The sequence below is a fragment of the Brevibacterium oceani genome (assembly GCF_013623835.1).
Classification (GTDB): domain Bacteria; phylum Actinomycetota; class Actinomycetes; order Actinomycetales; family Brevibacteriaceae; genus Brevibacterium; species Brevibacterium oceani.
In genome coordinates, this window is sequence record NZ_JABKDE010000002.1 from 625,569 (window position 1) to 668,197 (window position 42,629).

General features: G+C 68.0%; 38 protein-coding genes, 2 tRNA genes, 1 other RNA gene and 3 pseudogenes (1 of these 44 only partly in view). 11 read left to right on the forward strand and 33 right to left on the reverse strand.

Translation table 11 applies throughout. The annotated features are described in order from the left end of the window. The 3 genes in view from HK401_RS06315 to HK401_RS06325 are tightly spaced (at most 5 nt apart) and all read right to left on the reverse strand, a layout consistent with a single transcriptional unit that may run on beyond the window. Nucleotides 1–704: the 5' end (the start) of a bifunctional [glutamine synthetase] adenylyltransferase/[glutamine synthetase]-adenylyl-L-tyrosine phosphorylase gene (locus HK401_RS06315; RefSeq protein ID WP_181273794.1), read on the reverse strand. It extends 2,338 nt beyond the left edge of the window; only the first 704 of its 3,042 coding nucleotides appear in the window; it begins with the start codon at nt 702–704; its stop codon lies off the left edge, out of view. Nucleotides 705–709: 5 nt separating this feature from the next. Next, nucleotides 710–2,068 carry a type I glutamate--ammonia ligase gene (gene glnA / locus HK401_RS06320; protein WP_181273868.1) on the reverse strand — a complete coding sequence of 453 codons (1,359 nt, stop codon included), beginning with the start codon at nt 2,066–2,068 and terminating at the stop codon, nt 710–712. A gap of 4 nt (nt 2,069–2,072) precedes the next feature. Continuing rightward, on the reverse strand, nt 2,073–2,276 hold the full coding sequence (locus HK401_RS06325; protein ID WP_166975885.1) for a hypothetical protein: 204 nt from the start codon (nt 2,274–2,276) through the stop codon (nt 2,073–2,075). 296 nt (nt 2,277–2,572) lie between these two features. On the opposite strand from HK401_RS06325, the gene ald reads away from it, so the two are divergent. Continuing rightward, nucleotides 2,573–3,691, forward strand: a complete 1,119-nt coding sequence (gene ald / locus HK401_RS06330) for an alanine dehydrogenase (protein ID WP_181273795.1) — start codon at nt 2,573–2,575, stop codon at nt 3,689–3,691. 63 nt (nt 3,692–3,754) lie between these two features. Here ald and HK401_RS06335 read toward each other — a convergent pair whose 3' ends face one another. After that, a complete protein-coding gene (locus HK401_RS06335) occupies nt 3,755–4,486 on the reverse strand; it encodes a FadR/GntR family transcriptional regulator (protein ID WP_181273796.1) in 732 nt (243 codons plus the stop codon). Between the two features lie 173 nt (nt 4,487–4,659). Between HK401_RS06335 and map the strand changes: the two genes are divergently transcribed. Both map and ppgK read left to right on the forward strand, forming a co-directional pair. Beyond that, on the forward strand, nt 4,660–5,574 hold the full coding sequence (map, locus tag HK401_RS06340) for a type I methionyl aminopeptidase (RefSeq protein WP_181273797.1): 915 nt from the start codon (nt 4,660–4,662) through the stop codon (nt 5,572–5,574). Beyond that, nucleotides 5,571–6,404, forward strand: coding sequence for a polyphosphate--glucose phosphotransferase (gene ppgK, locus HK401_RS06345; protein ID WP_181273798.1), 834 nt, complete (start codon nt 5,571–5,573; stop codon nt 6,402–6,404). Before map ends, ppgK begins: the two co-directional genes overlap by 4 nt. Nucleotides 6,405–6,475: 71 nt before the next feature. Here the strand turns inward: ppgK and rnpB are convergent. Beyond that, an RNA gene (rnpB, locus tag HK401_RS06350) (RNase P RNA component class A) lies at nt 6,476–6,845 on the reverse strand. A 141-nt stretch (nt 6,846–6,986) separates the two neighbouring features. Here rnpB and HK401_RS06355 point away from each other — a divergent pair. Next, complete coding sequence (locus tag HK401_RS06355) at nt 6,987–7,763, forward strand: YaaA family protein (protein ID WP_181273799.1); 777 nt, start codon at nt 6,987–6,989, stop codon at nt 7,761–7,763. A gap of 43 nt (nt 7,764–7,806) precedes the next feature. Here the strand turns inward: HK401_RS06355 and HK401_RS06360 are convergent, their stop codons facing one another. Both HK401_RS06360 and HK401_RS06365 read right to left on the reverse strand, forming a co-directional pair. After that, entirely contained in the window at nt 7,807–8,535 is a 729-nt protein-coding gene (locus tag HK401_RS06360) for a zinc ribbon domain-containing protein (RefSeq protein WP_181273800.1), read from the reverse strand. A gap of 14 nt (nt 8,536–8,549) precedes the next feature. Beyond that, the gene (locus HK401_RS06365; RefSeq protein WP_181273801.1) at nt 8,550–9,440 is read right to left on the reverse strand and encodes a Nif3-like dinuclear metal center hexameric protein; all 891 of its coding nucleotides are present in this window, start codon (nt 9,438–9,440) and stop codon (nt 8,550–8,552) included. A 128-nt stretch (nt 9,441–9,568) separates the two neighbouring features. Here HK401_RS06365 and HK401_RS06370 point away from each other — a divergent pair, with 128 nt between their 5' ends. Together HK401_RS06370 and HK401_RS06375 are read left to right on the forward strand one after the other, a co-directional pair. Further along, entirely contained in the window at nt 9,569–11,116 is a 1,548-nt protein-coding gene (locus HK401_RS06370) for a fatty acyl-CoA synthetase (RefSeq protein WP_258234020.1), read from the forward strand. A gap of 69 nt (nt 11,117–11,185) precedes the next feature. Then, the gene (locus tag HK401_RS06375; RefSeq protein ID WP_181273802.1) at nt 11,186–12,598 is read left to right on the forward strand and encodes a uracil-xanthine permease family protein; all 1,413 of its coding nucleotides are present in this window, start codon (nt 11,186–11,188) and stop codon (nt 12,596–12,598) included. A gap of 50 nt (nt 12,599–12,648) precedes the next feature. On the opposite strand, the gene HK401_RS06380 is transcribed toward HK401_RS06375, so the two are convergent. Next, nucleotides 12,649–12,725: transfer RNA gene (locus tag HK401_RS06380), tRNA-Pro, on the reverse strand. Nucleotides 12,726–12,807: 82 nt separating this feature from the next. Here HK401_RS06380 and HK401_RS06385 point away from each other — a divergent pair. From HK401_RS06385 to HK401_RS21010, 3 genes are all read left to right on the forward strand, one after another. Further along, nucleotides 12,808–13,305, forward strand: a complete 498-nt coding sequence (locus tag HK401_RS06385) for a TetR family transcriptional regulator (protein ID WP_181273803.1) — start codon at nt 12,808–12,810, stop codon at nt 13,303–13,305. A gap of 137 nt (nt 13,306–13,442) precedes the next feature. Beyond that, nucleotides 13,443–13,519, forward strand: a tRNA-Val gene (locus HK401_RS06390). A gap of 259 nt (nt 13,520–13,778) precedes the next feature. Then, nucleotides 13,779–14,033, forward strand: coding sequence for a hypothetical protein (locus HK401_RS21010; RefSeq protein ID WP_309135920.1), 255 nt, complete (start codon nt 13,779–13,781; stop codon nt 14,031–14,033). Between the two features lie 36 nt (nt 14,034–14,069). On the opposite strand, the pseudogene HK401_RS21015 reads toward HK401_RS21010, so the two are convergent. From HK401_RS21015 to HK401_RS06520, 25 genes and pseudogenes are all read right to left on the reverse strand, one after another. Next, a pseudogene (locus HK401_RS21015) lies at nt 14,070–15,170 on the reverse strand (recombinase family protein); the annotation flags it as partial. 212 nt (nt 15,171–15,382) lie between these two features. Continuing rightward, nucleotides 15,383–15,580 carry a hypothetical protein gene (locus tag HK401_RS06400; RefSeq protein ID WP_181273804.1) on the reverse strand — a complete coding sequence of 66 codons (198 nt, stop codon included), beginning with the start codon at nt 15,578–15,580 and terminating at the stop codon, nt 15,383–15,385. Continuing rightward, nucleotides 15,577–16,149 carry a hypothetical protein gene (locus HK401_RS06405; protein ID WP_181273805.1) on the reverse strand — a complete coding sequence of 191 codons (573 nt, stop codon included), beginning with the start codon at nt 16,147–16,149 and terminating at the stop codon, nt 15,577–15,579. The genes HK401_RS06400 and HK401_RS06405 overlap by 4 nt, the downstream gene beginning before the upstream one ends. An 18-nt stretch (nt 16,150–16,167) precedes the next feature. Beyond that, the gene (locus tag HK401_RS06410; RefSeq protein ID WP_181273806.1) at nt 16,168–16,611 is read right to left on the reverse strand and encodes a single-stranded DNA-binding protein; all 444 of its coding nucleotides are present in this window, start codon (nt 16,609–16,611) and stop codon (nt 16,168–16,170) included. A gap of 77 nt (nt 16,612–16,688) precedes the next feature. Further along, nucleotides 16,689–18,476 carry a type IV secretory system conjugative DNA transfer family protein gene (locus HK401_RS06415; protein WP_181273807.1) on the reverse strand — a complete coding sequence of 596 codons (1,788 nt, stop codon included), beginning with the start codon at nt 18,474–18,476 and terminating at the stop codon, nt 16,689–16,691. After that, nucleotides 18,473–19,054, reverse strand: coding sequence for a hypothetical protein (locus HK401_RS06420; RefSeq protein WP_181273808.1), 582 nt, complete (start codon nt 19,052–19,054; stop codon nt 18,473–18,475). Before HK401_RS06420 ends, HK401_RS06415 begins: the two co-directional genes overlap by 4 nt. Next, complete coding sequence (locus HK401_RS06425; RefSeq protein WP_181273809.1) at nt 19,051–20,538, reverse strand: putative type IV secretion/conjugal transfer ATPase; 1,488 nt, start codon at nt 20,536–20,538, stop codon at nt 19,051–19,053. The genes HK401_RS06420 and HK401_RS06425 overlap by 4 nt, the downstream gene beginning before the upstream one ends. 860 nt (nt 20,539–21,398) lie before the next feature. Continuing rightward, a pseudogene (locus tag HK401_RS06435) lies at nt 21,399–21,758 on the reverse strand (hypothetical protein); the annotation flags it as partial. A 104-nt stretch (nt 21,759–21,862) separates the two neighbouring features. Continuing rightward, on the reverse strand, nt 21,863–23,335 hold the full coding sequence (locus HK401_RS06440) for an SCO6880 family protein (protein WP_181273810.1): 1,473 nt from the start codon (nt 23,333–23,335) through the stop codon (nt 21,863–21,865). 6 nt (nt 23,336–23,341) lie between these two features. Beyond that, nucleotides 23,342–24,763: a conjugal transfer protein TrbL gene (locus HK401_RS06445; protein WP_181273811.1), complete on the reverse strand. Its 1,422-nt coding sequence runs from the start codon at nt 24,761–24,763 to the stop codon at nt 23,342–23,344. Nucleotides 24,764–24,798: 35 nt separating this feature from the next. Continuing rightward, entirely contained in the window at nt 24,799–25,119 is a 321-nt protein-coding gene (locus HK401_RS06450) for a DUF6112 family protein (RefSeq protein WP_181273812.1), read from the reverse strand. A 182-nt stretch (nt 25,120–25,301) separates the two neighbouring features. Further along, the gene (locus tag HK401_RS06455) at nt 25,302–25,568 is read right to left on the reverse strand and encodes a DUF6112 family protein (RefSeq protein ID WP_181273813.1); all 267 of its coding nucleotides are present in this window, start codon (nt 25,566–25,568) and stop codon (nt 25,302–25,304) included. 277 nt (nt 25,569–25,845) lie between these two features. After that, the gene (locus HK401_RS06460; RefSeq protein WP_181273814.1) at nt 25,846–27,498 is read right to left on the reverse strand and encodes a VldE C-terminal domain-containing protein; all 1,653 of its coding nucleotides are present in this window, start codon (nt 27,496–27,498) and stop codon (nt 25,846–25,848) included. A gap of 16 nt (nt 27,499–27,514) precedes the next feature. Continuing rightward, nucleotides 27,515–28,216 carry a hypothetical protein gene (locus HK401_RS06465; protein WP_181273815.1) on the reverse strand — a complete coding sequence of 234 codons (702 nt, stop codon included), beginning with the start codon at nt 28,214–28,216 and terminating at the stop codon, nt 27,515–27,517. 44 nt (nt 28,217–28,260) lie between these two features. Beyond that, on the reverse strand, nt 28,261–29,283 hold the full coding sequence (locus tag HK401_RS06470) for a ParB N-terminal domain-containing protein (RefSeq protein WP_181273816.1): 1,023 nt from the start codon (nt 29,281–29,283) through the stop codon (nt 28,261–28,263). Then, nucleotides 29,280–30,185, reverse strand: coding sequence for a hypothetical protein (locus tag HK401_RS06475; RefSeq protein ID WP_181273817.1), 906 nt, complete (start codon nt 30,183–30,185; stop codon nt 29,280–29,282). The genes HK401_RS06470 and HK401_RS06475 overlap by 4 nt, the downstream gene beginning before the upstream one ends. A 6-nt stretch (nt 30,186–30,191) precedes the next feature. Next, complete coding sequence (locus tag HK401_RS06480; RefSeq protein WP_181273818.1) at nt 30,192–30,596, reverse strand: hypothetical protein; 405 nt, start codon at nt 30,594–30,596, stop codon at nt 30,192–30,194. Beyond that, a complete protein-coding gene (locus HK401_RS06485) occupies nt 30,593–31,351 on the reverse strand; it encodes a DUF2637 domain-containing protein (RefSeq protein ID WP_181273819.1) in 759 nt (252 codons plus the stop codon). Before HK401_RS06485 ends, HK401_RS06480 begins: the two co-directional genes overlap by 4 nt. A gap of 111 nt (nt 31,352–31,462) precedes the next feature. Beyond that, nucleotides 31,463–32,305: a bifunctional DNA primase/polymerase gene (locus HK401_RS06490; RefSeq protein ID WP_181273820.1), complete on the reverse strand. Its 843-nt coding sequence runs from the start codon at nt 32,303–32,305 to the stop codon at nt 31,463–31,465. Continuing rightward, on the reverse strand, nt 32,305–33,417 hold the full coding sequence (locus HK401_RS06495) for an ArdC-like ssDNA-binding domain-containing protein (protein ID WP_181273821.1): 1,113 nt from the start codon (nt 33,415–33,417) through the stop codon (nt 32,305–32,307). The genes HK401_RS06490 and HK401_RS06495 overlap by 1 nt, the downstream gene beginning before the upstream one ends. 255 nt (nt 33,418–33,672) lie before the next feature. Next, complete coding sequence (locus HK401_RS06500) at nt 33,673–34,518, reverse strand: helix-turn-helix domain-containing protein (RefSeq protein ID WP_181273871.1); 846 nt, start codon at nt 34,516–34,518, stop codon at nt 33,673–33,675. A 197-nt stretch (nt 34,519–34,715) separates the two neighbouring features. Then, entirely contained in the window at nt 34,716–36,317 is a 1,602-nt protein-coding gene (locus HK401_RS06505; protein ID WP_181273822.1) for an aldehyde dehydrogenase family protein, read from the reverse strand. A gap of 76 nt (nt 36,318–36,393) precedes the next feature. Then, complete coding sequence (locus tag HK401_RS06510) at nt 36,394–37,347, reverse strand: alpha/beta hydrolase (protein ID WP_181273823.1); 954 nt, start codon at nt 37,345–37,347, stop codon at nt 36,394–36,396. Between the two features lie 69 nt (nt 37,348–37,416). Then, nucleotides 37,417–38,454 (reverse strand): DJ-1/PfpI family protein, encoded by a 1,038-nt coding sequence (locus HK401_RS06515; protein WP_181273824.1) that lies wholly within the window; start codon nt 38,452–38,454, stop codon nt 37,417–37,419. A gap of 37 nt (nt 38,455–38,491) precedes the next feature. Beyond that, nucleotides 38,492–39,328: an oxidoreductase gene (locus HK401_RS06520; RefSeq protein ID WP_181273825.1), complete on the reverse strand. Its 837-nt coding sequence runs from the start codon at nt 39,326–39,328 to the stop codon at nt 38,492–38,494. 121 nt (nt 39,329–39,449) lie between these two features. Between HK401_RS06520 and HK401_RS06525 the strand changes: the two genes are divergently transcribed. After that, nucleotides 39,450–40,133 (forward strand): TetR/AcrR family transcriptional regulator, encoded by a 684-nt coding sequence (locus HK401_RS06525; protein WP_181273826.1) that lies wholly within the window; start codon nt 39,450–39,452, stop codon nt 40,131–40,133. A 163-nt stretch (nt 40,134–40,296) separates the two neighbouring features. Next, nucleotides 40,297–42,513, forward strand: a pseudogene (gene mobF / locus HK401_RS06530) (MobF family relaxase); the annotation flags it as partial. Nucleotides 42,514–42,629: the final 116 nt, after the last annotated feature.

Below are 42,629 nucleotides of genomic sequence, written 5' to 3' on the forward strand. Positions count from 1 at the left end.
CTGGCCCCGGTCTTTCCGAGGGCGATCACCGCGAGGCGCACGGAACCCGCCTCGTCGAGCTCGGCACGCGCTATCGCCAGTGCGGCATCGAGAGCGGCCGCCGCGAGATCCGACAGGGCGGCCATGACGTGCTCGACGATGTCCTCCGGAGACTCCGCCGAGAGATCGTCGGCGACCAGTCGCAGCACTGCGTCCCGATAGGTCCGGCGCAGCACCCGGATGCCGTCGTCGCCGGCGACCCCGGCGCGGGGAGCCGGATCATCCGGGTCCGCGCCGAGGGCCCCGAGCAGGCTCGCGCGCAGCGACACAGCCGAGGCATCGGGGGTCTCGATGAGGAGGAAGGGATCCGGTGCCAGCAGCAGCGGGAGGGAGTCAGGATGCCGTACGAGGTGGTCGACCATCGCCTCCGAGGTGCCCATGACGGCGAGCAGCCGGGCCAGCAGCGGACGGTTGAGCTCGTCCTCGGCGAGATCCTTCGCGGTCCCCGAACGCACCGCGCTCAGCAGCTGGGCCGACCCGTCTCCGGCCGCCTCGACCACCCGCAGCAGTCCGAGCGCGGCGCCGTGCGGGTCGGGGGTGGCCATGAGCAGGTCGACGAAGCGGGAGTCCGTGGCCAGAGGCTCCCCCAGGAGTTCGTCGAGCTCGTAGAGGAAGCGTGACGTTGCGTCCGGGACGGTCGTCGTGCGTGAAGTGATTCCTGCCATTGCGACTACATCGACGTGAAGTGCTTGGCGAGCTCGTAGGGCGTCACCTGAGCCCGGTAGTCGCTCCACTCCTGCTTCTTGTTGCGCAGGAAGAAGTCGAAGACCTCCTCGCCGAGCGCTTCGGCCACGAGGTCGGAGCTCTCCATCAGGGTCACAGCATGCGAGAGGCTGGCCGGCAGCGCTTCGATGCCCATGGCGCGGCGTTCGGTGTCCGAGAGCAGCCACACGTTGTCCTCGGCCTCCTCCGGCAGCTCATACCCTTCCTCGATGCCCTTGAGTCCGGCGGCGAGCATGAGCGCGTAGGACAGATAGGGATTGGCTGCGGAATCCAGCGCCCGGTATTCGATGCGCGCGGACGAGGACTTGCCCGAGTTGTACTGGGGAACCCGCACCAGCGCCGACCTGTTCCGGTGGCCCCACGAGATGTAGGACGGAGCTTCGTGGCCGGTCCACAGTCGCTTGTAGGAGTTCACGTGCTGATTGGTCACGGCCGAGATCTCGCCGGCGTGAGTGAGCAGACCCGCGATGAACTGACGCCCTGTCCGCGAGAGCTGATATTCGGCACCGGGTTCGAAGAACGCGTTGTTCTCGCCCTCGAACAGGGACACATGCGTGTGCATGCCGTTGCCCGGCTGCGCAGACAGCGGCTTGGGCATGAACGAGGCGTAGACCCCCTGTGAGATCGCGACCTCCTTGATCACCGAGCGGAACGTCATGACGTTGTCGGCCATCGTCAGGGCGTCGGCATAGCGCAGGTCGATCTCGTTCTGGCCGGGCCCCGCCTCGTGGTGGGAGAACTCGACCGAGAGTCCCATCGCCTCAAGCATCGTCACGGCCTCGCGACGGAAGTCGTTGGCGGTGCCGCCGTTGACATGGTCGAAGTATCCAGCTGTGTCCACCGGCATCGGTGCGGTGCCGTCGCTGATGCCTGTGACCGGGTCGAGGTTGTCGGTCTTAAACAGATAGAACTCGATCTCCGGGTGCACATAGAAGGTGAAGCCGCGTTCGGCGGCCTTCGCCAGCGTGCGTTTGAGGACGTTGCGCGGATCGGCCGGGGCAGGTTCGCCTCCGGGAACGTGGACATCGCAGAACATCCGACCGGTCGGTTCGACCTCTCCGCGCCACGGCAACAGAGAGAACGTCGACGGATCGGGCTTGAGGACCATGTCGGCCTCGTAGACCCGGGAGAGCCCTTCGACCGCGGAACCGTCGAACCCGATGCCTTCGGAGAAGGCTCCTTCGAGTTCGGCCGGGACGATGGCCACGGACTTCAGCTGTCCGAGGACATCGGTGAACCACAGCCGGATGAAACGCACCTCACGATCCTCGACGGTCCTGAGAACGAATTCCTCCTGACGCGACATCGGTTCAGCCGTTCCACTTCTCGTCGTCGTCATCCCACTTCTCATTGCGCTCGCGGGCCTTCTCAAGTGCCGCCCGTGCGACCTCTTCGCTCTCATACGGGCCCATGCGGTGCGTCCAATCGCTGACCAGACCCTTTTCGACGGTGTTCGTCTCGAGATTGAAGTAGTACTTCGAGTCGGGGTCGTCGATATCTTCGTAGAGTCCCATGGCGAGCCTTCTCTCCTTGGTGGGGTTCTGCACTGACGTCTTCAGCTTACCGTTTCGCACCGAATTCGCAGTGCACCCCGTCCATATCGTCCGGCTCGGTCTCTGCGCTCGCTGGATCCATGTTTTCCGCACCATCTGGCACCACAGAACACTGATTTCGCATCATTGATGACGAAAACAGGCATAAAGGTTTGCTCTGCAAACCTTCTAAGGAATACAGTGGGAGCCATCGACGGACGACGGCGAGGTCGGCCGTTCCCGCCCCAGCGGCGCACGATCATGAGAGAAGGAAGACAATGCGCATTTCAGTGCCCACCGAGGTCAAGAACAACGAGTTCCGAGTCGCCATCACCGCCGCCGGCGTCCACGAACTCGTCGCCCACGGCCATGAGGTCACCGTGCAGTCGGGAGCCGGCGAGGGCTCCTTCATCAGCAACGACGAATACGTCGCCGCCGGCGCCGTCATCGCCCCGGACGCCGCCGCCACCTGGGCCGCCGGAGACATGGTGCTCAAGGTCAAGGAACCCATCGCGTCGGAATACGGATTCCTCCGCAAGGACCTCGTCCTCTTCACCTACCTCCACCTCGCCGCCGATGAGGCGCTGACCCAGGCACTGATGAACGCCGGCACCACCGCGATCGCCTACGAGACCGTCGCCCCTGACGGCGGCGGCCTGCCTCTGCTGGCCCCGATGTCCGAGATCGCCGGGCGACTGTCGACCCAGGTCGGCGCGCACAGCCTGCTCAAGGCCGAAGGCGGACGCGGCATTCTGCTCTCGGGCGTGCCGGGAGTCGAACGCGCCAACGTCGTCGTCATCGGTGCCGGTGTGGCCGGCACGAACGCGGCACGCATGGCTCTGGGCCTCGGGGCGAACGTCGAGGTCATCGACATCAACATCCCCCGGCTGCGCCAGATCGACGAGACCTTCAACGGTACGATCGCCACGAAGGTGTCGAACAAGTATGAGATCACGAAGTCCCTGGCCGCAGCCGACCTCGTCATCGGATCCGTGCTCATCCCCGGCAAGAAGGCCCCCAAACTCGTCACCGACGAGATGGTTGCCGGAATGAAGCCGGGATCGGTTCTCGTCGACATCGCCATCGACCAGGGCGGCTGCTTCGAGAACTCCCGACCCACGACCCATGACGACCCGACCTTCACGGTGCACAACTCCGTGTACTACTGCGTGGCGAACATGCCCGGAGCCGTGCCGAACACCGCGACCGCGGCGCTGACGAATGCGACCCTGCCCTATGCGGTGAAGCTGGCCAACCGCGGCTGGCATCAGGCACTGTCAAGCGATTCGGGGCTGGCGCGCGGACTCAATGTCCACAACGGGCACGTCACGAACGACAACGTCGCCGAGGCATTCGGCCTCGAAGCCGTGTCCGTGGCCCACGCCCTCGCAAACTGACCCCACAACTAACTACTACCTGACGGCGGCCCAGCAACCTTGCGCGAGGTTGCTGGGCCGCCGTCAGGTAGTTCTGGGGACGATCGTGGTGTAACGGAAATGCTCCTCGCACAGCCGCCCGGCTTTGTCCGCATCGCCTTCGGCGATCGCGTCAACGATCGCCGCGTGGTCGGCCACCGCGTGGTCGAAGAGCTCGGCGGAGAACGGATCATGACGGAAGCCGGCATTGATCTTCGTATCGATGTCGATCGCCATCCTCACCAGCTCGGGATTGTGCCCGGCGCGAGCGATGGCGAAATGGAACTGCGCGTCCGCGGTGCGGGCGGCGGCCGCCTCGGCGAGTCGGGAATAGGTCTCGGCCAGCTCTCGCAGCTCCGTGAGCTCCTCGTCGGTGCGTCGACGCGCCGCGGTCGCGGCCAGCGAGTTCTGAAATACCGCGCGGGCGTCGAGGAGGTTGCGGCGCTCGGCATGGAATTCGTCGATCCGGCCGGCCATCGGGGCCAGAGCCTCCGGGCGGGCGTTCTTGACGAAGGTGCCTCCGCCGCGTCCGCGTCGGCGTTCGACGACGCCGAGCCGTTCGAGTCGCAGCAGGGCGGCGCGCACACTCGAGCGCGACACCTGCAGATCGGCGGCCAGGGTGCGCTCCCCCGGCAGCAGCGTGCCTTCCGGCAGGGCACCGACGGCGATGCCGGAGAGGATGTGATCGGCGATCTGCTGCGGCGCGCTCGTCAGGCTCACGACGTCCCCGAGGCCGGAGAACTCATGACCTGCTGCCGTCGTGTCGTCGCTCAACATGCCTCCCGGTCTCCTCGTGTGCCGCATGACGGATGCGTTCATGCGCTCCCGCCGACCGTCGATCGTCGACGCAGTTGCTTACGATTCTAGACGCGAGGCACCGCCGACCCGCACACCGACAGACTTTGCGAAGTGGGACAAAGCTCAAGAAGCGCCATAGAATCGGTTCCATCATGACAGCACACACGCGCCTGCTCACTCCCGGCACGATCTCCGCCGAACGCGGAGTGCCGAAGTCCATCCCCCGTCCCGAATACGTCGGTCGGGCCGACGCCGATGAGGGCCGCGGCAGCAACGTCTACACCGCCGAGGAGATCGAGACGGTGCGGGCCGCCGGCCTCATCGCCGCGAACGCTCTTGCCGCGGTCGGCGAGATGATCGCACCCGGTGTCACCACCGATGACATCGACGCGGTCGCCCATGAGTTCATGTGCGATCACGGAGCCTACCCGTCGACGTTGGGCTACCGCGGATTCCCGAAGTCGGTGTGCACATCGGTCAACGAGGTGATCTGCCACGGCATCCCGGATTCGACGGTGATCGTCGACGGAGACATCGTCAATGTCGACATCACGGCCTATTTCGAAGGGATGCACGGCGACACGAACTGCACGTTCGCAGTGGGCGAGGTCGACGAGACCTCCCGCCTGCTCATCGAACGCACGTATGAGTCGATGATGCGCGGAATCAAGGCCGTCAGACCCGGACGCGAGATCAACGTCATCGGTCGTGTCATCGAGAAGTACGCCAAGCGCTTCGACTACGGCGTCGTCCGCGACTACAGCGGACACGGGGTCGGCCGTGAGTTCCATTCCGGGCTCATCGTCCCCCACTACGATGCGGCTCCTGCCCACGCCGAGGTGATCGAGCCGGGAATGATCTTCACGATCGAACCCATGCTCAACCTCGGCACCATCGACTGGGAGGTCTGGGACGATGCCTGGACCGTGGTGACGAAGGATCGGAAGCGTTCTGCCCAGTTCGAACACACCCTCGTCGTCACTGAGACCGGGGCGGACATCCTCACACTCCCCGACGCCACCACCGCCATCGCCGGCGGCCCGCAGAGAGAGAAGACCGTCGGATGAGCGACGAGACGACGAACCGCTTCGCCATCGGCATCGACATCGGCGGAACCGGCATCAAGGCCGCCCTCGTGGACACGGTGACAGGGAAGCTGCCGTTCAAACGAATCCGGGTGCTCACCCCGAAGCCGGCGACTCCGAGCGCCGTCGCCGAGGCGATCGCCGGGCTGCTCGAGGACCTGACCGTGAGGGCGCTCGAGCTGGGGATCGTCGCGGACAGAGCCGATCTCGATGCCCTGCCCGTCGGCTGCGGATTTCCCGGCGTCATCCGCGATCACCTCGTCGAATACACAGCCAACCTCGACCAGAGCTGGATCGGGTCGAACATCACCGCCGTCATCGGGGCGCGCACCGGCCGGACCGTCTACTTCCTCAACGATGCGGACGGAGCGGGGCTGGCCGAGATGATCTTCGGCGCCGGTCGCGCACACCGGAAGAAGACCGTGCTGCTGACCACCTTGGGAACCGGGATCGGCACGGCCCTGTTCACACAGGGCCGGATGGTCCCGTACACGGAGTTGGGCCATATCGAGATGAACGGAGCCGATGCGGAGACGCAGGCCGCCGAATCGGTGAAGACACGTTTGGGGTTGTCCTATCCGGAGTGGGCGGCGCGTCTGCAGCAGTACTACACGCAGCTTGAGCTCCTCGTCGCCCCCGACGTCATCATCGTCGGCGGCGGAGTCTCGAAGTCCCATGCGGAGTTCCTGCCGCTGATCAGCACACGGGCCTCACTCAAACCGGCCAAGCTGCTCAACAACGCCGGCATCGTCGGGGCCGCGATGATCGCGGTCAACGGCGGCAAGGCGAAGGTGAAGAAGAGCACGTCCTGAGCACTCTGGCCCACCGGAGATCGACCGAATTCCCGCCGAAGAGCGGGCGAAGAGCGGACCACCACGGGGAAGAGGACAGGCCACCGATACGCCGGGTTCTGTCGACGAGTCGGTTGCCCTTCTCGCCTGACGGCCATCTGTCTGGGACCGATGTTGCCACCGGCCTCAAGCAATCCACCCGACAGCTCGGCGAGCAGCCTCGAACGCTGTCTGTCTGATCTTGCTCCGGATGGGGTTTACCCAGCGGCACCGGTCACCCGGCACCCTGGTGGTCTCTTACACCACCGTTTCACCCTTACCCGACCGGAGTCGGGCGGTCTGCTTTCTGTTGCACTGGCCCGCGGGTTACCCCGGGTGGGTGTTACCCACCATCCCTGCTCTGCGGAGCCCGGACGTTCCTCAGCCCTCGACAAGGAGAGCCGCGACCGTCTGGTGACCTGTCCTCAAGCACCCCAGTCTAGCCCCTGCACCGCAGGCGTACACACCGGACTTCGCCTGAGCCGGAAACGGGAGCGAAGAACGTGACGAAGCTCATTCGGACCCGGCCTCCGTCGGCTCCTGACGTACTCCTACGATGGACTGGTGAAGATTCTGCTGCCGCCCTCCGAGGGCAAGACCCCGGCCGAAACCGGTCCGCCCCTCGACTTCGAAAGCCTCTCGGCACCGGAGCTCAATCCCAGCCGGAAGCGGGTTCTGACCGCCCTCAAGTCGGTCTCGAAGCGTCGGGACGCTCTCGCGCAGCTCGGCGTCGGTGCGTCCTTGGCCGCGGACGTCGAACGCAACACCGTCCTCGACACGACGCCCTGCGCCCCGGCCCTGCTCACGTATTCCGGTGTCCTCTATGAAGCGATGGGCGCGGCCGAACTCGTCTCACGCGCCGCTGCGGACACGACTCTGCAGGAGCGGCTGCGGCAGGTCCATGTCTTCTCCGCACTCTTCGGCCGGGTCCACGGGCTCGACCTCATACCGGCCTATCGGCTGGCGATGAAAACCGATCTCGGCAGGCTGGGTCGACTCACGTCGTTCTGGAAGCCGATCCTCGCGAAATCTCCCGAACTGGCACCCGCCGAGGTCGCCCTCGACTGCCGCTCGAGCGATTACCGATCCGCGTGGCCGGGGCCCCACGACCAGGTGATCACCATGGGTGCCGTGACCGTCAGCGGCGGAAAGCGACGCGTCGTCTCCCACTGGGCGAAGTTCTACCGCGGCGAGTTCGCCGGCCGCCTCCTCTCCGATGCCCGGGCACTGCCGGCGAGCACCGATGAGCTCGTCGCCCGAGCCGAGGAGAACTACGAGGTCGAGTTCACTCCGCACACGAAGTCGAAACCGGCCGTCCTCACGATCGTCCTGCCGGGCTGAGCCTCACCCGGTCGAGCGGAGGAACAGCACGCCGGACCGAGCGTCAGCTGCGGAGCAGCAGCACCGCCTCGCATTCTTCGCATTCGTAGGTCTCGTTGACATCGGCGCCGAGCATCGCATTCCACGCCGCTCCGCCGATCTGCTGACCACAGGCCTGACAGTTCGGTCCCGTGAGCACGGCCGCACCCGGGCCTCCTTGAGCGACGTTCGCCTCGAAGACGGTGACGAGTTCGACCGGCAGCTCGCCCTTGGCCTCACGCGCCGAGGCGGCATTGTCCTCGAGAAGGCCCTGCAGCTCGGCCTTGCGCTCCTTCACCGCTGTCTGAACCTCTTTGCCGGAGGCCGTGACCTCGGCGATGCGACTCTCGACGTCCGCCAGTCCCGCCTCGGCGGCCTCGAGGTTCTCCATCTCGGTCAGTTCGGTCTCTTCGAGTTCGGCGACTCGGGCTTCGTGACCCGCGATCTCGTCCTGCATGTTGACCATGTCTCTGCTGGTCAGTCCCGTGCCGTCGTTGAGTTCCGCGGTCTTCTTCTCGATCTTCGCCCTCTGGGCTTCGATGAGCGTGTTCGTTTCGGCGATCGTCGACCGATGCCCGTCGACGACCTCAGCGGCCTGCGTCTTCTCCTCACCGAGTCGTCTGTGGTTCGCGACGAGCTCCTGGAGTTCGGCGGCACGCTTCGGGTTGTCATGTTCATGGCGCAGGGCGCGGCCTGAGGCCGTGAGCTCGATGAGCGTCTGCAGCGCAGTGCGCTGGGCGTCGGTGATGAGCATCGTCGATCTCCTCGTCAGTAGCGTTCGACCCAGGGGTCCGTGTTGATGGCCGAGTGCTGCAGTGCGACCGTGAAGCCGCGGGCGGCGAACTCGGCGTCGAGCTCTCGGGCCGCGGTCTCCAGCCACACGGTCTCCGAGGCCCAGTGGGAGACGTCGATGAGCTGAGGGCTCCCGTCGTGGCGGTTCGCGGTGTCGCGGGCCTCTGTGGCGGGGTGATGACGCAGGTCGGCGGTGATGAAGACCTCGGCGCCGCTGGCCCGGACGTCGTCGAACAGGGAGTCCCCGGCACCGCCGCAGACGGCCACCCTGGTGACCGTTGCCGCCGGGTCACCGGCGATCCGCACACCCGTCGTCGTCCGCGGCAGAGCCTCGGCGAGGGTGCGTGCGATGTCACGCACAGGGGTCGGACGGTCCAGGTCGCCGACGCGGCCGATTCCGGTCGGACGGCCAGCCTCCGCGGCAGAAGAATCACGCACCACAGCGGACCGGGGCGTTGCCGGGATCGGTTGAGTATGCGTGACCAGCGGATCCGCGTCGGTGATGCCCAGCAGGGAGATGAGGACGTCGGAGACTCCTCCGCGGGCGGAGTCGGCGTTGGTATGCGCGTTGAACAGGGCGATGTCGTTGCTGATGAGCGTGTGCACCGCACCCCCCTTGAGGGTCGACGCATTCACCGATTTCACGGGTTTGAGCATGAGCGGGTGATGAGTGAACACGAGATCGGCATCGAGCACGACCGCCTCGGCGATCACCGCATCCATCGGGTCGAGGGCCAGGAGGATCGATCGGACCTCCGCAGCGGGATCGCCGACGGACAGCCCCACGGAATCCCAGGATTCGGCGAGGGCCGGCGGCCACAGCGAATCGAAGACGTCGACGCAGTCACTCACCTTCGGATGCTTCATGGCACCACACTATTACATCAGCGAACCGCGGAGGTCGCCGATCGCTCCCCAGGTCACCTCGCCGATCACCCGCCCGTCCGAATGAGACGCAGTTCACTTTTCCGGGTCGTCGCTCCTATATTTGGCACATGACCTCTTCACAGTCCTCCGACTCTGAGTCCACCGCCCCCACCATGTCCACGGCGTCGACGATCTCCGACCTCATCCGCCGCAGCGCAGGCCGGTTCCCCACGGACACTGCCGTCGAATTCGCCGACCGGACCTGGACGTATGCCGAACTCGACGCTGCCGTCACGGCCGTTGCCCGCGAACTCGTGCGCCTCGGTGCCGCGAAGGGCGACCGTGTGGCCGCTTATGGCAAGAACTCCGACGTCTACCTGCTCCTCTACCTCGGCTGCGCCCGGGCGGGCATCATCCACGTGCCCGTGAACTATCAGCTGAAGAACGATGAGCTCGACTACATCCTCGACAATGCCGGGGCGGGAATCGTCTTCGCCGACCCCGACCTCATCGGGGCCGTCACGGCGACGCCCACAGGTGCGGCGGCCGAGGTCCTCGACCTGAACTCGCTCGTGCCGGTCGCCGCCGCCGATGCCATCAGCCCCGCAGGCGACGGGGAATTCTCGGTCAGCGACACCGACGTCGCACAGCTGCTCTACACTTCCGGCACCACCTCGGCGCCGAAGGGCGCGGTGATGACCCATCGTGCCCTCATCCACGAGTACCTCTCCGCACTCCTCGTCCTCGACTTCGACGCGGGCGACCGCGCCGTCCACGCGCTTCCGCTCTACCACTCGGCACAGATGCACGTCTTCCTCCTGCCGCTGCTCTCGATCGGTGCGCACAACATCATCGCGCCCGCACCCGTGCCCGAGCAGCTGCTGGCACTGTTCGAAGAGCGCGAGATCAACTCCTTCTTCGCCGCACCCACCGTCTGGGTGGCCCTGGCCAACAGTCCCGACCTGCAGACCCGCAATCTCGGCAGTCTGCGCAAGGCCTATTACGGTGCCTCGATCATGCCCGGCCCGATCCTCGAACGCCTGCGGGCTCGACTGCCCGAACTCGGGTTCTTCAACTGCTTCGGCCAGTCCGAACTGGGTCCGCTGTGCACGGTGCTTCGGCCCGAGGACCACGACGCGCACCCCGGTTCGGCAGGCAAACCGGTGATGTTCGTCGAAACACGTGTCGTCGACGGTGAGGGCAACGATCTCGGACCCGGGCAGGAGGGCGAGATGCTCTACCGGTCCCCGCAGCTGTGCGAGGGCTATTGGAACCGGCCCGATGCCACTGCCGAGGCCTTCGACGACGGCTGGTTCCATTCCGGAGACCTGGTCAAGGTCGACGAGGACGGATTCGTCGAGGTCGTCGACCGGGTCAAGGACGTCATCAACACCGGCGGGGTCCTGGTGGCCAGCAGGCAGGTCGAGGATGTGATCTTCGAGCTCCCCCAGGTCTCCGAGGTCGCCGTCGTCGGTGTCGCCGACGAGAAGTGGATCGAGGCGATTTCCGCCTTCGTCGTCCTCAAACCCGAGCAGGACGAGCTGAACACCGACGACGTGATCACCCACGTCAGGAGTCGCCTCGCCGGATTCAAGGTGCCCAAGCGCGTCGAATTCGTCGCCGAACTGCCGAAGAACTCGGCCGGAAAGATCCTCAAACGCAGCCTGCGCGGCTGAGTGCGAGGCTGCGCATAGACTTCTTCCGACGGTTCAGACTCGAACCGAGCAGTTGCAGCAAGGAGCACAATGGTGAAATCGGTACAGACGGACGACGACGATCGGAATGTCATCCGCCGCGGATGGCGACTGCACAGCAACGGACGCACGATCGCCCAGGGCGCACGCGTCCTTCCCGAGGAGCGGCTGAGTTGGGCGCGGACCATCAGCATCGGCGCTCAGCATGTCGTCGCGATGTTCGGAGCGACCTTCCTCGTTCCCCTGCTCACCGGTTTCCCACCGTCGACGACGCTGTTCTTCACAGCGATCGGGACGCTCCTCTTCCTGCTCATCACCAAGGGCATGATGCCCTCCTACCTCGGATCCTCGTTCGGGCTGCTCGCTCCGATCGGCGCAGTCACCGGGTTCTCGGCGACTTCAGGCGAGGACCTCGACTCTCATGCGATGGCGCTGGCCCAGGGCGGAATCATCTCCGTCGGCGTCACGCTCGCACTCGTCGGGCTCATTGTGCATTTCGTCGGCGTCCGGTGGATCGAGGTGACGATGCCGCCGGTGGTCACCGGAGCGATCGTCGCCCTCATCGGCCTCAACCTCGCCCCTGCCGCCTGGGACTGGGTCAAGGCGGCTCCCCTGACGGCCGTGATCACCATCGCGGCGATCCTCATCACCACCGTGGCCTTCCGCGGCATGCTCGGGCGTCTGTCGATCCTCATCGGCGTTCTCGTCGGCTACGCGGCCGCCTGGCTGCAGGGTCAGATCGACTTCTCGACGGTCGCCCACGCCGGTTGGGTCGGGCTGCCGAGCTTCCACGCACCGGCCTTCGATCTCGGATACCTCGGGCTGTTCCTCCCCGTCGTCCTCGTCCTCATCGCTGAGAACATCGGCCACGTGAAGTCGGTGGCGGCCATGACCGGCAGAGATCTCGATCACCTGACCGGCCGCACCCTCTTCGCCGACGGCTTCTCGACCATCCTCGCCGGATCCGGTGGTGGGTCCGGCACGACGACCTACGCCGAGAACATCGGGGTCATGGCGGCCACCCGCATCTTCTCCACAGCTGCATACCTGTGCGCGGCGGTCATCGCACTCATCCTCAGCATGCTCCCGAAGTTCGGTGAGATCATCGCCACCATCCCGCCCGGCGTCCTCGGCGGCGCCGCGACCGTCCTATACGGAATGATCGGTCTGCTCGGCGTGCGGATCTGGGTGGAGAACAAGGTCGACTTCTCGAATCCGATCAACCTCAACACTGCCGCGGTGTCCCTCATCGTCGCGATCGCGAACTTCACCTGGTCCCCCGGCGGACTGCAGTTCGAGGGGATCGCGCTCGGCACAGCCTCGGCGATCGTCGTCTATCAGGTGATGAAGGCGATCGCCCGGTGGCGCGGCACCGATCCCGATGCCCTGGTCGAGAGCCTCGCCGAGGCGGCCGGCCCGGCCGATGCGGATGCGCAGCCCCGTACGCGGCCGGATCCCGGCTGACAATGAAAAGTGCCGCAACCTCGCCTGAGCGATGTTGCGGCACTTTTCCCTGGTCGGGATAGCGGGATTCGAACCCACGACCTCCTCGTCCCGAACGAGGCGCGCTACCAAGCTGCGCTATATCCCGTGACCAGGAACTACTATAGCGATGGGAACGCGATCTGAAAAATCGAGATCGGCCGCCGACGCCGAATGAAAGGAACGTCTCATTGGCACTGACAGCCGAGACCATCACCGACACCGCTTTGGACATCCTTTCGCGCTACGGACTCGGTGATCTCTCCATGCGTCGACTCGCCCGTGAGCTCGAGGTTCAGCCGTCCGCACTCTACTGGCACGTCAAGGACAAGCAGTCCCTTCTCGCCCTCATCTCCAAAAGCCTCAAGGTCGAGGTCGACGCATTGTGTCCCGTCACCGCGGAACCCCTCGCCGCAGCCCTGTCGCTGCGAGAAGTGCTGTTGAAATACCGCGACGGGGCAGAGATCGTGCTGCTCGGCTACTCCATCGCCGCCGCCGATGTCACACCCCGTGCGCTGAGCAGCGAACGCCTCGGCGCCCAGGTCTCGCAGGGCATCCTCACGCTGACCCTCGGGGCCGTGGCCGTCGAGCAGAACCGCAGACTCTTCGACATCGCCCCGGCGGCCGCCGCTGAGAACTTCGCGGCCAACGCCGCTGCGATGCTTGACGCAGTCCGCTTCCAATCCTGACCGAAGCGCCCGACACCGATCGGTAGGGACCAGTTCGATCGCCGCGGACTCGGGCTCGGCGAGTCCTCCGGATTCGGAGGACCGGCCTGGGTATGGCATACTGATCAGGCGCTTGCGAGGTCATCGTCGGCGCCGTGGGGCCTATAGCTCAGTTGGCTAGAGCATCTCGTTTACACCGAGAGGGTCGGGGGTTCGAGTCCCTCTGGGCCCACCAGAAGGTCGTTGTTCAAACCAGCGACATCACCGGTTTGAGTTCCAGACTCCGCCTTCCGTCCTTGGTGACGGAGGGCGAGGGTCTGGACGGCCGGGTCCAGAAACACGTTGAACGGCACGCCGGGTTCGCCGTCGATGGTGTCGTCGTCGGTGACGACGAGCTTGTCGAAGAAGGCTTGGTTGGCGATCCGGCGTAGTGAGTCGTCGATGCTCATGTAGATGGCGTGCATGTCGCCTGCGAGGGCTAGGCAGTCGTCCAGGTGTGCTTTGGCCTGCCCGTACTCGATGTCTCCGGCGTTGATCTGGGCGTCGAGGAACGCGAGCCGGCGCGCGATGCGGTCCTGCTCTGTGGCGAGGAGGTCGAGGGGGACGGCGCCGGCGTAGTGGGCCTGCATGAGCTTCTGTCGTTCATCACGGAGAGCGTCACGTTCGGCCTTGTACCCCTGGCTCTCTTGCTTGGCGGCCTGGTGGAGTCGGTCGAACTCGCTGGTGACCAGCTCGCGGAGCGCAGGTAGGACGTGTTCGGGTATCTGCACGCGCCGGTACTGGTCTTCCACGGCGGCTTCGATGTCGGGCACGAACATGGACTTGCGTTCGCAGTTGGTGCGCTTGGCGTGTCGGCCGGTGCACATGAAGTACGGGTAGATCACGCCGCGGCGGCTCTTGGCATTGGTCAACGTCAAGCGTGATCCGCACTGCCCGCAGTACAGGCTGCCTTTGAGGTAGTGGTCGTGGCTCTGGGTCTTCTCTCCGGAGGTCTGGTGGGCGGTGAGCACGGCCTGGACGCGGTACCAGACCTCGGGGGCGACGAGCGGTTCGTGCAGGCCGTCGTAGCTGGCGCCACGGAAGCGGACGCTGCCCTTGTAGTAGGGGTTGGTGAGCATCTTGTGGATCGTGGACAGCACCGGCGCCTTGGACGGCCGCTTCGGCGTAGGCACGGTGGTCAGGCCCCGGTCGATCAACTCCTCGTGCAGGCTGATGGTGGAGTGGTTCCCGGTGGCGTATGCCTCGAACGCCCACTTGACCAGCGGTGCCCGGTCGGGGTCGAGTTCGACGGTGCGGACTTCCCGGCCGAGTTCGTCGCGTCGGGTGACGTTGAGGTAGCCCATCGGGGCTTTGCCGTTGGTGCCGCCGCCCTGGGCTTTCTGGTTCATGCCCTTGGAGACCTCGCTGGCGAGGTTGCGGGAGTAGAACTCCGCGATGGTGGACATGATGCCGTGCAGCAGCATCCCCGAGGGGGTCTCGTCGATGTTCTCGGTGGCGGAGACGAGCATGACCCCGGCCTCTTTGAGGGCGAGGTGGATGGTCACGTCGTCGGCGCGGTTGCGGGCGAGGCGGTCGACCTTGTGGACGATGCAGTAGGCGACCTGGTGGGTCGTGACGTACTGGATCATCCGCATCAGCTCGGGCCGGTCGGCCTTGCGTGCGGACTCACCGGCGTCGACGAACTCCTCGGTGATGATCGCGTTCAGCTCGCGGGACTTGCGCAGGTTCGCCTCGCGCTGCGCGGGGATCGAGAAGCCCTCGTCCCGTCCACCCTTGGAGGCCTGCTCCTTGGTCGAGACGCGCAGGTAGGACACGGCGAGGGTGGTGGTCTCGCCGACGCGATCCAGCGCTTCGGTGGCAGGTGGGCGTGGTGTCGTGGTGGTCATGGGTCGTGTTCCCTTCCCCAGTGAGTTGGGGCCAGCACGAGCGGCCGCGGGACCGCTGGTGCGGTGCGACTCGTAACGGGGAAACACGACCCGGCGGCTCCGAGGGAGCGGACCGGGTAAGCCACGAAGGCCAAACAGGACTGCGCACCACGACCGAGCCCGAAAGCTCAGCCGTTGGCTTCTTGCTGCTCTGATTCTACCCCGGCACCCCGTCAGGCGCAGGAGCCTGGCTGCCTGCTGCCGGGCGTGGGATTGGTGCGGTCCTGTTCGGCGCGGGCGCGGGCCATGCCGATGAACAGTTGGGCGAGCTTGTGCAGGTCCGGGCTCTGGCGCGGCTCGGCCTCGATGCGGTAGTCGCGCATCCTCTCCGGTAGCCGCTCGTCCCTGTCGCGGGAAGTCCGGCCGGTCATGGGACTTCTCCGGTGTGCTCATCAAGGGTGCGGAAGAACGCATCCTCGGCTTCGCGGCGGGCCGCGACCTGCTCGAAGACGAACTGCACGAAGTCCTCCGCACGGTCGGCGATCACGACGTCCTCGACCGCGGACGCGGGGTCCTCGCCGGGCCAAGCGGTCTGCCGCGTGGGTCGGTCACGGTCCAGGCGGGTGCCGGAGGCGGCGACCCATTCGCGCAGCCGGTTGCGAGCGTCGGCGAAGTCCCGATGCCAGCCGAACGGCGCGGACCCGGCCTGCTCGGGGTCGTAGGCGCACAGCCAGTGCAGATGCAGGGCCGACAGCTCCCATACCAGTTCGGGATGCCGGTGCCAGAACGGCGACACGACACTGGCGGGCAGCCCGTAAGTGCGGCGCAGCCACGCCACCCAGTCGTTGAGCGCGAGCCACTCGACTTCCAGATCGTCGGCGGACAGCAGGTTCCAGTTCACCGGATGCGGTGGCTCGGCCACATCGTCCGCTGCGGCGTCAGGCTCATCATCCGGGTCGAAGTGGTCGGGTTCGTCAGGCTCAAGCGTGTACTCATCCATCGTGGTCAGCGCTTCCGGTCACATGCTCACGGCCGGAGCCGACTGGGCCGTGGCGCGCGCGGGCGCGGCGAATGCGGCCGCGTCACGCTCAGGCGCAGTGCGTCGGGGCGTGCGGTCGACGTCGTAGCGGGTGCGGGCCATGTCGTGACCGACCCGGCGGGCGACGAACTCCTCACCCTCGACGTTCTGACCGTCGCGCTGATAGCTGTACTCGCGGACATAGCCTTCGGCGATGATCTTGTCGCCCTTCGCCAGTCGTTCGTGGCCCTGCTCGGCGGCGGCCTTGAACGCGACCAGGTTGTGGAAGGTGGTCTCCAACTGCGTGAACGACCCGTCCTGCTCCTGCCGGTAGTGCTCTTTGCCGACATTCATGAACAGCCGGGCATCACCGTTCTCGGTGTGGGTGAGCTGAGGGTCGGACGCGACGAACCCCGAGAACGACTGCTGAGTCTGGATAGCCATCTGAGTCTCCTGACATCTACGCGACCCCGTCGATCAGGGGCCGCTCATGTCAGGCAGGTGCACGACCGTTCTCTGCGTCAGGTCGCCGTCGGGCGCCGCAGCAGGGCCTCGATGGCCGAGCGGTCCTTGCCGAGCTGGGCGGCGTCGGGGCGGGTGGGCCAGGGGCGCAGGTCGGTCACGATCGGTGGCGCGGACCGCAGCAGGGTGATGCCGGTGCCGAAGGCCAGGGTGCGGATGCGGTCGGGCGGGAGGATCGGCACTCGGCGCACGGAGCGCTGGTTGGAGCGGGTGCCGTGGTCGCCGAGGGTCACGGAGTCGGTGTACTCGTCGCGTTCGCCGATGAGGGAGGACAGGTCTTGGAGGTCGCGGGAGTTGGAGGCGCCGCCGAGGATGATCTTCACGATGGAGGCGTCCCAGATGGCGCCGGCGGCGTTGTCGCCCCACTTCTCGCGGGCTTGGGCGAGCGACTGGAGCACGGGCAGGCAAGTGATTCCGGTGCCGCCGCCCTCTGCCATCAGCGTCGGCAGCGACGGCAACGGTGAGAGGTTGCCGATCTCATCGAGCGCGAGCAGCAGGGGCGGGTCCAGGCGGGCACCGGGTGAGCGGGCGGCGAGGCGGCGGGCGGCTTCGACGAGGTCTTCCACGAACGCGGTCACCAGGGCCGCGGACGCACCGGCGCCAGCGCCCGTGGCGAGCAGATACAGCGTGCCGCGCTGGGTGAGGAACGCTTCGGGGTTGAAGTCCTCACCGGCTCGTGGGGTGACGGCGTCGAGGACGCGGGGGTCGGCGAGTGCTCCGAGGGCGAGGGAGACGCCTTGCCGGATCGAATCCCGCGTCTTGGGGTCGGAGTCGATCATCGCCCCGAGGGAGTCGGCCCATCCGGTGGCTGCGCCGGAGTGATTGGTGAGGATGGCGACGGCTTCGGCGGCGATGGAGGGGTCCAGGGTCCACCGGAACAGCTCAGCCGGCGGACGGCCGTCGAGAGCGGCGGCGTGCAGCAGCGCTTGGAGCGCGGTGCGGGTCTTGCCTTCCCGGAACCCGCCGGACTCGACCCCTCCGGAGGAGAGTCCGGTGGCGGAGGCGAGGCCGGTGGCGCGGATCATCGCCGTCAGCGGGTCCTCACATCCGCGGACCGGGGACCAACGGAGTCCGGCGGGGACGCCTTCGGCGAGGTGCTGGGGATCGAACACGCCCACCGGCCGACTGTCGCGCTGGCGGGCGCGGAGGGTGGCGGTGAGGTTGTCCGGCCGCGTCGAGGTGGTGACGACCGCGCCGGGTGCGTCGAGGATGGCGTTGATGACCACATGCAGTCCCTTGCCGGAGCGGGGCGGGCCAAGCAGCAGGATCGAGTCTTCGACCGATGCCCAGACCTGTTTGCCGTGGCTGGTGCCGAGCAGGTAACCCACATCCGCCGGTCCGGGCGTCTCCAGGGAGGGGCGCAGTGTGCCGGCGCGGCGCAGCAGCGCTTTCCCGGAGGCGGTCTGGCTGACTTCGTGGCCGGTGGCGGTGCCGGCGAGGCGGCGGGGGTCGGTCTCGGTCTTGCGGGTGTGGCGGCGCAGCCGCATCCACACCCACCCGCTGCCCACGGCCAGTGCGGTGAGCAGGACGGCGGTGACGATCCAGTAGAGGACCGGGTTCAGCCCGGCGGCATCGAGCGCGGCGGCCGGGTCGCCGGGGTTGAACAGCACCCCGAGCCCCGACGCCGGTCCCGCGGCGGGTTGGGCGGAGCCGGCGAGGAACGCGGCCACGCTGCCGGCGGCGCGCAGGATGAGCGCGACACCGAACATGCCGATCAGCCCGATCAGGGCGGCGTTGGTCAGCTCGTCCCCGAACGAGCCGGTCTGCCGCCCCTGCGGGCTGCTCACGGCACCCGCCTGACCACGGTCGTGCCGGAGATACGCCCGTACAGGACCACTTCGCCCGCCCCGTCGGCCTCGGGCAGCACGGCGTCGAGCTGGCGCCTGTCGAGCAGGGCGCGCGCCGCACCGGTGCCGGTGGCGTCGGTGTGGGAGACGATCACGGCGACGGCGATGTCCTCACCGGGCACGAACCCGTCCCCGGTGACCTCGACCAGCACCGGCGGCTCGTGCTGCTTGGCGCGGCGTGCGCGCCGCGTGCCCGGCGCGGCCGCGTCTTCGTCGTCGGGTAGCGGGGGTGGGGTGGGTTTGCGGGAGCGGATGAGGTCGGTGAACACGGTTCCGTCGACCTCGCGGACCTCGATCCGCACGGCGATGGTGCGGTCCTTGGTCACCGCGTCCAGTAGCGGCCCGAAGGTGCCGCGTGTCCATTCCGAGCCCACGGCCGGTGGCGGGAACGGCGTGCCGTCGACGGTGACGTCCAGGGCGCCGTTCTCGGTGACGGTGATGAGGACGTGTGGCAGCACCACCGGTGTCTCGTCGGGCTGCTGGGACGGGGGGCGGCGCAGCGGGTTGCGGCCGCTCATGACTGACCGCCCAGGTAGCGGGCGTCAGTCCGGAACAGTTTCAGCTCGACCGGATGGAGCTGGTGCTGCGAAATGAAGCTTCTGGACTTGATCTTCCACAGCCCCTGCCCGACCCCCAGGGTCGCGAGGAGCTTCTGCTCGGTGCCGGTCAGCCCGAGGGCTTGCGCGGTGGTGCCGAGCTGGTCGGATTCTTGCCGGTAGACGATGCGGGTCTCCGCGTTCGCCAGGAGGGAGTTGGCGAGGGAGCGCATCGCGGAGCCCTGGTCGCCGACGTTGTCGAGGTCGGTGAGCTTGTGGAAGATCAGCATGTTCGCGATGCCGTAATGCCGTGCCAGCCTCCAGTGCGCGTCCATGCGCCTGAGCAGGGCGGGGTGGGACATCAGGCGCCAGGCTTCGTCGTAGATAACCCACCGTTGCCCACCATTGGGGTCCAGCAGCGCGGACTCCATCCACGCGCTGGAGCACGTCATCAGGACACTGATGAGGGTGGAGTTCTCTGTCACCCGCGACAGGTCGAGGCTGATCATCGGCAGCGAAGGGTCGAACGCGACGGTCGAGGGGCCGTCGAAGAGCCCGCCGAGGTCCCCGGCCACCAGGCGGCGCAGGGCGTGGCCGACGAGCCTGCCGTCCTCCGCGAGGCGACCGTCCGGAACATCGGTCGGGCTGAGGATGTGGTCGACGACCATTGGCAGGATCGGCACCGTGTTCTCGGCAACGGTGGCGGTCAGGGCGAGGTCGATCGCGGTGTGCTCCAACGGCGTCAAGCCGCGCGCGAGCACGGTCTCAGCCAGCGCGCCGATCAGGTCACGCCGCCGGGACGCGACCGTGGCGGCCCATTGCTCATCCGAGAGGCCGGAGGGGCGGTGGCCTTCATCGAGCGGATTCAAGCGTGTATGCAGTCCGTGGCCCAAGACGATCGCCCGCCCGCCGACTGCTTCGGCGACCGCGGTGTGCTCGCCCTTCGGGTCACCGGGGACGTAGACGCGGCGGCCGAACGGCAGGGACCGGGTGTAGATCGACTTCGCCAGGCTGGACTTGCCGGAGCCGACGATGCCGGCCAGGACGATGTTGGGTGCGGTGATGATCCCGCGGGCGTAGAGCACCCACGGGTCGTAGACGAAGCTGCCGCCTGAGTAGAGGTCTTGTCCGACGAACACCCCATTGGAGCCGAGTCCGCCTTCGGCGACGAACGGGTACGCCCCGGCGAGGGTCGCGGAGGTGTCCTGGTGGCGGGGCAGCCGGAACCGGCCGGGCGACCTAAGCGCAGCGGGTCCGGTTTCGCCTGCGGCAGGCAGATAGGTCGTCGCGCGCTGTTCGGCCTTCTCGGCCTCGGCCTTCGCCCGTGCCGCCTGCTTCTCGACCTGGCGCTGTTCGGCTTGGAGGCGGGCGGCGGCCTGTCGGCGTTGCTTGCGCAGCCGGCGGCGCTCGGCCGCGGGGGCGACCAGGACGGAGGTGTGCAACTGCTCCGGCTCGCTGCCAGTCATAGTGAGAGTCCTCGGGACTGCTTGACCGTGGCGACGCCGGGGTGCTCGAACCAGGATGGATCGGGCGCCCGCCGCGATCGCTCTGTCGTTGCCTGCTTGAGTGCCGGTTCCGGCTCGTGCTTGGGCGCGCCGATCCCGGCGATCGCTTCGCGCGCCGGCACCACGGCGTCTTCGTTGAGGGCGTCGGCTGGCGGCGTGTACTCCCGGAGGAGGCTGACGTGTCCGGCGAACGGGTTGTAGGTCAGGATGTAGCCGTCCTCGCCGGTGACCACCCGGTCCAACGCGCCGGTCGGGGGCTCGTCGTAGGCGTAGCCGTTCTCCAGTGCCGCCTGGGTGGTCTCCTCGCCGTAGTCGTAGCCGGTCAGGAGTTCGATCGCCGCATCGGTGCCGTCCCGCTCGATCAGGTCCAGCACTTCGTCGGCTTCCTCGCCTTGCAGGAACACCACGCTGATCCATTGCCGCTCGGGCCTGGACGCCTCGGCTGGCTCCGTCTGCTCGGTGGGTTCGGCCAGCTCGGTGAGTTCGGTGAGGGGGTCGGTGTTGGTGCGGGCGGCCTCGGCCACCCATTCCGGGAATAGCCCCGCGTGCTCGGGAGTGCTGTCGGGGTGGTCGAGGGCGTACTGGCGGGCCTCTCCGGCGGCGCCAAGGAAGGTCGCGAGGTCGCGGATCGCGTGGTCGGGGTCGACGGGCTGGCCGGCGCCGGTGAACAGGTCCCGGCCCTCCAGCTCCTGCCCGGTGGTGGTGTCGGTGATCCGGTAGGCGTAGCGCTGGTGCTCACCCACCGGGGTGTCGGGCCAGACGGTCAGCCGCAGCGTCCCAGCGGTAACCGTCGTGGGCACGGGGCCGTCATGATCGAGCCCGGCTTGCGCGGGCTCGGGGTGCCAGGCGATCCGCCCGGAGTGGGAGAACGCCGCGTTGAGGTGGTCGTGGGCCTGGTCGAGCAGGGTGCCGGCCTGGTGCAGCTCGTCGGCGGCGGCGAGGGCGGAGCGGTCCCCGGCGAGGTGGTCGCCGTCGTCGTGGTGTGCCCGGTCGCGGTGGGCGAGGTGGGTGGCGGCGAGCTGGTCGAGCACCTGCCTCAGCGACCGCATGGCCGCGGTCAGGTCGCCGAACACGGTGTAGGTGTCGGCGGGGTCATCGAACACACGGCTGGCGTGGGCGAGACCCCGCATCGCCTCCGACGCTTCGGCGGCATCGGCGAGTGGATCGTGGAACGTGGGCATGACAGCCTCCCTGGCAACGTGGGCGAGCACCCCCGGCAGTTCGGGGGCCACCGGTCAGGTGCGCCCGCCCGTCCACGCGCCGGGAACGGCCCGCAGCGGGCGGGTCAGATGCGGCGGCAGAGAGGGAGGGAGGCGGCGGTGAACGCAGCGGCCTGCTGGCCGACGAGGAGGCGGGTCTCGCAGGAGGCTTGGATGGCGGCCTGTTCGATCGCCGCCACCCCGGCCTCCAGCTCCTCCACGGTGGGGGCGGAGACGGAGATGAGGCCGGTGTAGCGCAGGACGCCGTGGCCGGCGGTGAGGTCGGCTTCCTGCTGGAGCACGTCGTGGTACTCGGCGGTCTGGGCGGCGTCTTCGATCTGCCCGATCTTGGCCCGTTGCGCCTGGTCGGAGATGTGCTCGACCTTCTTCTTGCGGATGTCTCTGGCGGCTTGGTCGGAGCGCATCGGCGTGCACAGCAACGAGAACGACCGCTGAATCCCCGTCGAGAGGAGCACCGGGGACAGGAACCCCGGATAGACCAGCGACCGGGGCCACTCACTGACCCACAGCACCGCATGGTGGGCCGAGTCGGTGCGCAGCCGCGACCAGGACTCGTTGACCGCCACTGGGCCGGCGGTGGCGAGGGACTGGCCGAGCTGTCCGTGGCGCTCGAGGGTGGCGGCGATCGCCGGGTCATACGCGCTGCGGAGGATCACCGCGATCTGTCCCGGCGTGAGCCACCCGGAGGGTGACAGGTCGGCCGAACGCAGCGCCGCCGTAAGGGTGGACATCTCCTGGCGCAGGACCGCGGCCGCGCCGCGCAGCCCGCCGCCGGCGGTCCTGATCTGCCGCGCGCTGGCGTTCATGTCCAACGCGAGGCTGAGCGTGGTCGCGTGCCTCTCGCCCGCGGGACCGGCGCGGTCGATCAGCTCGGCATAGGTGGTCGCGGCCCAGGTGTCGTCGGCGGTGCCGTGCGCCTCCCACCACTCCGCCAGGCCGGTGCCGGAGTCCGGCAGGGTGCGTTCGAGGACTTGCAGGGTGGCGATCCGGCCGGACCGGCACACGGTCGCCAGGACGCGGCCCCAGGAGGTGACGCGCCGTTCCTGCTCCCCGGGATCGAGGAGCACGAACGCAGGATGCGTCACCTCACACACCACGGTCAGCGTGCTGGCGGTGGGGTCGTGGATCATCCCGGCGCCGGTTTCGGGGTCGGTGTATTCGCGTAGTCGCGCCTGGTCGCCGGGCAGCGCGAGCGTGCCCACCGGCCGGGGCTTCACGATCCGGCGTCGGTAGAGGAGTTGCCCGCCGGTGGTGCGCCAGAGCCACCAGAACGCGACCGGCAGCCACTCCACCGCCGGCCGCCCGGCGATGGGTATCCACGTCATGCAGGCGGCGATCACCCAGATGGGGGCGGTGTAGGCGAGGAGGATGCCGCCGCCCGCGTACAGGGCGCCGACGATGGAGAGGATGCCGATGGCGAGGGTGATGAGCTGCGCCAGCGACAGCCCTAGGAGAACGCCGCGGCGGGTGAGGCGGGAGAACTTGACCGGCACCAGCTCCGCTGATGACGCGGCGGGCTCGGTCTGCTTTGCGGGCATGGCGGCTCACTCTTTTCCGGTCGGCTTCGGTGCCGGCGGCGGGGGCTGCTTCGGTGGCCGCGACTCCGGCTCCGATGGCCCCGTGGGACCCGCGGAGGGTGTCTTGGGTGCCGGGGTCGAGGGCGGGGGTGCCTGCGCGGCCGGTGGCGGGGTGGTGCCGGTCTGCCCTGCGCAGTCGGCGGCGTTCTCGCCCTGGTTGCCGAGGGCCTTGCCGGCCTTGGGTCCGGCGGTGGCGGCGTCTTTGGCGACTTTCGCCGCCACCACCGCGGCGGCGGCCGGCCCGGCAGCCGCTGCACCAGCTCCAGCGCCCGCTCCGGCTCCGCCACCCGCGCCGGCTCCTGCGGAGCTGCCGGCGGCGGTCTTGCCGCCTGCGCCAGCCGTGCCGCTGGAGGACGCTGGTGCAGGGTTCTTCGGCTCCGGCGGCTTCTTGCCACCACCACCGTCGTCGTTGCCGTCCAAGACCTTCTTTGGCTCGTTCCCGCCGTTGCCGCCGGGCTTGGAGGGGACCGGGACGGGACGGTTGAGGGCGTTCTTCGCGTCCTGTTCGGAGCCGATGGCGTGGTACATGTCGAATCCGACGAACGCGATGAACTTGTAGGTCAGGTAGGGCGCGAACGCGGCCATCGCCATGAGCACGATCCCGGCGATCGGGTCGGCCACCGAAGCCAGATCCCCATCGATCGGCGCGCTGACCTGGGTGATGGCGACGAGGAACATCACGACCAGGACGAGCTTGGAGCAGATCAGGGCGATGACGAACATCGCCCACTTGCTGATCCACCCCCGGCTGGCGTCCCACGAGGCGCCGGAGAACGCCAGTGGGGCGAACACGATCGCCACCAACAGCAGCGCCTTGCGCACCAGCAGGCTCAACCAGACGATCGCGGCGGCCGCGATCGCCAGGCCGGCGAGGAAGATCGTGATGATCGCACCCACGCCGGGGGCGGCGATGTTGATGCCGACCAGGCCCGCGGCGAGCAGGGCGATCTTGTCGCCCATGCTCTCGGTGGTCTCCCCGGCGGCCTGGATGATCCCGATGCAGAGCTGGTCCACGATCTCCAACAACAAGGCGGTCAGGGTGATGACGACGAAGCTGCCGAGCACGCTCTTGGCGAGCCCCAGCGCGGCACGGCTGAGCGCGGTGGGGTCTCGGCGGATGAGGCCGGTGATGAGCTGGAGGCAGAAGAAGATCAGCATCACGAAAACGGCGATGCCGAACAGGATGTTGTAGACCGCCACGTACTCCTCGCTGGTGACATCCACGAGGGTGGTGGTGTCGAAGACCGTCCAGACGGCCTCGAACAGCCACCCGGCGGCGGCGCCCATGGCTTGGGCCAGCCAGTCGAACGGCGCCGCCACCAGACTGGCCGCACCTTCACCGACTGCATCGCAGACGGAGGAGATGACAGGGACGTCGCAGACACCCATCGCAAGACCTGCTTCCTAGCTCGATGGATGGGTGTTCAGACCTGCTGGCCGACGTTCCAGAAGAAGTTGATGAGCGTCACGCTCGCGCCGCAGATCACGGCGGCGCCGCAGGAGACGAGGACGCCGATCTTGCCCCTACCGGCGAGGTGGGGGTTGGAGGAGTTGGCGCCGAAGCCCCACACGATCGCGCTGATGATCAGGGCGAGGACGGAGAGGATGAGGCCGACGGTCATGATGGCGCCGACGATGGTGCGCAACTGTGCGATGCCGGGCAGTCCGTCGCTGTTGGGGTCGATGTTGATGTCCATCGGCAGCACGAGCGGTGTGGTGAGAAGGGTGGTGGCGAGGTCGAACACGATGGGCTCCTGACAGATGCGGACCCGCCAAGGGGCGGGGAACACGGACGGGGTTCGCAGATCAGGTGCACCCACGCGTCCACGCGCTCACTCGACGCACGGAGGGCCGCAACACACCGATGCCGCCCCGCCCCGGAGCAGGGCGAGACGGCATCTGTGGCGATGACGACGACGAGCAGGCGTCAGAGCTGGTCGCCGAGGGCGATCAGCCAGTTCATCCACGCCACCCCGCAACCGGCCAGTGCGGCGGTGCCCACGGCGACGAGGACGCCGGTGCGGGCCTTGCCGGCCATCGCCTGGTTGCCGTTCGCGGCGGCGATGGCCCACACGATCGCGGACACGATCAGCATCAGCACCGCGACGATCAGTACGAACGTGAGCAGCGCGCCGATCACGGCCCGGAGGTCGCCGATGCCGCCGAGCCCGTCGAAGTCCGGGAATACGTTCATGCCGCATCACCACCGGCCCCCCGCCCAGAGGTGCAGCGAGCAGACGCGATGCTGGTGGTGTCCGATGATCGAAGTGACGCAATAGCCCTCATACCGGGAGGTGCGACCCGCTGACCCAGCCACGCCGGGACCGCCCGCCTGCTCCGGCGGAACGCCACTTGACCAGGGTCTTCGCTCGGATTACCGGCGCCACCTCAGCGGCCGCTGTGACCGGGACGGTGGCCGATCCGCCGCTTACATCTGATGCATGATTCTTGCATCAGATGTAAGCGAATAATCACGGATTCTGAGACACGGTGACGTGCAGGTGGTCGTAGTGTCCGCCGGTCACGTCGCCGGGGTCGTGCATGCCGCCGCCGTCGTAGGGACGCCAGCCCTCGGCGTCGCGGGCGACCGACCAGATTTTGCCGTCCCAGATGAGGTATTCGACGCCGAGGGTTTCGGCGTGGGTCTTCATCCAGTTGGTGACGTCCCAGCCGAGCTCGCGCTGTGCCGGGGTGGGGTGGGAGCCGATGGCATTGCCGAACGTGCCATCGCACGCCCGGCCGAGGGGATGTTCGGAGACGGTGCCGGGACGGGTTGAGTAGCAGGCCCAGCTCGTGTCGGGGAACGCGGCGATGGTCTGCTGGTACAGGTGCAGCATCCGGGCGGTGATTTGCCCGCCTGTGGTGGGGTCGTCGACCATCTGGTTCGGGTCGCCCTCGAACGGCTCCGGCGCCTGACCGGGAGCACCTCCGGTGTCGGGGTCGCAGTCCTCGCCTGGTGTGCCGGTCTCGGGTTCGGGTAGGTCGGCCGCGTCATGGGAGTTGAGCCAGGCGGCGGGGTCGGTGTGCTCACCGTCGGTGCCGCCGAGGCGGACCTCGAAATGCAAGTGCGGACCCGTGGAGTTGCCGGAGGAGCCGATGTCGCCGATGTGCTGCCCCGCGGTCACGGTGTCGCCGGCTTGGACGTGGATACCGTGCTCCCACATGTGCGCATACGCCGTCGCGACCGCCTGGCCGCCGATGGTGTGCTCAATGACGATGAGCCCGCCGTACCCGCCGGAGAACTCCGCCACCGTGACGGTGCCATCGGCTGCCGCGAGCAGCGGGGTGCCGTCCGGCGCGGCGAAGTCGGTGCCGGTGTGGAAGGAGTCCTCCCCGGTGATCGGATGCACTCGCGGCCCGTACTCGCTGGTCAGCACCCAGGTGCCCTCCGGCACGGGGAACACCACCCGTGACGACTCCGGCCCGCCGGTCTGCGCGACCGGAACGACCCCAGCGTCACCCGTACTGGCCGTCGTGGTGGTGAGGGTGGTGAGGATGGTCTCGGCGACCGGCTCGTAGTTCCGGTACCGGTCCGGGTACGCGGACACTTCGACGGCTTGGGCGGCCTCGCCCTTATCCATCTCCTCCCAACCGGGGATGTCCAGCAGCCCCCTGGGGCTCGGGTGGTTGGGTCCGGTGGGGCCGCCGAAGAACGCCTGCGCCTGGTAGACGGGGTCCTTCAGTTCGGCGACGGTGCCCCACCCGGACTGCGGCCGCATCTGGAACAGGCCCAGGCTGTCGTTGTCTGAGCCGTCGCCGTCGTTCGGATAGTCCGCCGACCCGGGGTAGGCGGAGGTGTTGGACAGCATCCGCAGGGTGGACTCGGCGAGCGCGGCCATCAACGCGATCACCAACCCGTCGCGGGTCACCCCGTCGATGCCGGAGCCGGTCTCGATGATCGTGGCGGCGTGGGTGAGCTGGGTCTGGTTCAGGGTGAAGGTCTCACCGTTGGCGGTGGTGACCTCCAGCTCGTCGGGGACGTCCCCGACCGTGACCCCGCTGTTGACGGTGCAGGTGGCGGTGGCGGTGGCGGCGGGGTTCATCAGCACCCCGACCGAAAGCAACGCCAGGGCGGGTCCGAAGAACAGCAGGACGAGCGCGGCGACGGCGACCTTCTTCAACACGACAGCTCCCTGGTTCTCAACGCAGTGGGTTGTCGAGCTGGGACAGCCGCAGCAGGCGGCAGGTGTCATACGTGGGGCCGCAGACGATGAACACGGTGAACGCCACCGCATGCTCCGAGGTCACCTGCTCGTCGTTCCAGGTCCCGGTGCGGTGGCGGGTGCCCTCGATCGTGTAGGCGACGGTGCCAGGAGCGAGCTGGCCGGGCTGGGCCTGCTCCACCGCCTCACCCCACGCTTCCGGCACGAACAGGTTGTCGATGGTGAGGTGCTGGGCGGTGGCGTACTGGCGCAGCTCCAGCCAGGCGTCCCGGCTGGGGAGGTAGGCGGCGACATCGGAGGCGAGGCCGGCCTGCTCCGCACCGGAGGGGTCACCCACGGCGAGGACCACGCTGCTGTAGTCCAAGGGCATTAACCCCGAGGCGGTGTCCCACGCGAACAACGCGGTGGCGACGTTGCCGGCGAAGGTCTCCGGGTCATCCGACGCCTCGACTTCCGGCAGCCGCGGTGTCCAGGTCGGCGTGGGCTCACCAGGAGTGGTGACCGCCGGCCCCGATGGTGTGCCGCCGTCGTGGTCGGGGTCGCGATCGCTCGTGGGCGGTCCGGTCAGGAGGCCGTAGACCCCGATCCCGGCGAGTACCACGATCGCCACGAGCGCGGCGATGAGTGCGATGAGCCGGTGACGGGAACGAGGATCAGAGGCGGCGAGTGGGGTCTTCATACCCGACAGGTGCGCGCACCCTTCCCTCACCCTCAGTGCGACAGTCAGAGGGCCCGCAGATGACCGCGCGCCGAGGGGGCGTCGTCGGCCGCCCGACTATCACGGGCGGCGCGCAGCTCCTCGGCGAACCCACTGGTGCCTTCGGCCGTGTCCAAGAAGCCCGCGATCTGCTCCTCGCTCAGCTCGGCGGCGAGCTGAGCGACGTCGTAGTGGGTCCACCACTCGGTCAGCTCGCCCCAGGTGTGGATGAACGCCCGCACCGGATACCGCACCGGCTCACCATCCACACCGATCAGCGGCACCGGACGCGACACCGCCGCCGTGCCCTTCTGCTTCTTGGCGGCTCTGGCGCGAGCGACGGCCTCGTCGGCCATCTGGTGCAGGTCGGCCTCCCGCGCATCCTGCGCGGCGATCGCCGCGTCGCGGACGGCCTGGAAGATCGGGTGCACCGGGGCGCCGCCCTCGATCCGCTCCAGCCCCGCCTGTGCCTCAGTGCGCAGGCTCTCGGGCTGTGCGGGGTCGGCGACGATCTGTTCGAGGTAGCCGATCTTCTCCATCGTCTTGTAGGACGCGCCGCCAGGGATCATCGCCGCCGCCTGCTCGTCCGCGCGGCCGAGCGGCGTCTCCAACGGGGCGGTAAAATTTCCCTCCCCGTTCCACCGGGGTTGATACTGCGAGCTGAACCGGGTCGCGGCCTCACGCCGGGCGGCATCTTCGGCCATCACCTGCTTCAACTCCCGATACAGGGCGGCAGCCTCACGCTGGGTGAGCGGCTTGTGGAGCATGTTGTCGTCCTGCTCGGCCAACAACTGCCCGAGCCGGTCGGAGAGTCCGGAGCGGACCCACACGTTCACCTTCTTCTCCCCAAGCCTCTTGATCGCCGCGAGCCTCCTCGCGCCGCAGACGATCACGCCGTCCGGGGTGACGGTGATGGGCTGCAACAGTCCGTCGCGGTCGATGGAAGCGGCGAGTTCGTCGATGTCGCCCAGCTCGGTACGGTGCCGGCGGCCGACCCGGATGGAATCGACCGTCCACTCCAGCTCGATATGTCCTGGATCGAAGCTCACCGCCGCTCACCCCCCGCGTGACGGCGCCGCGGTGCGGCGAGGGACAGGGAGAGCACGAGGTCGTCATCGCGCAGCAGCACCGGCAGCGTCTCGCCGATCAGCAGCCGCAGCAGCACGCCTTTGCCCGCACTGGTGGCGGCGTAGGCGGGGTGCGGGTTGCCGAGCAGTGCCCGCAGCAGCACCGTCCACGAGGCGCGGGGCAGGTCGAGCAGGGCGCGCGCATGCCGGTCTCGCCGCAGGCTCTCATAGGCAGACTGCCGCGTACCGACCCGCATCAGCGCCCCGCAGACATGCTCCACCGACGCCCGCGCGGTCTCCGGTGCCCAGCCCAGCAGGCACAACAGCCCGATGGCATCCTCGCTCGCCGACTCAGCCGACATGCACGCCCGATCCGAACCGCCGGAACCGCCACCGTCGCCCGCATCGGCGCTGGTGTCCGTCTCGGCGTCTGCCGAGCTGGGGTCGGTGACGTGGAAGGCCGGGTGATAGTCCGTCAGCGGGTTGTCGCGATCGCCGAACCGCTCCGGGTCGTGGAACGCCGACACGTGCGGACGGCGGGCTTGGTGGACCGAGCAGAGCAGTCCTTGGGCGCGTTCCTCGAAGATGCAGGTGATCCGCACCCCGTGAGTGACCATCGCCCACGGATCGTCAGCGCGCCGGGTCGAGTCGTATTGCATCGCGTCGAACGCCGCCGACGCGGCCTCCCACGGGTCCAGGCCGTGCTTGCGCGCCAATGGCGTGTACTTCTGCGCGGCGTAGGCCATCAGATCCCGCGCCGCCGGGTCGGAGGCCCATGCCCCCTCGCCCGCCTCGTGCAGCCGGTTCAGCAGAGTCCGCAGGCCCTCACCGGTCGTGAAGTCCTCGCCGGCTTCGTCGTGGTCGTGGTGTGTCGTGGTGGTCATGGCCGGTCACCTGGTCATCCCGACACCCGAGCGCACCGGACCCGTGAGGCTGGTGGCGCTGCGGCCGAAGGCGGACAGCGGCGGCAAACGGCGCGCCCGGTCGGCGAGGTCGTGCATCCGGTTCGCGATCGGGGCGCGGGCGCGGCGGGCCAGTTCGGCCTCGAAGTCGATACCCCGCCCCGACAGCGTCGCCCCGTGCCGGGCGATCAGATCGGTGGGCCGCACCCACTCCACACCCCGCGCCCGCCTCCCATGTCCGAGCGTGCCCTGTTCGCCGTCGCGGCGGACGTGGGCGGCTTCCACCGCATCCGGCGTACTGGTCGCGTCGACCGGTCCGCGCTCACGTTCAGGCTCAGGGGCCGGCCGTCGCCGCTCGTGCTGTTCGTGTTGTTCGTGTGGGTTCCCGTTCATCGGGTCTCCTCCTCACCATCGTTGCTGTCAGCAAGGTGCGCACCGGCGAACCAGCGCCCGACCGTGGACGGGTGCACACCGAGTTCGCGGGCGATGCGCTTGTTCGACCAACCCCGCCGCCGCAGCTCGGCCGCCCGGCTCCTGCGCTCCAGTGCAGGTGCGGACGTAGACGTGTCGGGCACGTTCCTGCCCGCCCTATGAGCTGGCTCGCCCGCGGTGTGCGGTGCGGTCAGCTCCCGCGGCTGTGACGGCGCCGGTGCGTCGAGGACTGAACGGTTCGGCGCCGCGGGGCCGACTGCTTCATCGGGGCCGCCGGTGTCGGGTGTGGGGCGGATGAGGATGACGGTCAAGTGGGTGATTGCCAACAGCACGACCGGTGGCACCGCCGCCACCGATGCGGCGAGTACGCCGGGCACGTCGGCGTCGGCGGCGAACACGGCGTGGATCGCATTCGCGGTCACCGACACCGCGGCGCCGCCGATCAGCAGCACCCACGGATACCAGGCCGACTTGTGGCCGGCGAGTGCGACGACGGCGACGGTCGCGACGACGATGATGCCGTCCACGATCAGCGGCCACGCCCACGCCTGCCCCGCACCCACCCCGGACCTTGCGGCCAGGTCCGCCAACGCGGTGAAGGAGAGCCAGAAGGCGCCGGCGGCGATGAACACCGTCCCCGACACCGCCGTCACCACTGCCCACCGGCGCCCCGCCGTCCTGCTCGCGACCGTGCTGCTCGTGATCGGGGTGGTCATCACAGCCCCCGCGCCCTCGACGGCGCCGGAGTCGGATTGGCATCGCGGCTGAACCAGCCGTCCGCGGCCAGCGGCGAGGAACCCCGCACCCGCGACGACCCATCGCGTGCGTCACGCCGGGCGGGTGCGGGGTGGACGGTGCGCCGTGGTGGCGATTTCGCGGTCTCCGAGCCCGGCGTGACCGGCGGCCGCGGTCAGCACATCGAGCGCATCGGAGGCGGGGAGCCCATTTTCCGCGAGTCGGCACGCTGCCCAGAACAGGCCGCGGTTCCGCTCGCCTTCGCCGCGGGCCGCGACCCACGCCGCCAGCCGGGACACGTCCATATCGACGTCCCGATCCACACCGCCAGTCGCAGGACGGCTCGGTGTGGGGCGGGGGTCGAGGAAGTCTCGCAGCCGCGGAGCGTCCAGGGTGCTGGCGGGGCCGGTGTTGACCTGCTCGACCTGGTACCCGCTTGTGGTGCCCTCGATGGAGCGGAGCGAGGGCGGGACGATGATGTAGCCGCCGTCGCCTCGGAAGTCGATCCCCGCGCGGGCCACCTGCCACGACCGCTGCTCCGAGCCGGGCGCTGCCGGATAGTAGGCGTGCATCCCGCCCGTGGGCGTGCGCACCACCAGCTCCCACCCGTCCACCAGTCCCGCACGGCCGGCGCGGTCGAAGCCGGCGCGGCCATCGACCGGACCGTGGACATCGATATCCACCACGGCCGCGCCCGAGGCGGCGCCGGTGGGAACGCCGATGTTCGCGCCCGGCGACTGCCGCCACCACGCCTCGATCTGATCCAGGTTGGTGGTGGCGTCGTGGAAGCCATGCTCGGTCGCCGGCCGCTTCCCATACGGGGCGCAGGGGAACACCGACACTCCGGCGCGGGCGAACTCGCGCGCGGCCGCCGACAGCGGCCATGCCCCGCTCATCCGCAACAGGACCGAGGAGACGGCGCCGTGCTCGACCATCACAGCCCCCGCCCCTCGAACGCCGGCACCGGGACGGGTCGCGCACCTGGTTCAGGCAACGACGCCACCCGCCGCGGAGCAGTCGGCTCGGCTGCCGGTCGCGCATGTGCGGGTGTCTCGCGGTGGGTCGCGTCCCGGTCCAGACTCGGTGGGGTGCCGTCGGCGATCTGCACCGTGTCGAGCTGGTCCAGGATCGCCATGGCGGTCTTACGGACCCGCTCACCGGTCGCCTTGACCACCTCGACTGGCTCTTTCCCATCGACCCGCGCGGCCCAAGTCGAGACGTACGGGATCGTGTAACCCGACGTGTCCATCCCGTGGGCGGCGCCGATCATCAGCGCGACGGACTCGGCTTCGACCTCGCCGATCCCGCGATGCTGCCGCGCTTCCTCGGCGTCGGGGCCGTGGAGGAGGACGTGGCCGAGTTCGTGGGCGAGGGTCTTGACCTGTGCCGCGGGGTCCATGTTCTCCCGCACCGCCACCGTGTTCGCGGTGTAATCGGTCATCCCGTTCGCGCCGTGGATCATCCCCTCGTGGGGCACCCGCAGCACCGTGAAGCCGGCCGCCTCGACCTGCGCCGCCAGGCCGTCCCACAACCCGGCGGGCGCCTGGCCTTCCAGCAGCCGCGGCGCCGGGGGTTCGGGGATCGGGTCGCCAGTGGTCTGCGAGGCGTCCCACACGTAGGCCGGGCGGACGCCGACCATCTTGGAGCGCACCACTTCACCGGCACGCGGCTTCTCGCCCTTCCCCAGACGGCGCCAGGAGTCCGCGTCCGCGGGGTTGGCCGAGGCGAACCGGCCGGTCACTGGTGCCAGAATCTGGTAGCCGGGCTGGCCCTTCTCCACCTGCCGGCCGAGGGCTTGCCACTGCCGGTACCCGGCCACGTACGACGGGAACGGTTCCGGCACCCGGCCCTGCTCATAGGCACCCTGATGCTGCACCCAGATCAGCAGGGTGTTGTTGAAGCTCCTTGACCGGAACCGGGCAGCGAACGCCAGCGCCCTTGCCCAATCCGGGCCGGACACGAGTTGTTCGACCGCGCCGGTCAGCTTCTCGTGCAGCTCGTCGAGCTTCGCTTCCCGCGCCTGGCGGGCCTCCTGCCTCGTTGCCATCTGCTCTGGCCTCCTCCCGGCATAGACCACGCGCCCCAGGACAGGGCGGCGGTGCACCAACGAGGTGCGCCAGGAGAACCAGCAGGTATGTCGAGACGGTCAGCGAACTACGAGGTCGGTAGGTTGGCCGTCAGGAGAACTCGTGGTGCGCCTGACGTAGGACATACCGGCCTACCTGTTATCCCCAGCTCTGTGGGGTTCGGCGCTGGGATGCTCCCGATATCCCGCTCATGATGCTCAGATCGGGAGCGGCTTTCAGCGAGCGCGAAGAGCAAGTTGCCGGTACCGAGTGGGCGTGAGCCCAACGTACTTGCGGAACTGCTGGGCGGCGTGTCCGCGGCTGCGCCAACCGACCTCCCGCATCGCGGCCTCGATCGGCAGATCGGTCTCCCGCAACGACCTGGCCAGGTACTCGGCACGCAGCATCGTCAGATACGCCAGCGGTGTCTTACCGTAGGCATCGGTGAACACCCGGCTCAGCTGCGACGGCGACAGATGCACTCGTTTGGCTAGAGCATCGAGGGTCCAGCGCTCCGCCGGTGCCCGATGGAGCAACTCAGCAGCACTACGCGCCTCGGCGCGCACCGGCTCGAAGCGGCGACTCCGTGGCAGCGTGGGCCGGATATGCGCACGCTGCGACGCCGATATCCGCACCGGGGAAGCTCTGATGTACGGAGCGACCACGTGCGCGATGTTGAACCACAGCGCCTGCATTCGGTAGAAGTTCCGGGCGAAGTCACCGTCTGTACTCAGCGCTACCAGCTCATCCAGCCACGGTGTCAGCATCCCCATCCCGTTCTCGTCCAGCCGGATAACCTGGGCGGGCTCGGTATACACGGCTGCGACGAACTGTTGAGCTGTCAACCGATCCGCGAGGACCGATGCATATTGCCAGTACACCTGGTCGACCACGTAGTCGGAGTCGAGATAGACGGTGGTGACCGTGACGTGGTCCTCTGGTTCGCTACCGCAGAGAACGTTGGGCGCGAACAGCACGATGTCACCGACTCTGACCGGACGAGTGCCAAACGCACTGTGCACGATGGCCGAGCCATCACGGACCGCTACCAACTTCACACAGTCGAATGCCTGGGGTTTCATTACACAACAGGCGGCGCGATTCTTTGCCACGATCGGTCGAAACTTTGTCGTGTCCCAGGGCCTGAGCCACACCTTTGCGCCTTCGCTTATACCGCTCTCCTTTCCGAGCTTGTCCGAAACGGCCGAGGTGCTATCGATGGTTGTCATGACGTCATGCCCTGTCTTAGTTGCAGCGAGGGCGCTCTTGCTCTTGGGCGCTAGAAGTCCCTTCTTGCGCGGTTGGCCCGTGTCGCCGCGACGGCGACTTTGGTCAGGTTGGGCCAGGTCGGCTTGGTGAGGTAGCGGCTGTTGGCGATGAGGAGGCGGTCGAAGGCGACCCTGGTGGTCTGGAGGAAGTGGTTGGCGGCGATGAAGTCGTCGTAGAGGACGGCCTTCTCGACGTTCTCGTAGTTGAGTGCGTTTCCGAAGTTGCCTCGTCCGGAGACGAACTCCTTGCCCTCTTCGTTGCCTCCCCAGATCAGGTACGGGCTGCCGAAGATCATCGGTGGGACGGCGTTGACCGCGACTGCGCCGTAGGAGAGGTCGTTGATGGCGTGGTCGAACGCGGTCTGGTTGGCCTTGCGGGTGTCGTCGTCGATGATGACCATCGCGGCCAGGCTGCCGAGGAGCTGGTCGTTGCAGAACTCGACCGCGGCAGGCAGGAAGTCGGCCGCGTTCGCGGGGACGTCGAGTGGTACCTCGGTGTTGATGAGGCAGAAGGCTTCGTTGTTGGTCGCGAAGCTCTCGGGGGCGGCGCCGGTGATGAGGAGCGTGTCGCTGTGGGGGTACTTGCCGTCCTCGGCAGGCAGGACGTCGGCGTCGGGATGGGCGGCGAGGAAGCGCTCCGTGACCTCGTCGCTGCCGGGGTAGAACATGCTGACGGCCGGTGTGAGTTCGGTAAAGGCCTTGCGGACCGCGTCGAGGAACTCCTCACGCTGCGGCCAGTGCCGCGAGGTGACGAGGGTCTGGGCGCGGCCGCAGATCGCGCCGCCGTTCATCTTGGCCTGGGAGGCGAACTGGACGGCGTGGTGCTCGATCTCCTTGGCAGTCCACGGTCGGTCGCCGGGAACCACGATGCTGGGGTTGTTGCCGCCGCACTCGGACACGAGGGGAGTGTCGGTTGCGTCCATGATCGCTTCGGCGGTCTCGGTACCCCCGGTGAAGTAGATGGCGGTCAGCCCGTCCAACGTGGTCAGTACGCGGCTCTGGTCGACATCGCAGAACGCGAGGGCGCCGATGTCGACGAGTGGTGCGAAGATCTTCTGCCACACCGCGTCGGTGGCCACGTTCAAGCGGTGGGGCTTGTGGATGGCCGCCTTGTTCTCCCAGAACAGCGCCTTCAGTGTCTCCAGTGAGGAGCTGTAGTTCCCGGCGCCGAGGACTGCGATCACGCCGGCCGGCTTGTCGAGGGGGTTGACCTGCCGCGGTGTTCCCTTCACGTGCAGGTGCCCGCGCTGGGCACCTCCGGCGATCCTGTCCTTCAACGTCTGTGGGAAAACCTCGACGTCGTATCGATCTCCGCCGAGGGGGGTGGTGCTCTTCGCGGTCAACATCGTGCCGGCTGCGATCGACTTGTAGAGATCGATGGTGGCGGCCACCACGCCGCCCATGGGACCGATGGTGCCGAACACGCCGTAGCCGTCGAGGTACTGCGGCTCGCCCACGATGTCGTTGCGCATCTGCTTGTCCGCAGCGCCGAGTTCCATCGCGTGGGTGAGCATGTTGTCCTGCACCTGTTTGAGCAGTTCGAGCCGGTCGCTGATCGAGGTAGCGGCCCACTTCTCGGAGTTCAGGCTGTTGTAGGCGTCCTGCGCATTCATGTCGTTCTCCGTGTCGTCGTTGATGATGAGTTGCGCGGGAGAGGGTTTCGCCCCGCGCGTCTGTCGCTCGTGGGTGTCAGTGGAGGGCGGTGCGCAGGGTGTCCTGGGCAAGCTTGATCGCGGCGTTCGCAGCGTCGGTCGAACGCAGCGCGTTGAGCATCACGAAGTCGTGGATGATGCCGCCGAACCGCACCTGCGTCACCGGCACGCCCGCCTCGCGAAGCTTGGCCGCGTACGCCTCGCCCTCGTCGCGCAGCACGTCAGCCTCCGCGGTGATCACCAGCGCCGGCGGCAGTCCCTGGAGCTGCTCGGTGGTGGCGCGCAGCGGGGAGGCGTAGATCTCCTCACGCTGGGCGTCGTTCTCGGTGTACTGGTCCCAGAACCACTGCATCCCCGCGCGATAGAGGAAGTAGTGCTCGGCGAACTGGCGGTAGGAGCCGGTCTCGAAGTCGGCGTTGGTCACCGGGTAGAAGAGCACCTGGTGCTTGATGTCGACGTCCCCGCGCTCCTTGGCCATCAGGGTCAGGACGGCGGTCATGTTGCCCCCGACCGAGTCACCGGCGGCGGCGAAGCGGGTCGCGTCGAGGCCCTTCTCCGCACCGTGGGCGAAGACCCACTGGGCCGCGGTGTAGTTCTGCTCGATCGCAGTGGGGTACTTGGCCTCGGGCGAGAGGTCGTACTCGGGGAAGACCACAGCGGCCCCGGCACCCACGGCAAGCTCGCGAACCAGGCGGTCGTGGGTGTGCGCGTTGCCGAACACCCACCCAGCGCCGTGGATGTAGAAGACCACGGGCAGGGTGCCGGTCGCACCGGCGGGCCTGACGATGCGGACGCGAACTTCGCCGGTGGGACCGCCCTCGACCGTGATCCACTCCTCGTCGATGTCCGGCTTGTCGATCTCACTGGACTGGACCTCGTCGACGGTCGCGCGACCCTCTTCGGGGGGCAGCTGGAACAGGAACGGCGGGCTGTCGGTGTCCTTGGCGAACTGCACTGCCTCGGGCTCCAGTTCGGGCTTGATCTCACTCATCGTGCGTCTCCTTCGTCATGGTCGATGTACGGCGTCTTGGTCTGTCAGTGGGTCGCTCTCAGGCGGATGTCATGCGCGCTCCGTGCGCGACCGGGACACGGTTGCGCGGTCGCCCAGAATCTCGACCAGGCGGGCTGCCTGAGCATCGACGGCCTGGGGTCCATTCCCGGTGAGCACGTCGTGCTCGGCATCCCAGATCACCTTCACCGCGGTCGGGTTGAGGTTGAGGTTGACGTCGTAGCCGGCCTCCTTGAGGGCGACGTCGACGTAGTAGGTGAGCCGGGTCTTCTGACCGGGCACCTTCGGGTACTGCGAGGCGAGCATGAACCTCTCGCCCCACCTGGGCACGGTCGTGATGCTGGCGCCCTTGAACTCGTGGTCCTCACTGACCTGAACCGTTCCGTCCGCGCCGACCCGGTAGCGGCCGGAGGTCAGCGCGATCGGTGCGTGACAGATCAGCGAAATGGGCACGTCGGCCTCACGAAGGGTGTGAAGCAGCTCGCCCATCAGCGGGTTGTCGTGGAAATCGACCATCGGGGCGTGCCCGCCGGGCATATGTACGAAGTCGAAGTCGGCCAGGGCGAACTCGTCGCTGGGGTCACGATCCATGGCGAGCAGCTGCTCGATCGAGTGGTACCTCTCCTCTGGTACTTCCTTGAAGCTCGCGAGAACCCCGGCGCGAATGGATACCGCCTCACGATCGGTCTTGGGCAGTGGCTCGGAGACCGGGAGTCGTCCGAGGTGCCGGCGGGCGAGGGCCAGCTCGGCTTCGCGCCGCTTGAGAAGCTCGGGGTTCTTCTCCCGCAGTCGCTCGGGGCTGAGCTTCTCGGCGTCGGTCTGGATCGTGTGGCGTGCCGTGGCCGGCCCGAGGTCGCCGGCGGCGTGGAAGTTCAGCGCAAGCCCGTTGATGTCCAGCTGGGGAACCTCCCCGTCAGGGGTGGCGAGGATGAAGTCGTGGGTCTCTTCGAACTGGGCCATCACGGCGGCAAGCTCGACGAGGAAGAACCCGGTCGAGATCCCGGGATGGTCCGCGGGCTCGGTCAGTGGCAGGCGTTTGGCGGAGGAGAGGACTATCAGCGCCTTCGGGCGCTCAGTGCGGGGTGCCATGGCGTTTCCTTAGAAGGGTTCTCGTGGTGGTTGGTGCTCAGGCGGGCACGCCCGAGGCGCGCTTGATCAGGGCGTCGAACGCGCGGTCCGGAAGCACCCGGCTGAGCCACACCATCGGGCGAGCCCCGAAACCGATCCGGTAGCGCGTGCGTGGCCGACGCGCCGTCGCCGCCTTCGTCACCGCGTTGGCGACCACGGTCGGGGGACTGGTCATCCGCGCACCCGGCTGTGAGCTGCTGTCGAGGGATGCGGCCATCGCGTTGGCCTGTTCGGCGTAGGGGCCATGGCCGGAGGTCGCACGAAGCTTGTCCGCAGCGATGCTGCCCCAGTCGGTCTGGATCGATCCCGGCTCGATGAGGACGACATTGATGCCGAAGCGCTTGAGTTCAAGGCGTATGGCGTCGCTGAGGCCCTCGACGGCGTACTTGCTGGCGTGGTACCAGGCGCCCATGGGTGTGGCGAAGCGACCGCCCATCGAACTGATGTTGATGACCGTGCCGTTGCGCTGGGCGCGCATCGTCGGCAGCACCAGCTGGGTGAGCCGTGCCAGGCCAAGGACGTTGACGTCCAGCTGGGCCTGCGCCTCGCCCAAGGGGACCTCTTCGAGTGCTCCGTAGGAGCCGTAGCCCGCGTTGTTGACCAGCACGTCGATACGCCCTTCCGCGGCGAGGATGGTGCGAACGGCGTCCGAGGTGGACGCTTCGTCGGTCACGTCGAGGGCGATGGTGCGCACGCCTGCTTCGCGCAGGGATGCCATTCGCTCGGTGCGACGAGCGGCGGCATACACGATGAATCCCGCCTTCTGGAGTCGCAGCGCGGTGACCTCGCCGATCCCGGATGAGCCCCCGGTGACGAGGGCGATCTTCTGGCTCATGTCTTGTTCCCCTTGCTCCTTGGCTGAGTCGGTCTCGATGCGGACCTAACGGACCGCAGGTCTGTAATTTAACAGACCGACGGTCTAGAAACAAGAGACCTGCAGTCTGTAAGATGTTCGGGTGAGCACCTTCCAACGCGCCAGGAGCGAGGAGCAGCGCGAGATCAGGCGCCAGGCGATCCTGGAGACGACCGCGGCGATGCTGAGCGAGATGCCGCTATCGCAGATCAGCCTCAACGAGCTGAGCCGTCGCGTCGGCCTTGCCAAGTCCAACGTCCTTCGCTACTTCGAGTCGCGGGAGGCCATCCTCTTGGAGCTTCTCTCGCTGCTCGCCCGGGACTTCCTGACCGACGTCATGCAGCAGTTGCCCGATACCCTCGACAAGGACGAGCCCCCCCGGGCCAGGTCCGAAGCGGTCGCATCCGCGCTCGCCGCCTCGTTCGCGACCCACTCGATGCTGTGCGAACTGCTTAGTGCCCAGGCCGGTGTCCTCGAACACAACGTTTCGAGTGAAGCCGCTGCCAGGTACAAGCGCGGCGCCCGCGACAGCGTCGGCGGCTTCGCCACGCTCCTTCGCGAGATGCTTCCCGAGCTCAGCGACCAAGATGCCGCCGAAGCCGCTAGCACCATCGTCGTCCTCGTCGGCGCCATCTGGACCCACACTCACCCCGCCGACGCGCTCCGAGAGGCCTACGACGCGGACCCGTCCCTGGAGTTCCTAGCCGCCGGATTCCCGGGCGCACTCGAACGGGCGATCGCAGTATTCCTTCTCGGACTCATCGCCACGCACTCGACCGGCGCGTAGGAGTAGCGAGTGTGAGCCCGTAGCCACCTGGCGAGCGCGACCATCAAACTCGGCCCACGCGTCTTGCAGATCAAGGCGTCAACCAAAGTTGACAGCGTGTTGGCGCGGGTCGGCGCCTGCTCACCTGACCGTCGAAAGGCGGTGGCGCCCGGTGACGGTTTCGATGCGCGTGATGAGCGCGGGTGACGGCTACAAGTACCTGCTGCGCACCGTCGCGGCCGCAGACGGCGACCGCGAGCTGTCCACGCCTCTCACGAGGTACTACGTGGAGGCGGGAACACCACCGGGCCAGTGGCTCGGGTCCGGTGTCGCCGCGATCGGCAAGGGGCAGCTCGCCGCTGGGGATCGGGTGTCGGAGGCCCAGCTCCAGCTTTTGATGGGCATGGGCCGTGACCAGATCACCGGCGACCCGCTCGGTCGCGCGTTCCCCGCCTACCAGTCGGTGGCGGAGCGGATCGAGGCTCGGATCGCCGACCTGGACCCCGACCTGAGCCCTGGCGCGAAGGGCGACGCGGTCGCGCAGATCGAGGCCGAGGAAACCGAGCGCGGCAAGCGCCGAGCGGTGGCCGGGTTCGACTTCACCTTCTCGATCCCGAAGTCTGCCTCAGCGTTGTGGGCGGTCGCGGACGCGGGCATGCAGGCGCTCATCGGTGAAGCGCATCATCGGGCGGTTGCGGAGGTGGTTGCGTTCATGGAGCGCGAGGTTGTAGCCACCCGCGCGGGTGCAACCGCCGGTGACGGTGCTGTTGCACAGGTCGATGTCACCGGGCTGGTGGCGACGGCGTTCGATCACTTCGACTCCCGCGCCGGCGACCCTCACCTGCACACCCACGTCGTCATCTCCAACAAGGTTCAGACCGCGTTCGACGGCAAGTGGCGATCGCTCGATGGGCGGCCGATGCACGCCGCCGTGGTCGCGCTGTCGGAGCTGCATGAGGCGGTGTTCGCCGACCACATGACCCGCACCTTCGGCGTGGAATGGGAGGCGCGCGACATGGGCCGGGACCGCAACCCGGCATGGGCGATCAGCACTGTGCCGGAGGAGCTGGTGGCCGAGTTCTCCACCCGTGCCCGGCACATCGACGCCGAGAAGAACAGACTCATCGCCGAGTACGTCGCCCGGCACGGCCGCCAGCCCTCCACCGCAACCGTCATCAAGCTCCGCGCCCAAGCCACCCTCGCCACACGTCCCGAGAAGGAGGTCCGGTCGCTGGCCGACCTCACCGCCGAGTGGCGCACCCGCGCGAGCGGGGTGCTCGGGCAGGACGCCACTGGCTGGGCACGTGCGGTGACGGACTACCACAAGGCGCTGCTGCTGCGCGCCGACGACGTACCGCTCGATGCCATCGGCGAACTCGGGCAGGCAGTGGTCGGCGTCGTGGGTGAGAAGCGGTCGACGTGGCGGCGGTGGAACCTGATGGCCGAGGCATCTCGGCAGACGATGGGCTGGCGCTTCGCCACCACGCACGAACGGGAAGCCGTGGTGGGGATGATCGCCGACGCCGCCGAAGCCGCCTCGCTCCGGTTGACAACGCCCGACCTCGCCACCAGCCCGGCCGCGTTCCGGCGGGTGGACGGCACCAGCGTGTTCCGGCCCAAGCACTCGACCGTGTTCTCCTCCGAGCTGCTGCTCGCGGCCGAGGACCGGCTGCTCGACCGCTCCCGCACCCTGACCGCGCCCACCGTCCCGGTGGCGACGGTGGAGAAGATCACCGCCCGTCCCGATGCCGAGGGGCGGATGCTCGGCGAGGACCAGGCCGACGCGCTCATGAAGATCGCCGTCTCCAAACGCGTCCTCGATGTGCTCGTCGGGCCTGCCGGTGCCGGGAAGACCACAGCCATGAACGCGCTGCGCCGCGCGTGGGAGACCGAGCACGGCGCCGAGTCCGTCGTCGGGCTCGCACCGTCTGCCGTGGCCGCGCAGGTGCTCGCAGACGACCTGGGAATCGCTACAGAGAACACGGCGAAGTGGTGGCAGAACCACCTCGTCCGCGGCGAGGACTTCAAGGCGGGCCAACTCGTCATCATCGACGAAGCCTCCCTCGCCGGCACCCTCTCGTTGGACCGCATCACGCACCTGGCCGAACGGGCCGGGGCGAAGGTGCTTCTGGTGGGCGACTTCGCCCAGCTCCAGTCCGTCGACGCCGGCGGCGCCTTCGGGCTCGTCATGGGTGATCGTGACGATGCGCCCGAGCTGGTCGACGTGCACCGGTTCACCAACGAGTGGGAGAAGACCGCCTCCCTCGCCCTCCGTCACGGCCGCACGCAGGTCATCGACACCTACCTTGACCACGACCGCATCCGCGACGGTGACGCCGATGCGATGACCGACGCCGCCTACACCGCTTGGCGCGCCGACCGGGAGCACGGGTTGATGTCAAGCCCCGGGTTTCGTAGAGGCTCCTTTTCTTGGTTTCCTAAGCAGCCGCGGACTCTGTCGCGGACTGGTTGATCCATTCGGAATGGACCTCGGTCGGCGGTCGGTAGTCAATCGCT

Coding starts and splice junctions, on each gene's coding strand:
- glnA (WP_181273868.1), bottom strand. CDS start 2,068: ATGTCGCGTCAGGAGGAATTCGTTCTCAGGACCGTCGAGGATCGTGAG.
- HK401_RS06325 (WP_166975885.1), bottom strand. CDS start 2,276: ATGGGACTCTACGAAGATATCGACGACCCCGACTCGAAGTACTACTTC.
- ald (WP_181273795.1), top strand. CDS start 2,573: ATGCGCATTTCAGTGCCCACCGAGGTCAAGAACAACGAGTTCCGAGTC.
- HK401_RS06335 (WP_181273796.1), bottom strand. CDS start 4,486: ATGTTGAGCGACGACACGACGGCAGCAGGTCATGAGTTCTCCGGCCTC.
- map (WP_181273797.1), top strand. CDS start 4,660: ATGACAGCACACACGCGCCTGCTCACTCCCGGCACGATCTCCGCCGAA.
- ppgK (WP_181273798.1), top strand. CDS start 5,571: ATGAGCGACGAGACGACGAACCGCTTCGCCATCGGCATCGACATCGGC.
- HK401_RS06360 (WP_181273800.1), bottom strand. CDS start 8,535: ATGCTCATCACCGACGCCCAGCGCACTGCGCTGCAGACGCTCATCGAG.
- HK401_RS06365 (WP_181273801.1), bottom strand. CDS start 9,440: ATGAAGCATCCGAAGGTGAGTGACTGCGTCGACGTCTTCGATTCGCTG.
- HK401_RS06370 (WP_258234020.1), top strand. CDS start 9,569: ATGACCTCTTCACAGTCCTCCGACTCTGAGTCCACCGCCCCCACCATG.
- HK401_RS06375 (WP_181273802.1), top strand. CDS start 11,186: ATGGTGAAATCGGTACAGACGGACGACGACGATCGGAATGTCATCCGC.
- HK401_RS06400 (WP_181273804.1), bottom strand. CDS start 15,580: ATGACCGGCCGGACTTCCCGCGACAGGGACGAGCGGCTACCGGAGAGG.
- HK401_RS06405 (WP_181273805.1), bottom strand. CDS start 16,149: ATGGATGAGTACACGCTTGAGCCTGACGAACCCGACCACTTCGACCCG.
- HK401_RS06410 (WP_181273806.1), bottom strand. CDS start 16,611: ATGGCTATCCAGACTCAGCAGTCGTTCTCGGGGTTCGTCGCGTCCGAC.
- HK401_RS06420 (WP_181273808.1), bottom strand. CDS start 19,054: ATGAGCGGCCGCAACCCGCTGCGCCGCCCCCCGTCCCAGCAGCCCGAC.
- HK401_RS06425 (WP_181273809.1), bottom strand. CDS start 20,538: ATGACTGGCAGCGAGCCGGAGCAGTTGCACACCTCCGTCCTGGTCGCC.
- HK401_RS06440 (WP_181273810.1), bottom strand. CDS start 23,335: ATGCCCGCAAAGCAGACCGAGCCCGCCGCGTCATCAGCGGAGCTGGTG.
- HK401_RS06445 (WP_181273811.1), bottom strand. CDS start 24,763: ATGGGTGTCTGCGACGTCCCTGTCATCTCCTCCGTCTGCGATGCAGTC.
- HK401_RS06455 (WP_181273813.1), bottom strand. CDS start 25,568: ATGAACGTATTCCCGGACTTCGACGGGCTCGGCGGCATCGGCGACCTC.
- HK401_RS06465 (WP_181273815.1), bottom strand. CDS start 28,216: ATGAAGACCCCACTCGCCGCCTCTGATCCTCGTTCCCGTCACCGGCTC.
- HK401_RS06475 (WP_181273817.1), bottom strand. CDS start 30,185: ATGACCACCACGACACACCACGACCACGACGAAGCCGGCGAGGACTTC.
- HK401_RS06480 (WP_181273818.1), bottom strand. CDS start 30,596: ATGAACGGGAACCCACACGAACAACACGAACAGCACGAGCGGCGACGG.
- HK401_RS06485 (WP_181273819.1), bottom strand. CDS start 31,351: ATGACCACCCCGATCACGAGCAGCACGGTCGCGAGCAGGACGGCGGGG.
- HK401_RS06490 (WP_181273820.1), bottom strand. CDS start 32,305: ATGGTCGAGCACGGCGCCGTCTCCTCGGTCCTGTTGCGGATGAGCGGG.
- HK401_RS06495 (WP_181273821.1), bottom strand. CDS start 33,417: ATGGCAACGAGGCAGGAGGCCCGCCAGGCGCGGGAAGCGAAGCTCGAC.
- HK401_RS06500 (WP_181273871.1), bottom strand. CDS start 34,518: ATGAAACCCCAGGCATTCGACTGTGTGAAGTTGGTAGCGGTCCGTGAT.
- HK401_RS06505 (WP_181273822.1), bottom strand. CDS start 36,317: ATGAATGCGCAGGACGCCTACAACAGCCTGAACTCCGAGAAGTGGGCC.
- HK401_RS06510 (WP_181273823.1), bottom strand. CDS start 37,347: ATGAGTGAGATCAAGCCCGAACTGGAGCCCGAGGCAGTGCAGTTCGCC.
- HK401_RS06515 (WP_181273824.1), bottom strand. CDS start 38,454: ATGGCACCCCGCACTGAGCGCCCGAAGGCGCTGATAGTCCTCTCCTCC.
- HK401_RS06520 (WP_181273825.1), bottom strand. CDS start 39,328: ATGAGCCAGAAGATCGCCCTCGTCACCGGGGGCTCATCCGGGATCGGC.